This is a genomic window from Mycobacterium sp. SM1, assembly GCF_018361265.1.
GTDB lineage: Bacteria > Actinomycetota > Actinomycetes > Mycobacteriales > Mycobacteriaceae > Mycobacterium.
In genome coordinates, this window is record NZ_JAFLNH010000004.1 from 282,366 (window position 1) to 340,036 (window position 57,671).

Annotated in this window: 47 protein-coding genes, 1 tRNA gene and 10 pseudogenes; 27 read left to right on the plus strand and 31 right to left on the minus strand. The window is 66.0% G+C overall.

The genetic code is table 11. The features are described from left to right. Positions 1-30: 30 nt before the first annotated feature. Genes MSM1_RS17915 through MSM1_RS17925 form a run of 3 tightly spaced genes read right to left on the minus strand, consistent with a single transcriptional unit; the run spans position 31 to position 2,683 of the window. On the minus strand, positions 31-603 hold the full coding sequence (locus MSM1_RS17915; protein ID WP_307857430.1) for an LppA family lipoprotein: 573 nt from the start codon (positions 601-603) through the stop codon (positions 31-33). Beyond that, on the minus strand, positions 603-2,396 hold the full coding sequence (locus tag MSM1_RS17920; RefSeq protein WP_236056863.1) for an alpha/beta hydrolase: 1,794 nt from the start codon (positions 2,394-2,396) through the stop codon (positions 603-605). The genes MSM1_RS17915 and MSM1_RS17920 overlap by 1 nt, the downstream gene beginning before the upstream one ends. Next, positions 2,396-2,683, minus strand: coding sequence for a WXG100 family type VII secretion target (locus tag MSM1_RS17925; RefSeq protein ID WP_213444969.1), 288 nt, complete (start codon positions 2,681-2,683; stop codon positions 2,396-2,398). The genes MSM1_RS17920 and MSM1_RS17925 overlap by 1 nt, the downstream gene beginning before the upstream one ends. A 633-nt stretch (positions 2,684-3,316) precedes the next feature. Between MSM1_RS17925 and MSM1_RS17930 the strand changes: the two are divergent. Further along, a pseudogene (locus MSM1_RS17930) lies at positions 3,317-4,653 on the plus strand (replication initiator). On the opposite strand, the gene MSM1_RS17935 reads toward MSM1_RS17930, so the two are convergent. Together MSM1_RS17935 and MSM1_RS17940 are read right to left on the minus strand one after the other, a co-directional pair. Then, complete coding sequence (locus MSM1_RS17935; RefSeq protein ID WP_213445714.1) at positions 4,600-5,553, minus strand: SDR family oxidoreductase; 954 nt, start codon at positions 5,551-5,553, stop codon at positions 4,600-4,602. The pseudogene MSM1_RS17930 and the gene MSM1_RS17935 overlap by 54 nt on opposite strands. Positions 5,554-5,629: 76 nt before the next feature. Next, positions 5,630-6,484, minus strand: a complete 855-nt coding sequence (locus tag MSM1_RS17940; protein ID WP_213444973.1) for a lipase family protein — start codon at positions 6,482-6,484, stop codon at positions 5,630-5,632. A gap of 266 nt (positions 6,485-6,750) precedes the next feature. Between MSM1_RS17940 and MSM1_RS17945 the strand changes: the two genes are divergently transcribed. After that, on the plus strand, positions 6,751-6,921 hold the full coding sequence (locus MSM1_RS17945; RefSeq protein ID WP_213444975.1) for a hypothetical protein: 171 nt from the start codon (positions 6,751-6,753) through the stop codon (positions 6,919-6,921). A 56-nt stretch (positions 6,922-6,977) separates the two neighbouring features. Here MSM1_RS17945 and MSM1_RS17950 read toward each other — a convergent pair whose 3' ends face one another. Continuing rightward, positions 6,978-7,601, minus strand: coding sequence for an MBL fold metallo-hydrolase (locus tag MSM1_RS17950; RefSeq protein ID WP_213444977.1), 624 nt, complete (start codon positions 7,599-7,601; stop codon positions 6,978-6,980). After that, on the minus strand, positions 7,601-8,686 hold the full coding sequence (locus tag MSM1_RS17955; RefSeq protein ID WP_213444979.1) for an S-(hydroxymethyl)mycothiol dehydrogenase: 1,086 nt from the start codon (positions 8,684-8,686) through the stop codon (positions 7,601-7,603). The genes MSM1_RS17950 and MSM1_RS17955 overlap by 1 nt, the downstream gene beginning before the upstream one ends. Before the next feature lie 78 nt (positions 8,687-8,764). Here MSM1_RS17955 and MSM1_RS17960 point away from each other — a divergent pair, with 78 nt between their 5' ends. Together MSM1_RS17960 and MSM1_RS17965 are read left to right on the plus strand one after the other, a co-directional pair. Next, positions 8,765-9,589 (plus strand): serine hydrolase, encoded by an 825-nt coding sequence (locus MSM1_RS17960; RefSeq protein ID WP_213444981.1) that lies wholly within the window; start codon positions 8,765-8,767, stop codon positions 9,587-9,589. A gap of 115 nt (positions 9,590-9,704) precedes the next feature. Then, entirely contained in the window at positions 9,705-10,217 is a 513-nt protein-coding gene (locus tag MSM1_RS17965; RefSeq protein WP_213444983.1) for a DUF3145 domain-containing protein, read from the plus strand. A gap of 36 nt (positions 10,218-10,253) precedes the next feature. On the opposite strand, the gene MSM1_RS17970 is transcribed toward MSM1_RS17965, so the two are convergent. Together MSM1_RS17970 and MSM1_RS17975 are read right to left on the minus strand one after the other, a co-directional pair. After that, a complete protein-coding gene (locus MSM1_RS17970; protein ID WP_213444985.1) occupies positions 10,254-11,198 on the minus strand; it encodes a diacylglycerol kinase in 945 nt (314 codons plus the stop codon). Next, on the minus strand, positions 11,195-12,775 hold the full coding sequence (locus tag MSM1_RS17975) for an FAD-binding oxidoreductase (RefSeq protein WP_374101753.1): 1,581 nt from the start codon (positions 12,773-12,775) through the stop codon (positions 11,195-11,197). The genes MSM1_RS17970 and MSM1_RS17975 overlap by 4 nt, the downstream gene beginning before the upstream one ends. 149 nt (positions 12,776-12,924) lie before the next feature. Between MSM1_RS17975 and MSM1_RS17980 the strand changes: the two genes are divergently transcribed. Further along, the gene (locus MSM1_RS17980; RefSeq protein WP_213444988.1) at positions 12,925-14,469 is read left to right on the plus strand and encodes a glycerol-3-phosphate dehydrogenase/oxidase; all 1,545 of its coding nucleotides are present in this window, start codon (positions 12,925-12,927) and stop codon (positions 14,467-14,469) included. Positions 14,470-14,550: 81 nt separating this feature from the next. Next, positions 14,551-14,718, plus strand: coding sequence for a hypothetical protein (locus MSM1_RS17985; RefSeq protein ID WP_213444990.1), 168 nt, complete (start codon positions 14,551-14,553; stop codon positions 14,716-14,718). Positions 14,719-15,015: 297 nt separating this feature from the next. Here MSM1_RS17985 and MSM1_RS17990 read toward each other — a convergent pair whose 3' ends face one another. From MSM1_RS17990 to aceE, 8 genes are all read right to left on the minus strand, one after another. After that, a complete protein-coding gene (locus MSM1_RS17990) occupies positions 15,016-15,429 on the minus strand; it encodes a hypothetical protein (RefSeq protein WP_213444993.1) in 414 nt (137 codons plus the stop codon). Between the two features lie 407 nt (positions 15,430-15,836). Next, positions 15,837-17,255, minus strand: a complete 1,419-nt coding sequence (locus MSM1_RS17995; RefSeq protein WP_213444995.1) for an acyl-CoA carboxylase subunit beta — start codon at positions 17,253-17,255, stop codon at positions 15,837-15,839. Positions 17,256-17,287: 32 nt separating this feature from the next. Further along, a complete protein-coding gene (gene kasB / locus MSM1_RS18000; RefSeq protein WP_213444997.1) occupies positions 17,288-18,547 on the minus strand; it encodes a 3-oxoacyl-ACP synthase KasB in 1,260 nt (419 codons plus the stop codon). Positions 18,548-18,576: 29 nt separating this feature from the next. Continuing rightward, positions 18,577-19,827: a 3-oxoacyl-ACP synthase KasA gene (gene kasA, locus MSM1_RS18005; protein WP_213444999.1), complete on the minus strand. Its 1,251-nt coding sequence runs from the start codon at positions 19,825-19,827 to the stop codon at positions 18,577-18,579. Then, complete coding sequence (gene acpM, locus MSM1_RS18010) at positions 19,824-20,171, minus strand: meromycolate extension acyl carrier protein AcpM (protein ID WP_213445001.1); 348 nt, start codon at positions 20,169-20,171, stop codon at positions 19,824-19,826. Before acpM ends, kasA begins: the two co-directional genes overlap by 4 nt. 125 nt (positions 20,172-20,296) lie before the next feature. Then, on the minus strand, positions 20,297-21,202 hold the full coding sequence (locus tag MSM1_RS18015; RefSeq protein ID WP_213445003.1) for an ACP S-malonyltransferase: 906 nt from the start codon (positions 21,200-21,202) through the stop codon (positions 20,297-20,299). A 142-nt stretch (positions 21,203-21,344) separates the two neighbouring features. Continuing rightward, positions 21,345-22,634 (minus strand): CdaR family transcriptional regulator, encoded by a 1,290-nt coding sequence (locus MSM1_RS18020; protein WP_213445005.1) that lies wholly within the window; start codon positions 22,632-22,634, stop codon positions 21,345-21,347. A 174-nt stretch (positions 22,635-22,808) separates the two neighbouring features. Further along, positions 22,809-25,592 (minus strand): pyruvate dehydrogenase (acetyl-transferring), homodimeric type, encoded by a 2,784-nt coding sequence (aceE, locus tag MSM1_RS18025; RefSeq protein WP_213445007.1) that lies wholly within the window; start codon positions 25,590-25,592, stop codon positions 22,809-22,811. Between the two features lie 289 nt (positions 25,593-25,881). On the opposite strand from aceE, the gene MSM1_RS18030 reads away from it, so the two are divergent. The 4 genes from MSM1_RS18030 (at position 25,882) to MSM1_RS18045 (ending at position 27,566) form a co-directional block, all read left to right on the plus strand. Further along, positions 25,882-26,466: a hypothetical protein gene (locus MSM1_RS18030; RefSeq protein WP_213445009.1), complete on the plus strand. Its 585-nt coding sequence runs from the start codon at positions 25,882-25,884 to the stop codon at positions 26,464-26,466. A gap of 79 nt (positions 26,467-26,545) precedes the next feature. Then, positions 26,546-26,971: a DUF3052 domain-containing protein gene (locus MSM1_RS18035; protein ID WP_213445011.1), complete on the plus strand. Its 426-nt coding sequence runs from the start codon at positions 26,546-26,548 to the stop codon at positions 26,969-26,971. Continuing rightward, positions 26,971-27,432 carry a peroxiredoxin gene (locus MSM1_RS18040; RefSeq protein ID WP_213445013.1) on the plus strand — a complete coding sequence of 154 codons (462 nt, stop codon included), beginning with the start codon at positions 26,971-26,973 and terminating at the stop codon, positions 27,430-27,432. Before MSM1_RS18035 ends, MSM1_RS18040 begins: the two co-directional genes overlap by 1 nt. A gap of 59 nt (positions 27,433-27,491) precedes the next feature. Continuing rightward, a tRNA-Val gene (locus tag MSM1_RS18045) sits at positions 27,492-27,566 on the plus strand. Positions 27,567-27,697: 131 nt separating this feature from the next. Here the strand turns inward: MSM1_RS18045 and MSM1_RS18050 are convergent. The 7 genes and pseudogenes from MSM1_RS18050 to MSM1_RS18080 all read right to left on the minus strand — a co-directional run bounded on the left by MSM1_RS18050 (position 27,698) and on the right by MSM1_RS18080 (position 35,310). Beyond that, on the minus strand, positions 27,698-28,381 hold the full coding sequence (locus tag MSM1_RS18050; RefSeq protein WP_307857455.1) for a site-specific integrase: 684 nt from the start codon (positions 28,379-28,381) through the stop codon (positions 27,698-27,700). After that, positions 28,378-29,130, minus strand: coding sequence for a hypothetical protein (locus tag MSM1_RS18055; RefSeq protein WP_213445017.1), 753 nt, complete (start codon positions 29,128-29,130; stop codon positions 28,378-28,380). Before MSM1_RS18055 ends, MSM1_RS18050 begins: the two co-directional genes overlap by 4 nt. A gap of 124 nt (positions 29,131-29,254) precedes the next feature. Continuing rightward, complete coding sequence (locus tag MSM1_RS18060; protein ID WP_236056868.1) at positions 29,255-29,434, minus strand: helix-turn-helix domain-containing protein; 180 nt, start codon at positions 29,432-29,434, stop codon at positions 29,255-29,257. A 973-nt stretch (positions 29,435-30,407) separates the two neighbouring features. Further along, a pseudogene (locus MSM1_RS18065) lies at positions 30,408-31,646 on the minus strand (IS256 family transposase). A gap of 354 nt (positions 31,647-32,000) precedes the next feature. After that, positions 32,001-33,145, minus strand: a protein-coding gene (locus tag MSM1_RS18070; protein ID WP_213445019.1) for an IS3 family transposase whose coding sequence is annotated in 2 segments (ribosomal slippage) — positions 32,001-32,878 and positions 32,878-33,145 — 1,146 coding nt in all. Because the reading frame shifts where the segments join, the coding sequence is not laid out codon by codon here. 350 nt (positions 33,146-33,495) lie between these two features. Beyond that, complete coding sequence (locus tag MSM1_RS18075; protein ID WP_307857431.1) at positions 33,496-34,635, minus strand: DUF4365 domain-containing protein; 1,140 nt, start codon at positions 34,633-34,635, stop codon at positions 33,496-33,498. Positions 34,636-35,070: 435 nt separating this feature from the next. Next, the gene (locus MSM1_RS18080) at positions 35,071-35,310 is read right to left on the minus strand and encodes a hypothetical protein (protein ID WP_213445023.1); all 240 of its coding nucleotides are present in this window, start codon (positions 35,308-35,310) and stop codon (positions 35,071-35,073) included. 170 nt (positions 35,311-35,480) lie between these two features. Between MSM1_RS18080 and MSM1_RS18085 the strand changes: the two are divergent. Further along, a pseudogene (locus tag MSM1_RS18085) lies at positions 35,481-35,663 on the plus strand (helix-turn-helix domain-containing protein); the annotation flags it as partial. Between the two features lie 199 nt (positions 35,664-35,862). Here the strand turns inward: MSM1_RS18085 and MSM1_RS18090 are convergent. Further along, positions 35,863-37,260: an IS1380 family transposase gene (locus MSM1_RS18090; RefSeq protein ID WP_213445025.1), complete on the minus strand. Its 1,398-nt coding sequence runs from the start codon at positions 37,258-37,260 to the stop codon at positions 35,863-35,865. 221 nt (positions 37,261-37,481) lie between these two features. Here MSM1_RS18090 and MSM1_RS18095 point away from each other — a divergent pair, with 221 nt between their 5' ends. From MSM1_RS18095 to MSM1_RS18140, 10 genes and pseudogenes are all read left to right on the plus strand, one after another. After that, a complete protein-coding gene (locus MSM1_RS18095; protein ID WP_213445028.1) occupies positions 37,482-38,360 on the plus strand; it encodes an SDR family NAD(P)-dependent oxidoreductase in 879 nt (292 codons plus the stop codon). A 68-nt stretch (positions 38,361-38,428) separates the two neighbouring features. Continuing rightward, the gene (locus tag MSM1_RS18100; RefSeq protein ID WP_213445718.1) at positions 38,429-39,232 is read left to right on the plus strand and encodes a TetR/AcrR family transcriptional regulator; all 804 of its coding nucleotides are present in this window, start codon (positions 38,429-38,431) and stop codon (positions 39,230-39,232) included. Then, on the plus strand, positions 39,229-39,621 hold the full coding sequence (locus MSM1_RS18105; RefSeq protein ID WP_213445030.1) for a hypothetical protein: 393 nt from the start codon (positions 39,229-39,231) through the stop codon (positions 39,619-39,621). Before MSM1_RS18100 ends, MSM1_RS18105 begins: the two co-directional genes overlap by 4 nt. Before the next feature lie 35 nt (positions 39,622-39,656). Continuing rightward, positions 39,657-40,571, plus strand: coding sequence for an ABC transporter ATP-binding protein (locus tag MSM1_RS18110; protein ID WP_213445032.1), 915 nt, complete (start codon positions 39,657-39,659; stop codon positions 40,569-40,571). 20 nt (positions 40,572-40,591) lie between these two features. Further along, positions 40,592-42,157: an ABC transporter permease gene (locus MSM1_RS18115; protein WP_213445034.1), complete on the plus strand. Its 1,566-nt coding sequence runs from the start codon at positions 40,592-40,594 to the stop codon at positions 42,155-42,157. A gap of 87 nt (positions 42,158-42,244) precedes the next feature. Continuing rightward, positions 42,245-43,014: pseudogene (locus MSM1_RS22550) on the plus strand (transposase); the annotation flags it as partial. A gap of 419 nt (positions 43,015-43,433) precedes the next feature. Continuing rightward, positions 43,434-44,864 carry a group II intron reverse transcriptase/maturase gene (gene ltrA, locus MSM1_RS18125; protein WP_307857432.1) on the plus strand — a complete coding sequence of 477 codons (1,431 nt, stop codon included), beginning with the start codon at positions 43,434-43,436 and terminating at the stop codon, positions 44,862-44,864. Between the two features lie 61 nt (positions 44,865-44,925). Continuing rightward, positions 44,926-45,460: pseudogene (locus MSM1_RS18130) on the plus strand (transposase); the annotation flags it as partial. A 20-nt stretch (positions 45,461-45,480) separates the two neighbouring features. After that, complete coding sequence (locus MSM1_RS18135) at positions 45,481-45,744, plus strand: hypothetical protein (RefSeq protein ID WP_213445035.1); 264 nt, start codon at positions 45,481-45,483, stop codon at positions 45,742-45,744. 70 nt (positions 45,745-45,814) lie between these two features. Beyond that, positions 45,815-46,447, plus strand: a complete 633-nt coding sequence (locus tag MSM1_RS18140) for a DDE-type integrase/transposase/recombinase (RefSeq protein WP_213445037.1) — start codon at positions 45,815-45,817, stop codon at positions 46,445-46,447. Here MSM1_RS18140 and MSM1_RS18145 read toward each other — a convergent pair. Both MSM1_RS18145 and MSM1_RS22135 read right to left on the minus strand, forming a co-directional pair. Continuing rightward, positions 46,431-46,676: pseudogene (locus tag MSM1_RS18145) on the minus strand (transposase); the annotation flags it as partial. The gene MSM1_RS18140 and the pseudogene MSM1_RS18145 sit on opposite strands and share 17 nt — an antisense overlap. Before the next feature lie 46 nt (positions 46,677-46,722). Next, positions 46,723-47,136: pseudogene (locus MSM1_RS22135) on the minus strand (integrase); the annotation flags it as partial. An 84-nt stretch (positions 47,137-47,220) separates the two neighbouring features. Here MSM1_RS22135 and MSM1_RS18155 point away from each other — a divergent pair. Together MSM1_RS18155 and MSM1_RS22140 are read left to right on the plus strand one after the other, a co-directional pair. Further along, the gene (locus tag MSM1_RS18155; protein ID WP_213441018.1) at positions 47,221-48,261 is read left to right on the plus strand and encodes a tyrosine-type recombinase/integrase; all 1,041 of its coding nucleotides are present in this window, start codon (positions 47,221-47,223) and stop codon (positions 48,259-48,261) included. 941 nt (positions 48,262-49,202) lie between these two features. After that, on the plus strand, positions 49,203-50,084 hold the full coding sequence (locus MSM1_RS22140; protein WP_236057108.1) for a site-specific integrase: 882 nt from the start codon (positions 49,203-49,205) through the stop codon (positions 50,082-50,084). Between the two features lie 39 nt (positions 50,085-50,123). Here MSM1_RS22140 and MSM1_RS18165 read toward each other — a convergent pair. Together MSM1_RS18165 and MSM1_RS18170 are read right to left on the minus strand one after the other, a co-directional pair. Further along, positions 50,124-51,647 (minus strand): annotated as a pseudogene (locus MSM1_RS18165) (tyrosine-type recombinase/integrase); the annotation flags it as partial. Next, a complete protein-coding gene (locus MSM1_RS18170) occupies positions 51,644-52,696 on the minus strand; it encodes a tyrosine-type recombinase/integrase (protein ID WP_213445720.1) in 1,053 nt (350 codons plus the stop codon). The gene MSM1_RS18170 and the pseudogene MSM1_RS18165, both read right to left, overlap by 4 nt. A 253-nt stretch (positions 52,697-52,949) precedes the next feature. On the opposite strand from MSM1_RS18170, the pseudogene MSM1_RS18175 reads away from it, so the two are divergent. Then, positions 52,950-53,569 (plus strand): annotated as a pseudogene (locus MSM1_RS18175) (helix-turn-helix domain-containing protein); the annotation flags it as partial. Between the two features lie 30 nt (positions 53,570-53,599). Here the strand turns inward: MSM1_RS18175 and MSM1_RS18180 are convergent. Together MSM1_RS18180 and MSM1_RS18185 are read right to left on the minus strand one after the other, a co-directional pair. Continuing rightward, positions 53,600-54,493, minus strand: coding sequence for an IS3 family transposase (locus MSM1_RS18180; RefSeq protein WP_213445039.1), 894 nt, complete (start codon positions 54,491-54,493; stop codon positions 53,600-53,602). After that, positions 54,490-54,780: a transposase gene (locus tag MSM1_RS18185; RefSeq protein ID WP_213445042.1), complete on the minus strand. Its 291-nt coding sequence runs from the start codon at positions 54,778-54,780 to the stop codon at positions 54,490-54,492. Before MSM1_RS18185 ends, MSM1_RS18180 begins: the two co-directional genes overlap by 4 nt. 47 nt (positions 54,781-54,827) lie before the next feature. Between MSM1_RS18185 and MSM1_RS18190 the strand changes: the two are divergent. The 3 genes and pseudogenes from MSM1_RS18190 to MSM1_RS18200 form a co-directional block, all read left to right on the plus strand. Continuing rightward, a pseudogene (locus MSM1_RS18190) lies at positions 54,828-55,553 on the plus strand (transposase); the annotation flags it as partial. Positions 55,554-56,064: 511 nt separating this feature from the next. Then, on the plus strand, positions 56,065-56,784 hold the full coding sequence (locus MSM1_RS18195) for a hypothetical protein (RefSeq protein ID WP_213445044.1): 720 nt from the start codon (positions 56,065-56,067) through the stop codon (positions 56,782-56,784). Between the two features lie 32 nt (positions 56,785-56,816). Beyond that, entirely contained in the window at positions 56,817-57,539 is a 723-nt protein-coding gene (locus tag MSM1_RS18200) for a hypothetical protein (RefSeq protein WP_307857433.1), read from the plus strand. Positions 57,540-57,671 lie beyond the last annotated feature (132 nt).

Sequence of the window (57,671 nt, forward strand, 5' to 3'; positions counted from 1 at the left end):
TGACTGGGCCTGCGTTTGGTGGTCGCGGCGTTATTTCTTGTCGCGGGGTAGCCGGCAGCCGGTGTAGCCGGAGACAACGAGGTTCCCTCCGTACGAGATTTTGATGAATAATCCGGTGGGGCCGTAAAAGCCCACATCGTGATTTCCGGGCTGGTTTTTCATGACCTGGACCTCGGTGGCGTCGAGCTTGGCGGCCGCCTCTTTAGCGGCCTGCTGAATCTGCGCCCACTGCTGCTCGGAAACGCTGATTTTCTCCGCAATGCGATTCGGCAGATAGTAGTCTTTCCCATCGGTTTGCTCGTAGGGTCGCTGACAACTCCCGGTATCTGCGTTGTCGGCGGTTTCCCATGTGATCCCGGGGATGAGCTTACTTGTGGCAGAGGTGATCTCGCTGATCGCGGTTTGCACCTGGGCTGTGGTGTCCTCAAGCGAGGGCAGGGATTTGAGCACTCCGAGGGCCTTGGCGGCGTCGGTGGGTGGGGTGGGTTCGTAGGGCTGTGTCACGTGGCATCCTGCTGTGGTCAGTGCAGCGGCGATCAGGGCGGCGTACAGCAGTCGTTGCCGTCGCGGGTTGGCCGTGTCTTTGGGTGGGTGGTTCGTCACTATTGGTGAACCGCCTGGTCGCCCAGACCGGCAACAACGGCGGCGATATTGTAGTTGGTGGTCCTGAGCCCGCCGTCGTCGGGGAAGCGCGGATAGTCGCTGTGCCCATGTGCGCCTTCCAGATTCAGCGTACCGCCGTGGCCGTCAGGCACGGTAGCGGGGCCGGTGGCCAGGTGGGTGAAGTTGGGGTTGGTGGCCGGGTTGGGGCCGAAGTCGCCGAACGTGTCGTTGAGATACGACCCGAGGATCGGAACGCCCTGGCCAACAGACTTGGCGTCGTAGGTCCACTGGATTGGGTCGTCGGGGGTTTCCATAGTGAACACATGGCCGGGCTGCAACTGCAGCTGTTGCGGTGTGGAGGCTTCGATCCCGGGAGATCCGTAGAACAGCGCCCGTGACACCCCGTGATCGCCGGGTTCCTGCAAGGCCAGCCCGGTGGTCAGCGAGCCATAGGAGTGCCCGATCGCGGTCAAATCGGCCCGCCCACCCTGGTGGGAGGCTTGTATCCCGTCGTAAAAACGGGCCAGATCGTGCGCGCCGGCTCTGGCCAAGTTGTCGTGGCTGACACCCCACCCACCGGTCAGCGATTTGCCGAGGTCGTCGAGGCCGGGCACCTGCGGGGCGTCATATCCGATCCAGGCGATCGCAGACACACTGTCGTGCGCATGACCGGGCGCGTTTTGCAGTTGCCGGAGGGCTTCTTGCCTAAGCTGCTTAGCTTCCTCAGTCATGCTTTCAATGCTGCCGTGCACGGTGGTGTTCAGCCCGGGGGTAGTGACCGAGACGTGGGTGGCTTTGTCGGGGTCGCCGACGGCGATGGCGGCGCGGGCTTGCTTGCCGGTTTGGGTGTCCAGCAGCAGCAGTTTGCGATCCGGGCTGGCTTTGAGTGCTTTGTCGACGGCTTGTAGGTCGGGCAGGTATTTGGCGCCGTTTTGGGCGGCGTCGTATTGGCGTTGCCAGGCCTCGTAGGCAAGCCGGTCGTCGAAGATCGCCCCCGGCTCGTTGGGATGGGGAATGTTTTTGCCCGCCGCCCAGTCCGGATGCTGGTTTTTCAGCGCATCGGCTTGTGCGGCAGCAGCTTTGGCGTGGGCGAGCTGGTCGGCGAGATTGAGCCGCCCGTAGTGGTCGCGATCCACCGTGGGCATCCCGTCGTGGTTGCCGATGTTGTGGTTTTGGCGATACAGCCAATCCTTTTCTTGCGGGGTGAGCTTGCCCCACAGGTCGCGGAATTGGTTGGGGTCGTCCGGCAGTGGCCCGGAAAGCGCTGCGCGCACGTCGGGCCGGGTTTCGGCGGGGCCGCTCGCGTCCTTGCCGGCCGACGTGATCGCCCGGGCCAGATCGGCGTCGGCGGTGTTGGCGTCGGCGAGGACCTTTTTGATCCGCGCTTCCAGTTCGGCTTGGCGCTGCTGGTTTGTCGGGTAGTCCATGTCGAGCCCGTCGCCGGGCGTGACGGTGCCGGTGGCACGGTCGATCGTGAACCCCCACGCATACGCGTCACGGTCAACGCTGCTTAGCGCGTCTTTGATTTCTTGAACTTCGTCGGCCGCTTTGCTGATCGCAGCGCCGACCGCCTGCATTTCGTCTTCGTGCGCGGCAAGCAGGGTGCTCAGCTTGTCCAGCGACGCCCGGGCGGCGTCCCCGGCGCTGCCCTGCCAGCTGGCAATCAACGGCAACCGGGAAAGCCCCGCTTTGACTTCGGCGGCACTAGCACCGCGTTTGCCTAATGCCGCCGACACCTGCCGAAGGCACCCGGCATCCCAACGGTCGACTTCTTCGAGGCTGGTGACCGACATCAGATTTGGTCGTCGATGTGGTCGGCGCTTTCGCCGTCGACCGTAAGATACGCCTTGCGGGCCGCCCGAAAAGCCTGCTCGTGATCGGCGATGCTGCCACACAGCTGCTCGGTGGCGGCCTGCCATTCGGCGAGTTTGGCTGCCAGCGCCGCCGCCGAGGCTCCCACCCAACCGGGCTGCGCGTCTTCAATCTCGCTGTCGGCGGCCGCATGCGCGGCCCGCAGATCGGCGTGATGCACACTCATGTGCTCGGCCGACGCGTGCAGATCAGCCGGGTCGAATTTCAACGGCTCAGGAACCGTCCCACCTCCTCTAATGTTCGAGGACAGCATAACCGCCCCTCAAGCAGTCACGATGCACAAATTGAGCGGCCCTGTCGACCGCCACGGTGATGGGACCACTTTGATCAATAGCAGTATCGAACCTCTTCACCGCAGGTCACGGTGGGTGTGGCGTCGAGTCGTGGTCATCGTGGTGGTGGTCGTGGTGGTTGTTGTCCACATCCGCTGATGCGTCGGGCTCGGTCGACGGCTGGTGACCCCGATCGGGGTGCGGTAGGGCTATCGGATCGGTGGCGGCGGACGAGGGCGTGCGGAGCGACCGGCGCGGACGGGAGCGCCAGCGGACGGAAGCACAGGGAGCGCAGCGTCGCTCGCAGGTAGCCGCCACCGCGTTGATCTGGCCTGTACCGCTGGTGTCGGGGTGCTCGTCGGGTGTCGGGCAGGCCGATGTGTCGGTGGGGCTGGCTATGTTGGCGCCATGGGTACGGGCATCGACGGCGGTGACGGCATCGGCGCTGGCTGCTGGGATGAGGCCGTGGTGGCCCAAGCGGTGGCGCGGGCCTGCTCGCCGGGTTTCGACGCGTGGTGGTCACGGGCGGCCGGGTCGGGATTTTGCGCCGCCCGGTGCATCTGCTCGGCGTGGACGGACGCGGCGTCCTGCTGCACGTGTTGGGGCGGTGCAAGAACCGGCGCGCGTCGGTGTGCCCGTCGTGTTCGCAGTTGTGCGGTGCCGACACCTGGCAGTTGATTCATGCTGGGATCGCCGGTGGGTATCACGGGATGCCCGAGGCGGTGGCCGGCCATCCGGCGGTGTTTGTGACGTTGACCGCGCCGAGTTTCGGCGCCGTGCACACGATCGGTGACGGCGCGACAGGGCAGGCTCGTAAATGTCATCCCGGCAACGGGTTTCGTCGCTGCCCGCATGGGCGCCGTTGTGGTGTGGTGCGGTGCATGACGCCGCTGATGCGCGGGTGGGGGAACCGCTGTGCGGCCAGTGCTACGACTATGGCGCGCAGGTGTTGTTCACGTGGTGGGCGCCGGAGTTGTGGCGGCGCTTCACCATCGCGTTGCGCCGCCAGGTCGCCGCCGCGATCCGCGACGCTGGTGGTGATGCCAACCTGGTGCGGGTGTCGTTTGTGAAGGTGGTGGAGTTTCAGCGCCGCGCGGTGCCGCACTTTCACGCGGTGATCCGGCTGGACGGCCCACCCGCAGACGACGGGCAGCCGACCCCACCGCCAGCAGTGGGGATCGATGCGGGCCGGCTGGCCGCGCTGGTGCACCAGGTGGCAGCGCAGGTGTCGGTGGCGGTGCCCGCGCCGAACGCCACCACGGTGACGGTGCGGTTCGGTGCCCAAACCGACGCCCAGCCCATCACCTCCACCAGCGTTTCTGGTGGAACAGTCAGTGCCGCACCGGGATCGGATGACAGAGGTGGTGGCGGCGCCAGCGGTGCGGGTCGCTCGCCGCGTCGGGCGGCGGGGTATCTGGCCAAGTACGTGTGCAAGTCGGTGGCCGAGTTCGGGCTGGCAGCGCAGCGCATGTCACCGCTGGCGATCGACACCCTCGACGTGCGCGAGCACATCCGGGTCATCTTATCCACGCTGCGGGACCTGGCGGGCCTACCCGGCTACGAGCCGATGTTGCGCTGGTTGCACACCCTGGGGTATCGGGGTCATGTCACTTCCAAATCGCGGCGATTTTCCACCACCATGGCTGCGCTGCGCGCCCGCCGAGCAGCCTGGCACCAGCAGCACACCGGCACCGCTGAGCTGGCCCGGCCGTGCAGTGATGACCCCGAAGGCAACCGGGTCATCGTGTGGCGGCTACGACACGTCGGATACGGAAGCGATGGGGACCGGATGCTGGCCGTGTCGGCGGCGGTGCGCGCCCGCCGAGCGCACGTCAACCCGTCACCGTCGACGTCAGCCCTGGCGCGGATAGCCGACACCGGTGAGCTGCTCGGAAACCTCCCATAATCGCCGGCCGTCGGCGTCGTTGCGGGCCGGAGCGGGCACCTTGGCCAGTCTCACGCCGCCACCGGCGGCCTCGTAGAGGCCACGGGGCCCGTAGAACGCGCCGCCGCGGGCCTGCGGCGCGACAGCCGCGTACCACGCGGGCAGGATGCCCTCGTCGATCTCCTGCCACAGAAACGGCGTGAAACGCCACGAGAGCCGGTAGAGGTGCGCCGTCAGCGATGGCTTGTCGCGGCCGTGCGAGGGCCCGCTGATCTGCAGGTTGGTCTTGGTCAGGCCGGGATGCGCGGCAGTGGAAACAATGCCCCAGCCGGCCTCCCGGCTGCGGCGGTCAAGCTCACGCGCAAACATCAGCACGGCCAGCTTCGACTGGCCGTAGGCCTGCATGGGGGAGTACGACTTCTCGAACTGCAGATCGTCGAAGTGGATGCGGCCACGGCGGGCCGCCAGGCTGCTCAGGGAGACGACGCGCGCCCCCGGGGCGGCGCGCAACAGCGGCAGCACGCGCGCCGTCAGTGCGAAGTGCCCGAGATGGTTGCTGCCGAACTGCAATTCGAAGCCATCAGCGGTGGTGTCGCGCTCCGGAGGGGTCATCACGCCGGCATTGTTGATCAGGATGTCGATCGGGCGGGCCTCGGCGTTGAGTTGCTCGCCCAAGGCGGTGACGCTGGCCAGCGACGACAGGTCGAGGTTCTTGATGGTGAGTTTAGCGGCGGGAACCGCCGCGCGGATCTGGTCGATCGCCGCCTCACCCTTGCTGCGATTGCGGATCGCCATCACAACGTCGGCGCCGGCCGCGGCCAGCCGACGCGCCAACCCGAACCCGAGGCCGCTGTTGGCTCCGGTGACGACCGCCAACTTTCCAGACAGATTGGGGACGGGGACAACGAGATTGGTGGCCATGGGTCTCACTCCTTCATGCGTAGCGGCGGAGACGGGGCTGCGGGCAACCCCGAACGCCTTGATGTCGTCGGCCACGTCAATCGACGGGCCCTTGCCCTGTTGCCGAAGGCTGGCAAGCGGATTCGAGCGGTATCACCGGGCCGCCGGATTGAAGCGACAGCAGATGCAGGTACGTTACGAGCGAGTGTTCGCATCCGGGGGTGAACGCGACCAGGGTCTTTGGCGGAGGCGGCAGTAATCGGATCGGGTTTAGCTCGTATGGCTTGAGCACATGTTCGTAGTTCGGGGGAGGGGGCAACGCCGGGACGATGTCTAGGCGATTCGCGATCCGATACGAGTTCGTGACCACCTGGTCGAAGGTGCTTGCGAACAGCGGATCCCCGGTGCGCGGACTGCCGTAGGTGTATACCGCTGGGTCGCTAAAGCCCGTATTGGCCGCCACGTCGAGGGCCAGCAGCGTCGCAAGGGCGCCTCCCAGGCTGTGCCCGCAAATCGTTACGGAGCTCACCGGACGGGGAAACGAAAGGTTGCTCAAAGCGTTGACCACGGTCGGCGAACTCGGCGCCGTTCCGGTTCTCAAGGACTCGTACATGGCGGTGAAGCCGTCTTCCGTGTGGCCGGCGCCGGCCAGGAAGGGACACGGAACCTGCTGGAATGCGAAATCGTGAAGCCACTCCCAGATGCCTTCGGTGCCCCGAAAGGCGATCACCACATCACCGGTTTGATCGGCCTGGCAGATCAGCCCGATCGAAACGTCGTCGTCGCCGCGTCCGGGGTTGACGTCGGTCGCAAGATCGTTGGCATAAATCGTCGTGACCACGGTGTAACCTACGCCGCTAGCGCTCAACGGCTGACCGGCCGCATTTGTCAAGTCGCTGGGCGGCTTTTCGTAGGCTACGCGCACAATCTGGCCGAATTCTATTGCCTTCATTACATCCATCGTGGCTGGTGCCGGCAAAGCCCCTCCGCCCAATTCGTTGGAATGTCACCCAGATGGTGTGGCCGACATTCCTCTCCAGGGGATGTTTCCGCGCACACCCCGCTGCCGGACCGCCTGGGCACCATGATTCTTAATGTACGCGTGGCGGTCGCCGCGTCGGTAGCGGCGCCGGTGGCGGCGGTCCCAGCACGGCGGGTGGCCGGTCCCGTGGCGTCGGATGAGTATCGACCCGACGCCAGGAATCCCCCACGCTTGCGATGGCCGAAAGCATCAACAACACACCGACGGTCAACAACGATTGTCAGACGCTGGTTGTGGCTGAATCGGATTCCCGTCACAGCGACCTGCGCCGTGTGCGGGTTATCTGGATTCCAATTAAAATGCGTGCAGCACTGGGGGATTCCTGGGCATTAACCCAAGCGGTTTGACGCCGAGAAGCGACGGATCCTCGACGGACGCCGAGGGTTGTGGTGGGCGTTCGCCGTCAGTAGCCGCGGTCCACCCATTCGTCGTAGTGGACGATCTCCTCGCCGACGGTGGTGCTATCGCCATGGCCGGTGTACACCACCGTACCGGGAGGCAGCCTGCCGAGCCGGCCCGAGATCGATTCCAGGATCGTCGGGAAATCGGAGAACGAGCGCCCGGTCGCGCCGGGTCCGCCGGCGAACAGTGTGTCGCCGCTGAACACGGCGCCCAGCTCGGGCGCATACCAGCACACCGAACCCGGGGAGTGACCCGGGGTGTGCAACGCTTGCAGCCTGATGCCGGCGACGGTCAAGGTGTCTCCGTCGGAAATTGCGCGAAAGTCTTTGTCGGGGTGAGTTATCCGCCATAGGACATCGTCAGCGGGGTGGAGCAGAACCGGCGCGCCGAACGTCTGGCCCAGCTCGGGAGCCACCGTCACGTGGTCGTTGTGGCCGTGGGTGCACACCACCGCCACCACGTTGCGCCCGTCGACGGCGGACAAGATCGGCGCCGCGGTGTGCGCGGCGTCGAAGACCACAACGTCGGAGTCGTCCCCGACAATCCAGATGTTGTTGTCGACTTCCCAACTGCCACCGTCGAGTTCGAAGGTGCCGTGGGTGACAACACGCTCGACGGGGGGCACTACAACATCACCACCGATCGCAGCACCTTGCCGGCGCGCATTTTGCGGAACGCCTCCTCGATGTCGCCGAGGCCGATGCGCTCGGTGACGAACTTCTCCAGCGGAAGCCGGCCCTGCAAATACAGATCGATAAGGGCGGGGAAGTCGCGTTCGGGCAGGCAGTCGCCATACCACGAGGACTTCAGCGCGCCGCCGTGCGAGAAGAAGTCCAGCAGCGGCATCTCGATGCGCATATCGGGGGTAGGCACCCCGACCAGCACGACGGTTCCGGCGAGATCGCGAGCGTAGAAGGCCTGCTGCCAGGTTTCGGGGCGGCCGACGGCGTCGATCACGACGTCGGCGCCGAAGCCGTCGGTGAGGTCCCGGATGGTTTTGACGACGTCAAGCTCGCGGGCGTTGACGGTGTGGGTGGCGCCGAATGTGCGAGCCCACTCCAGCTTGGTGTTGTCGGTGTCGACCGCGATGATTCGCTTGGCGCCGACCAGCGCCGCGCCGGCGATCGCGGCATCGCCCACACCGCCGCAGCCGATCACCGCGACGGTGTCGTTACGGCTGACCGCGCCGGTGTTCACCGCGGCACCCAGGCCGGCCATCACCCCGCAGCCCAGCAGGCCCGCGGCCGCCGGATCGGCCTCGGGATCGACCTTGGTGCACTGCCCGGCGTGCACCAGGGTCTTCTCGGCGAACGCTCCGATGCCCAGTGCCGGCGTCAGTTCGGTGCCATCGGCCAGCGCCATCTTCTGGTCGGCGTTGAAGGTGTCGAAGCAATGCCACGGTCGGCCCCTTTTGCAGGCGCGGCATCGGCCGCACACGGCGCGCCAGTTGAGGATCACGAAGTCGCCCGGTTCGACCGCGGTTACCCCTGGCCCCACGGATTCGACGGTGCCCGCGGCTTCGTGGCCGAGCAGGAACGGGTAGTCGGCGGTGATGCCGCCCTCGCGGTAGGTCAGGTCGGTGTGGCATACCCCGCAGGCGATGACGTTGATGACGGCCTCGCCGGGCCCCGGGTCTGGGATAACCACGTCCACCAACTCGACGGGTTCGCCCCTCTTGCGCGAAATCACACCGCGCACCGTTTGGCTCATGGCCTCTAACGTAGCCCGGCGACGACGCGCGCGGCGCGCGGCGGCGCGAAGCGAAGCGGGCGGATAGGCTGCACCCCGATGGCCGCTCTCGACACCCTCGATGACTGGCCGGTCGTGAGCGCCGCGGCCGCCGTGGTCGGGCCGTCCGGGCCGCTGGCAACCCACGGCGACACCGGGCGGGTGTTCGCTTTGGCGTCGGTGACCAAACTGCTGGTCGCGCGGGCGGTGCAGGTCGCCGTGGAGGAAGGGGTGTTTGACCTCGACACCGCGGCCGGCCCGCCCGGGTCCACGGTTCGCCACCTGCTGGCGCACGCGTCCGGGCTGGCGATGCACTCCAACCACGTGCTGGCCAAGCCCGGTGTGCGCCGGATGTATTCCAACTACGGCTTCACGGTGCTGGCCGAGACGGTGCAACAAGCGTCGGGCATCGAGTTCGCCGGCTATCTGGCCGAGGCGGTCTTCGACCCGCTGGGCATGACCGCGTCGCGCCTAGACGGCGGCGCGGGGGCGGCGGGATTCGGCGCGACCTCAACGGTTGCCGATCTGGTGGCGTTCGCCGGTGATCTGCTGAGACCGTCGACGGTATCGGCGCAGATGCACGCCCAGGCGATCGCGGTGCAGTTTCCCGGCCTCGACGGTGTGCTGCCCGGCTACGGCGTGCAACGGCCCAACGACTGGGGGCTGGGGTTCGAAATCCGGGACGCCAAGTCGCCGCACTGGACCGGTACGGCCAACTCGCCCCGGACCTACGGGCACTTCGGCCAGCAAGGCAGCTTCATCTGGGTGGACCCGCAACTGGACTTGGCGCTGGTGGTGCTTACCGATCGTGATTTCGGCGAGTGGGCGTTGCCCTTGTGGCCGGCACTTTCCGACGCGGTGATAGCCGACGCGGCTCCAGACTAGCGCAACAGAGGTCTCAAGAGGCACAATAGACACGCAAGGAACAACTTCATCAGCATCTGCTCGCCGGGCTCGCCAGGTCGTAGGGGAAGACGTCCTGAAGCCGAAGGAGCAGCAGATGTGCGTGTCGAACCAATGCGCCGAGGTGACGAGCGGCGTGGTGTATATCCATGCCTCACCCGCGGCGGTGTGCCCGCATGTGGAGTGGGCGTTGTCGTCGACTCTGCAGGCCAAGGCGAATCTCGAGTGGACCCCGCAGCCGGCGATGCCCGGACAGTTGCGGGCGGTGACCAACTGGGTGGGGCCGGTGGGCACCGGGGCGCGGTTGGCCAATGCCCTGCGCTCCTGGTCGGTGCTGCGCTTCGAGGTCACCGAGGATCCCAGTCCCGGTGTCGACGGGCAACGGTTCAGCCACACGCCCCAGTTGGGGCTGTGGAGTGCGTCGACGAGCGCCAACGGGGACATCGTGGTCAGCGAGAACAGGCTGCGGGCGATGATGGCGCAAGGCCCGGACGTGCTAGCGGCCGAGCTGGATTCGGTCCTGGGAACGGCCTGGGACGAGGCCCTGGAGGCGTACCGCGACGGAGGCGACGCCGGTCAGGCGAGTTGGCTTAGCCGCAGCGTGGGATAGTCTTTCGGGCGAGCAGCCGCAAAATCGCCCAAAAGCCTAGGGTTTAGGGCGATTTTGCTCGCCAATGGGACGCAGGATCTGCAACGCGCCCGGAACCGCGGAGATCTCGGCGGGCAGCCGGCAGGCGTATTCGCCGTCGGCGTAGACGGTGATGCCGGCCGATTCGATGTCGGTGGACGTGGTGCGCGCCGTGCTCACCTCGTCAAGACCGACATGAGTGCCCTTGAAAATGGTGGGGAGCAAGCGGATCAGCCGGCTCCGTGAGGGGCAGCGCACCATGGTGATATCGAGCTGGCCGTCGGCGTGGTCGGCGTCGGGGCAGATCAGCATGCCGCCGCCGTAGCTGCGGGTGTTGCCGATAGCCGCGAGCGTGAGGTCAGCCACGATCTCATGGCCGTTGTCGAGCAGCAGCCGAAACGGCAGCAGCCGCAGCTGCGAGAGCTCGGCAAGTATCGCCAGGTTGTACCGCATTCGCCCGCGCGGCCAGCGCATCCGGTTGGCACGCTCGGTCACCAGCGAGTCGAACCCCGCAGTCGCCACGGTGCCGAACCACTTGACCACACCGGCGCGGTCACAAATCCTTCCCAGGTCGATGGTTTCGGTCCAGCCGTCGGCGATGATGTCGGCGGCGGTGTCGGGATGCTTGGTGGGGAGCCCGAATTCGCGGGCATGGTCGTTTCCGGTGCCTGCGGGCACGATGCCCAACGGAATATCGGTGTTGGCCAGCGCCTGTAGGGCGTCGGAGACCACACCGTCGCCACCGGCCACCACCAGGGCGTCGGTGCCGCGGTCGAGGGCTTTGTCGATCAGGCGACGTGCATGATGCGCGTCGGCGCCGACGATCTCGGCTACGCCCACATCGCGCTGCCGCAATCGGGTGATCGCCCGGTGCGCGACCCGCTGCGCGTGGCCGCGGCCCGATGCCGGGTTCGTCAGCACGGTCACCTGGCCGATGTTGCGTCGCCGTAGCCGTCCGGTCACGGGATCAGCTTGCCGGGGTTGAGGATTCCCGCAGGGTCCAGGGTCGACTTGACGGCCCGCAGCAGGCGCACCCCCAGCTCGCCCACTTCCCGGGGCATCCACGGCCGGTGATCGGTGCCGACCGCATGATGGTGGGTGATGGTGCCGCCGGTGGCCATGATCGCATCCGATGCGGCCGCTTTCGCGGCGCGCCACTGCTCGATCGGATTGCCCCGCTGCGCGGCGACCACGGTGAAATATAGCGATGCGCCGGTGGGGTACACGTGCGAGATGTGGCACAGCACCAGCGCCGCCGTGCCGGATGCCGCCAGGGACGTGGTGAGCGCCACGGTGACGGCCTGCTTGAGCGCGGGGATATTCGACCAGTACGTGGCGGTCTCCAGGGTCTCGCACAACGCGCCCGCGGCCAGCAGCGAGTCGCGCAGATACGGCGCGCTGAACCGGCCACGCTCCCAGGCCCGCGCCGGTGCCTCACCTAGCGATGTGCCGCCGTGGGCGGCCAGCAGCGCGGCCGTGTGGGCATGCCTGCTTTCGGCGTGCGCCCGGGTGCCCTCGAACACGGTGATGGCCAGGCACCCGCCGCTAATCCGCTGCTGTCCGACGGCCTCGGTGGTGGCCAGGTTCACCCCGGTTTCGGCCTCATCGGAAAGCCGGATGACCGTCGGGGCGGCGCCCGCCTGGGTGACGGCCCGCAGCGCCGCGGTCCCGGTCGCGAAATCCGGAAACGACCACGCTTCGTATCGGGTGGCTTCCGGGACCGGGTGCACCCGCAGCCGCACCCGGGTGATGACACCGAAGGCGCCCTCGGAGCCGATCAGCAGCTCCCGCAGATCGGGGCCGGCCGCCGATGCCGGTGCCCGGCCCAGATCCAGCACGCCGGCAGGGGTGATCGCCCGCAACCCGCAAATCATGTCGTCGAACCGGCCGTAGCCGGCCGAATTCTGGCCGGACGACCGGGTTGCGGCGAAGCCCCCAACGGTAGCGAACTGAAAGCTCTGCGGGAAATGCCCCAAAGAAAAGCCGTGCTCACCGAGCAGCCGCTCGGCCTCGGGGCCGGTGACGCCGGCCCCGAAGTCCGCGACCGCGGATGCCTCGTCGAGGGCGAGCAACTCATCGAAGCGCCGCAGGTCCAGCGAGACCACGGCGCGGAATCGGCCCCGAATCGGATCGAGCCCTCCGACCACACTGGTGCCGCCCCCGAACGGGACGACCGCGATGGCGTGGTGTGTGCAGTAGTCCAGCACGGCCGCCACCTCGTCCTCATCCCCGGGAAGCAGCACCGCATCGGGAGCATCCTGGACACCGGAGTCCCTGCGCCGCAACAGATCCAAAGTCGACTTGCCGCCGGCGTGCAACAGCCGATCGCGGTCGCCGACACGGCAGTAGCCGACGCCCAGCAGTGCGGTAAGCGCGTCGTGATCGGCCGGCGACAACGCCGAGGGGCGCAACCGCACCTGCTCGGGGCCGAGTTCGAGGGGACGTGAATCCGACACGCCTAGAGCCTCTTTCAGCAACGACCTGATGCCGTCGGAGAGCCGGATAGCGGCGGCCGGATCTCCCCACGCGTTCCACTTCATCGGCGGTAGGAGTTCCTCGCGGCTGGCCATGCGCTACAGTATTACCCGCGCCAGCCGGCCGCGATGATATTGCCGACTGCCCAGCTGCCGCCCACTCCGCGGCTATCACGCAGCCGATCCTGGACGCGATCCGCGTCACCGCTGAACGGATGTTTGTCCCGATGCGCACCGCACTCAACGCGGCACGGCGAGCCGCCGAGCTGACCGCGCTGGCCGATGGCGATCCCCTCGACGTCGTCGTGATCGGTGGCGGCATCACCGGCACCGGCATCGCGCTGGATGCCGCGTCGCGCGGCCTGCGCGTGGCGTTGGTGGAGAAGCACGACCTGGCGTTCGGCACCAGCCGCTGGAGTTCCAAGCTGGTCCATGGGGGCTTGCGCTATCTGGCTACCGGCAACGTGCGAATCGCCCGGCGCAGCGCCATCGAACGCGGAATCCTGATGACGCGCAACGCGCCTCATCTTGTGCATGCGATGGCGCAGGTGGTGCCGTTGCTGCCGGCGATGGGTCGCCGACAGCGGGCGCTGGTGCGCGCCGGGTTTCTCGCCGGCGATGTGTTGCGCGCGCTGGCGGGTACCCCGGCGTCGGTTCTGCCGCGTTCGCGCCGGGTTCCGGCACGGGAGGTCATCGGCATGGTTCCGGCGGTGCGGCGCGAGGGCCTCGACGGGGGCTTTTTGGCCTACGACGGGCAGCTGATCGACGACGCCCGGCTGGTCATCGCGGTTGCGCGCACCGCCGCGCAACACGGTGCCCGAATCCTTTCCTATGTGGCCGCGTCCGAGGCCACCGGCACCTCGGTACGGTTGACCGATCAGCGCGGCGGCGGATCCTTCGACGTCTCCGCGCGCGCCGTCATCAACGCGACCGGGGTGTGGGCAAGTGAGATCGACCCGAAACTCAAGCTGCGGCCCAGCCGCGGGACCCATCTCGTCTTCGACAGCCGTTCGTTCGGCAATCCGGGCGCGGCGCTGACCATACCGCTTCCCGGTGAGCTCAACCGCTTTGTGTTCGCCATGCCCCAGCAGCTGGGCCGCGTCTACCTCGGGGTGACTGACGAAGACGTACCGGGACCCGTTCCTGATGTGCCCCAACCGACTCCGGAAGAAATTGGCTTGTTGCTCGATACGGTGAACACCGCCTTAGGCAGCTCGCTGGGAGCCGGGGATGTCATCGGCGCCTACGCCGGTCTGCGGCCGCTGATCGACGCCGGTGACGGCCGCAGCGCCGACCTGTCGCGCCGGCACGCCGTGGTCGAATCGCCATCCGGTGTGATCAGCGTGGTCGGCGGCAAGCTGACCGAGTACCGGTATATGGCCCAAGACGTGCTCGACCGCGCTATCGCCTGGCGTCGCATGGACGCCGGACAATGCCGCACGCATAACCTGCCGCTGGTCGGCGCGCCGGCCAACCCGGGGTCGGCGACGCGGCCCATCGCCGGCCTGCCGGCCTCGCTGGTGGCACGCTACGGGGCCGAAGCCGCCAACGTTGTCGCTTCGGCCACCTGTGAGCGGCCCACCGACCCGGTGGCCGAGGGCATCGATGTGACCCGAGCCGAGTTCGAGTACGCGGTGACCCACGAATGCGCGCTGGAGGTCAGCGATATTCTCGATCGCCGGACCCGGATCGGTCTGGTGGCGACGGATCGCGAGCGGGTGGTTGGTGTGACACAAGAGTTTCTGGCCGCGCTCGGCTAAATGTGGCTAACTGAGCTCGACGAATAGGGGTACCGACCCGGATGCGAACGATCGGCTATCAGGGTGAAAGGAGGCACTATCGTGAACGCTGCCCAAGAGAGGACCGAGACGGCGCAGGAGCTCTACATCGCAATCAGGGCGGAGCTGGGGAAGCTAAAGCAGTTCAGCGGCTCCAGCACCAATGAGATTGAGAAATTGGCGCACGCGTACGCAATGGTGTCGGAAGCCATTGCGTCCAATCCCGGCTGAGGACCGGCGGGATTGGCGGCCGGCCGGGCGGCAGCGCCGGCCCCAGGGACCCCTACCCGGCCCACCGGGGACGCCGGCCAGCCTCCTGGCCGGGGAATCGCTCGTTCAGGGCCCGGGCACGCTAACGCACGCAGCACGGCATCCGAACGCCGGTGTCTGCTCCGGCATCAGCAGGCCTATTGCGGCGACGTCACCGGGATCGATTGCGGGATAACGATCCTCGTGGAGCGGTGCGACTCGTGGCGATCTTGATCGCACACCTCAGGTGTCGCGACCGTCTGCCGTGAGACGGTCGTGTCACTGCGGCGAGGGGCGACCCCAGGGGCCGACTTTGCGATAGCTGACAATCATGGCGATCGCGATCGCAAACTGAATTAAGCCGACCATGCCGGGCAGGACGACGTACCAAACCGGCCCCTTGTGCGGCGTCATGCCGATCAGCTGCGTGGCCGTTTCGCCGGCGCGCAGCACCCCGGCCAGGAACACGAGAAGGATGAGCCAAAAGGTCCATCGCCAGCCGCGAATCACACCGGTCGACAGGATTGCGAGGACCGCTGTCAGGATCACCAGGGAGGGCACCTCACCCTTCTGGGAATTCCCGGAGAGCTTCAGCAGCTGGTCATACTGCGGCCGGGCGACGAGCACCATAGCCGCGATGATCATCCAATAGGCTGCGAAGAGAGCCAGCACTAACACCTTGAGCCTGGTCATCTGAACCTATCCTCAGTTGGCATGCGCGCCGCGCCCGGGTTCACCGGGGGTGTGAAAAATCGTACCCCGGCCCGGAGGCGCGGCGACGGGTCGTGTTCTTGCGTCGACGGGGTGCAGCGGGCCGGCGGGACCCTCGACACCCCCGCGATCCGTTGCCGCGCCGGGTTTGCGACACGGGTCAACCGATGACCGATGAGCTGACCCGCTCGCCGGTGCCGGCATAGGCGCCGTCTACCCCTTGTCGGCGGTCCGGTGAGGTGCTCTTGCAGCCGCGGACGGCGCCCGTGAGGCGGCGGCGATGACGGATGCGGGTGTCGGCGCAACAGTCGCAATAGTCCGCTGAGCACACGCAAACCCAAGACAACGGGCTGGTTCGGTGCTTTTGTGTCGGTTCGCGGGGTTGGTAACTACAGCGGGATGTTCTTGTGACGGCCGCGGCGCGGGGGAGCGGTGGCCAGTGCCTCGGTGAGCTTGCTGCGGGTGTGCGCGGGGTCGATCTTCTCGTCGACCACACCGATCTCGATGGCGCTGTCCACACCTCCGGCGATGCGCTCGTGCTCGGCGGCCAGCTGCTCGTGCAGCGCCTCCCGCTCATGCTCGGGTGCGGCGGCCAGCTTTTTCTTGTGCAGGATGCCCACCGCCGCCTTGGCGCCCATCACCGCGACCTCGGCGTCCGGCCAGGCGAACACCTTGGTGGCGTTGAGCGAGCGGGAGTTCATCGCGATGTAGGCCCCGCCGTAAATCTTTCGGGTGACCAGCGTGACCCGCGGAACACAGCACTCGCCGAACGCGTGCAGCAGTTTGGCACCTCGGCGCACCACGCCGCCCCACTCCTGGTCCACCCCGGGCAGATAGCCCGGGACGTCGACCACACAAATCAGCGGGATACCAAACGCGTCGCATAGCCGGACGAAACGCGCTGCCTTTTCCGCGCTTTCCGAGTTCAGACAACCGCCCAGCCGCAGCGGATTATTAGCCAGCACACCCACCGTCCGGCCCGACAGCCGTCCAAGTCCGATCACCATCGACGGCGCCCACCGGGCCTGGAACTCCTCGAACGTGCCGTCATCGAGCAGCGCGTGGACGATCGGGTGTACGTCATAGGCCCGCCGCGGGGATTCCGGCAACAGGGCATGCAGGTCGGTGTCGCCGGCTTCGGCTTTGCTGCGGTCGAAATGCCCTTGCTGGCAAAACAATCCGACCAAGCGCCGACCCCGCTCGTAGGCGTCGAGTTCGTCGTCGGCGACGATGTGGCACACCCCGGACTTTTTGTGATGGGTTTCCGGGCCGCCGAGGTGCGCCATGTCCACGTCCTCGCCGGTGACGCTGCGTACCACATCGGGTCCGGTGACGAATACCCGGCTTTCCGGCGCCATGACGACGACGTCGGTCAGCGCCGGTCCGTAGGCGGCGCCGCCGGCGGCGAAACCGACCACCACGGAGATCTGCGGGATGTAACCCGACGCCCGGATCATGGCCTCGAACACCAGCCCGACCGCGTGCAGGGCCCGGACCCCTTCGGCCAGCCGCGCGCCCCCGGAGTGCCAGATGCCCACGATCGGATGCTGCTCGCCGATGGCGAGGTCGTAGGCGTCGACGATGCGCGCGCAGCCCTCGACACCCATAGCACCGCCCATCACGGTCCCGTCGGTGCAGAATGCGATGGTGCGCACACCGTTCACCGAGCCGGCCGCGGCCAGCACTCCGGAGCGGTCACGCTCGTGCAGCAGCTCCACGCTGCCGTCGTCGAAGAACGTGGAAAGCCGCCGCAGCGGATCGCGGGGATCCAGCGACTCGTCAACCGTCTCGGGGGCCACGATCGTCATCGCAGGTCTCCTGTCATGCGCCGGTCAGCGGGTCAATACCGCCCGAAGGTGATCGCGACGTTATGACCACCGAATCCGAACGAGTTGTTGACCGCGTATTGGTAGCGACCGGGGCGGGGTTTTCCCGCCACCACGTCCAAGTCGATGTCCGGGTCGAGGTTCACCAGGTTCAGTGTGGGTGGGATGATCTGATCCCGCAATGCGAGCACCGTCAGGATCGACTCCACCGCGCCGACCGCCCCTACCGAGTGACCAAGGGCGGACTTGGGCGCGTACACCGCGGCGTTGCCGCCATGGGGACCCAGCGCGTTGGTGATGGCCTTGCCCTCGGCGAGGTCGCCGACCTGTGTCCCGGTGGCGTGCGCGTTGACGTGGTCGATGTCGCCGGGGGTCAAGCCGGCCAGCTGGATCGCACGCGTCATCGCATGGCCCGCGCGTTCGCCGTTGGGATCCGGCGCCACCATGTGGTAGCCGTCGGAGGTGATGGCCGCCCCCATCAGGCGGGCCAGAATGTTGGCGCCGCGGGCTTTTGCGTGCTCCTCGGTCTCGATGACCATCAGCGCCCCGGCCTCACCGAACACGAACCCGTCGCGATCCTTGTCAAACGGTCGGCAGGCGCCGGGCGGGTCGTCGTTATTTGTCGACATCACGATGCGCATCGAGGCGAAGGCCGCGATCGGCACCGCCTCGATCTTGGTTTCGACGCCACCGCAGATCGCGATGTCGGCCTCGCCGAGCACTATCTGATGCCAGGCGCGGGCGATACCCTCCGAACCCGAGGCACACGCCGAAACGGGGGTCATCACACCGGCTTTGGCGTGCCGTTCCAGCCCGACCGCCGCGGCGGCGCCGTTGGGCATGTACATCTGCACGGCCAGCGGGTGAACCGCCTTGGTGCCGCGCACGCGCATGTCGTCATAGCCGAAGACCAGCTCCTCGGTGGACCCCATGCCGGTGCCGATGGACACCGTCAGCCGGTTGGTGTCGACCTCGGGCGAGCCCGCGTTTTCCCACACCCGCCGGCCCAGCACGGTGGCCATTTTCTGCAGGTAGCCCATCCGGCGGTTTTCGACGCGCGTTAGCTGGCTGTCGAATTCCTCGACGAGGTGTCCGCCGATGCGCACCGGCAGGTCGAACTCCTCCACGAACGGGTCGTCGAGCAATCGGATACCGCTTTGCCCGTCAAGCAGCATCTTCCACGTCGTCTCGGCGTCGGATGCGAGAGCGGTCGTCATGGCAATGCCGGTGACAACCACATTGGGAAACGCTTTCCCCGTAACCAGCTCTGTCATGGGTGTCGGATGCGTTCCTTTCGTGACTTTCAGTAACGTCCGAAGGCGAGCGCGACGTTGTGCCCGCCAAACCCGAACGAGTTGTTGATGGCGTACTGGTAATCGCCGTAGCGGGGTTCGCCCGCGACGATGTCCAGGTCGATCTCGGGATCCGGGGTTTCGTAGTTCAGCGTCGGGGGGATGACGCCGTCCCGCAGAGTCAGCACGGTGAGCACCGACTCGAGGGCGCCGACCGCGCCGATAGAGTGGCCCAACGCCCCCTTGGGGGCATACACCGCGGCGTGCTCGCACCCGGCCACCCGAATGGCGTTCGCCTCCGCCGTGTCACCGATCGGCGTGGCGGTGGCGTGCGCATTGATGTGATCGATGTCCTTGGGCGACAAGCCCGCCAACTCCAGCGCCCGCACCATCGCCTTGCCGGCCCGCACGCCGTCGGGCGCGGGCGCCACCATGTGGAAGGCGTCCGAGGTGATGCCGGCGCCGAGCAGCCGCGCCAGCGGCCTGGCGCTGCGGGCCTTGGCGTGCTCTTCGGTCTCGATCAGCATGAGCGCCCCGGCCTCACCGAACACGAAGCCGTCACGGTTCTTGTCGAAGGGGCGCGAGGCCCCTTCCGGATTGTCGTTGCGGGTCGACATCGCCCGCATCATGGAAAAGGCCGCGATGGGCAGCGCCTCGATCACGCCCTCGACTCCGCCGCAGACGGCGATGTCGGCGTCGCCCATGACGATGTGGCGCCACGCATGGGCAATGGCCTCCGAGCCCGACGAACAGGCCGACACCGGGGTCATCACCCCGGCGCGAGCCCCCAGCAATAGACCGACAACCGCGGCGGCGCCGTTGGGCATGATCATCTGAACGGCGAGCGGCGACACCTTGCGGGGCCCGCCCGCGTTCATCAGGTCGTAGCTCTCGACGATCCGCTCGGCACCGCCCAGACCGGTGCCGATGACCACGGCGAACCGGTCCGGATCGACCTCCGGGCTGCCGGCGGCCTCCCACAGCTGACCGCCGAGCAGTTTGGCCATCCGCTGGACATACGACATGCGCCGCAAGTCCAGCCGCCCCATGTGGTTGTCGATCGGCTCCTTGAGGTGACCGCCGATTTTCACCGGCAGGTCCCATTTGCCGACGAAGTCGTCCTCGAGCAGACGGATGCCGCTCTCACCGGCTAGCAGACCCTTCCACGTGCTCTCGATGTCCGGCGCGATCGACGTCGTCGCCGTGACGGCGGTGACCACGACGCTGGGGAAACCGCCGTTAGCAGTGGAAGGCCCGGTCACTTGCTCTCCGCTTCGAGCCGCGCGCGGACCTTCTCGACCTGCTCGGGGTTCTCGGCTTCGATCTTGGCGCGGATCGCCTGGGCCGCCTCGGGATTTTCTTCCTCGAGCTTCTGGATGTAGGTGACGACGTCGCCCACGGTGCGCAACCCCGCGAGGTCCTCGTCGGGGATCTTCACGCCGTATTTGTCCTCGGTTTGCACGGCGATCTCCACCATCGACAACGAGTCGATGTCCAGGTCGTCGACGAACGACTTCTCCGGAGTGATCTCGGATGGCTCGATACCGGTCACCTCTTCGATGATTTCGGCCAGGCCGGCGATGATTTCTTCTTGAGTGACGGGCACAGTGGGCTTCCCTTCGTAGTGTGGTGTGTTTGATGATGTGTTGTGTGGATTGAGCTTCTCCGCGATCTGTCTGCCGATATGGGTGCGATTTGTGGTTGTAGCGGATGTGGTTGTCGCGGCCGGTGTTAGTGCGCTACCGCCCCATCCAGGTCCGCGGGCGATTTGAGGGCGCGGGTCGCGACGCCCCGAAGCTCGCGCTTGGCAATGCCGGTCAGGGTGCCCGCGGGCGGGAACTCCACGATCGCTGTCACGTTGTGCTCACGCAACGTCTGGGTGCACAAGTCCCAGCGCACCGGCCGGGTGAGCTGCGCGACCAGTTTTTCCATTGCCTCTGCCGCTGAAGATACCGGCTTTCCGTCGCGGTTGGACAACAGGGTGGCGGTGGGCTCGGCGGTTACGACCTTCGCCGCCGCGGCGGCGAAGCCGCTGAGGGCGCCCGCCATGTACTTGGTGTGGAACGCTCCGGCCACCCCCAGGGGGCGCACCCGGGATTTAGCCGGCGGGTCCTCGGCGAGCTTGTCCAGCGCGGTCAGCCGGCCGGCTGCGACGATCTGACCGACGCCGTTGCGGTTAGCGGCGACCAGGTCGAGCTCCTCGAGGCGGGCCAGCACCTCGGCTTCGTCGCCGCCGAGAACCGCGGACATCCCGGTCGGCTCGGTGGCGCAGGCCTTGGCCATTTCGGTGCCACGGGTGGCGGCCAGCGCGACGGCGTCGTCGGCTGAGAACACTCCGGCGATTGCGTAGGCCGCGATCTCGCCGACGGAGTGGCCGGCCACGATGGGCCGCTGGGGCAGCGCGACACGCTTGGTCAGCTCCTGATATGCCAGCAGCGTGGCCGCCACGACCAGGGGTTGGGTGACGGCGGTGTCGGTAATCTCCTCGGCCGGGGCGACGGTGCCCAGGCGCGCCAAATCCAGGCCGCTGGCCGTCGACCAGGACGCGATCTGGTCGGCGGCTCCCGGTAGTTCCAGCCATGGGGTCAGCATCCCGGGGACCTGCGATCCCTGTCCCGGCGCCAGCAACGCAATCACGTGTTTAAGAGAACACTGTGAAGACGGTTTTACGGGGTGTAAGAGATTATGAACCTCGTCTTATGTTCTTGTAGATACCCTCTAAAAGTACGGCGGCATGGGACGTGTTTGATACCGCCTTGTTGCAACCGGTGACACGCCGTCACCGGGCGGGCCGCACGCTCGACGGCCCGGCAGCACCCACCCCGGGTTGTGAGCGGCCACCCGCGCCGGAATAACCGGGATAATGCGACTGGGCGCTTAGATGGCCCACCGTGGTGGCGACCCGCAGGATGTACGCATCGCGCGGCTGGGTGGGATCGCGGCCGGTGAAGTCGGTGATGCGCTTGAGACGGTAGCGCACGGTGTTTGGATGAACGAACAACTTGCGGGCGCAGGCTTCGATCGCACCACCGCAGTCGAGATAGGCGTCCAGCGTCTCGAGGAGCGTCGGCCCGGCCTCGGCAAGGGGCCGCATCACGTCGGTCTGCAGCGCCGCGATCGCCGACGCATCCCCCATCAGGGCTCGTTCGGGCAGCAACTCGCGCGCGAGCACCGGGCGCGGCGCGCCACGCCATCCGGCCACGGCGTTCATACCCGAGATGGCCTCGCTGGCACTGTGGTAGGCGGCGGTCAGCATCGGCGCGGTCGGCCCGATCACCACCGGTCCGTCGGAGAAGGCGTTCAGCAGATCCCCTAAGAACTTTTCGGTCGGTGACAGCTTCCCCGACACGATCGCCACCAGCCAGGTGCCGTGCACGTCGGTGAGCGCCGCGCGCCCGTGGCGGGCGGCGACATCGCGGACGTCCTGGCTGGCGTGCAGCTCGCGCCCGGACGCGGGGGTCCCCACCACCACCGTCGCCGGTTGGGTGGTATCCCAGCTCAGTGCCGCCGCGCGGGACAGCAGCTCGGGCCCGGTGTCACCGCGCACCACGGCGTCCACGACGCTGGCCTCCATGCGGCTGTCCCACGCGCCCCGCGCCTCGGCCGCGTCGGCATAGGCCGAGGCGGCGGTGAAGGCCAGGTCGCGGCTGTACTTCAAGATGCCCACCGTGAGCGCGGTCAATTGCTCGTCCGAACGGGCCAGCATCGGGACGACTTCTTCGAAGTACTCCATGGTGACTCGCACCATGTCGACGGTGTGACGCAGGGCGATCCGCCGAGTCAGATCCTGGGGCACCAGCTCGAAGGCCTTCGCGGTGTAGCTGACATTGCTGTGGGGGTCTTTTATCCACTCGACGAAGTTCACCACCGCGGTCTGCACCACCAGTGCCACGCTGGCGCGCTGCGATGCTTCCAGCTCGGCGAAGAATGGCAGCCGCTCCTGCATTGCGGAAACGGCCTCGGTGGCCAGCCGGCCCGAGTACTGCTTCAGCCGCCGCAGCAGGGACTCCGGCACGGTGTCCAACAGCTCCAGTGGGGAGCGCGGTAGGGCAAACTGGTTGTCGCTCATCCCTAAAAACTACGTGAAATCTCTGGCATCATTCGCCAAGGCCTAGAGCCTGCCGGGCAAGCTCCCAGCGGATCGCGTCACCGGCGTGGTGTGCGCGCTCCTCAGTCACGCGACGGGTGCCTCTTGGGTGTCCCCTTGGGTGTCCCTCGGGTGCTCTTGGGTGCCCTTGGGTGGTTACGTCGGCTCCGACGCGGGCGGAACGCTGTCGATCTGGTATTGGCGGGCCGCCGTGACCGGCACCGACGGGTCGATCACGCCGTCGCGGGCCAGCGCCTCTAGCACCGCGACCACTTGCGATTCCGCGTCGGTATTGAAGTAGCGGCGCGCGGCGGGCCGGGTGTCGGAAAAGCCGAACCCGTCGGTACCCAGGGTGACATAGGTGCCGGGCACCCAAGGCCGGATCTGCTCGGGCACGGCGCGCATCCAGTCCGACACCGCGATCACCGGGCCGGGGCGATCCGAGCGGGCCTCGGATAAGACCTGGGTCACGTAGGGTACCCGGGCGGGTCGGTCCGGGTGACGCAGCCGTTCGGTCTCCCCGGCCACCCCGTCGCGGTTGAGCTCGCTCCAGCTGGTCACCGACCACACGTCGGCTGCGACGTCCCAGTCGGCGGCCAGCATTCCCGCCGCTCGCAACGCCTCGGGCAGCGCCACCCCGGACGCCAGGATGTGCGCGGTGCGGCTGCCGGGCTGCGCGGACGGCTGGTAGCGATAGATGCCGCGCAGCAGTCCTTCGGGGTCGAAGTTCTCCGGCTCGGGCGGCTGCACATACGGCTCGTTGTAGACCGTGATGTAGAAGAGCACGTTCTCTGGGTTTTCCCCGTACATCCTGGCCAGCCCGCTTTCGATGATGTAGGCGATCTCGTAGGCGAACGCCGGGTCATAGGCGACCACCGCCGGATTGGTGCTGGCCAACAGCAGCGAATGCCCGTCGGCGTGCTGCAGGCCCTCGCCGGTCAGGGTGGTGCGGCCCGCGGTGGCGCCAAGCAGGAACCCGCGTGCCATCTGGTCGCCGGCGGCCCACAAGCCGTCGCCGGTGCGCTGGAACCCGAACATCGAGTAGAAGATGTAGATCGGGATCAATGGCTCGTTGTGTGTGGAATACGAGGTGCCGGCGGCCGTGAAGCTGGCCACCGCGCCGGCTTCGTTGATGCCCTCGTGCAGGATCTGCCCATCGGCGCTTTCCTTGTAGGCCAGCATCATGTCGGCGTCGACCGAGGTGTAGAGCTGGCCGAGGCGGTTGTAGATCTTGAGGTTCGGAAACCAGGAGTCCATCCCGAAGGTGCGGGCCTCGTCGGGAATGATCGGCACGATCCGCGGGCCGATTTCCTTGTCCCGCAACACTTCCCGAAATGCACGTACCGTCGCCATGGTGGTGGCGACCTGTTGATTTCCGGATCCCTTCTTCAGCGGCCGGTAGATGTCGCGGCCAGGTAACGTCAGCGCCCTGGACTTCGTGCGGCGCTCCGGCAGGAAGCCGCCAAGCGCCCGGCGCCGATCGAGCATGTAGCGGATTTCCGGAGCATCCGGTCCCGGGTGGTAATACGGTGGCAGGTAGGGGTTTTCCTCGAGCTCGGCGTCCGTGATCGGAATCCGCTGAGTGTCGCGGAACTCTTTCAGGTCCTCCAGCGTCAGCTTTTTCATCTGGTGGGTGGCCATGCGGCCCTCGAAGTGCTTGCCCAGCGCGTAGCCCTTGATGGTCTTGGCCAAAATGACGGTCGGCTGGCCTTTGTGCTCGACCGCGGCGCGGTAGGCCGCATACACCTTGCGGTAGTCGTGGCCGCCGCGCTTGAGGTTCCAGATATCGTCGTCGGAGAGGTTTTTCACCAATTCTTTCGTGCGGGGGTCGCGGCCGAAGAAGTGCTCCCGGACGTAGCTACCGTCGTTGGCTTTGTAGGTCTGGTAGTCACCGTCGGGGGTGACGTTCATCAGGTTGACCAGGGCGCCGTCGCGGTCGGCGTGCAGCAGCGCATCCCATTCGCGTCCCCAGATCACCTTGATGACGTTCCATCCGGCGCCCCGGAAGAACGACTCCAGCTCCTGGATGATCTTGCCGTTTCCGCGTACCGGCCCGTCGAGGCGCTGCAGGTTGCAGTTGATCACGAACGTGAGGTTGTCCAGGCCTTCGATGGCCGCGACGTGCAGCAGCCCCCGGCTTTCGGGTTCATCCATCTCGCCGTCGCCCAAAAAGCACCACACGTGCTGGTCGGAGGTGTCTTTGATGCCCCGGTCATGCAGATAGTGGTTGAGGCGGGCCTGATAGATGGCGTTCATCGGGCCCAGACCCATGGACACGGTGGGAAATTCCCAAAACTCGGGCATCAGCCGCGGGTGCGGATATGACGGCAGCCCGCCACCGGGATGGCTGTGCTCCTGGCGGAACCCGTCGAGCTGAGCTGCGGACAGCCGGCCTTCCAGGAAGGCCCGGGCGTAGATCCCCGGGGACGCGTGGCCCTGGATGAACACCTGGTCCCCGCCTCCGGGATGCGATTTGCCGCGGAAAAAGTGATTGAACCCGACTTCGTAGAGCGTCGCCGAGGAGGCGTAGGTCGAGATGTGACCGCCCACCGAGATGCCCGGGCGCTGAGCCCGGTGCACCATGATGGCGGCGTTCCACCGGATCCACCTGCGGTAGCGGCGCTCGATGTCCTCATCGCCGGGAAACCACGGCTCCAACTCGGTGGGGATGGTGTTGACGTAGTCGGTGGACGTCAGGGCCGGGATGGCGACCCGTTGTTCACCGGCGCGCTCCAGCAGTCGCAACATCAGGTAGCGGGCGCGCGCCGGCCCGGAACGCGCCAGCAGCTCGTCGAAGGACTCCAGCCACTCGGCGGTTTCCTCGGGGTCGATATCGGGCAGGTAGGACGCGACGCCTTCGCGGATCACCCGAACGCGGCCGGGTTCGCTTGCGCTGCTTGGGTGCTTAGCCAAATTGTGACGCACGAACTCGGTTGTCAACTTCCGCTCCTTGGTCGGCGGCTCATCTGCTTGTCCTTCTGCTCGTCGGCTGCAGCCACGAAATCTCGGGCTCGCGGGAATCTGAGTTTGCTCTCCATCGTGCCGCACCCGGACACCGGGCGCGCAACGGCGCTCAGACCCCGGGCGCGGCGCCGCCGGGTGCCGTCGCGGGGCCGGAGCGCCGTGCCACGCCGCAACGACCGCGCCGGGCGATCAAACCGGGCCCGACCACCCGGGCGCGCTGATGGGCCGGGGCCCTGGGAGACCCGAACCGGTAACGTCACGGGCTGTGGCGATCGGTTGGTGTGCCCGGGTCCGCATCCGGGCGGGGGCGCTGGTGCTGGGCTGCGTTGCGGTGGTGTTGATGGCTGTGATCAACGTGGTGGCCGGGTGCACCAGCATTACCGAGGGCACCGCGACAGTCGACACGGCGATGGCCCCCGCCTATCGGTCATCGGTGTCCGCGTCGGTGTCGGCGTCGTCGGCGACGTCGAGAATTCGGGAGTCCCAACGACAGCAGTCGCTGACGACCCGGGCCGTGCGCGCCGCATGCGAGTCGCTTGCCACTACCGGCAAGGCCGCCACCGACAAGGTGAATGAGTTCGTCGGGGCGTTCAACGAAGGTCGTGACACCGCCCCGGCCGAAGGCCCGGCCATAGATGCGCTTAACAGCAGTGCCGACGCGGTGGCCGCGAGCCTGGGCAGCGCCCTGTCGCCGCAGCTGCGCGGCGCGCTTGAGGCCTATGCCGACGCGGCTCGCGCGGTGGCAACTGCCATCGCCGTGCACGCGTCGACCTCGGAGTTCAACCGCCGCGTCGATCGGTTCAACGAGGCCAAGGCGAAAGCGGTGCGGGCGTGCCTCGCCGCATCCTGAGTCGGCCGTGTGGGCGGCGTCGCGCTGTGCAACGATAATGCCCATCGCACGACGCACGGACGGTTAAGGAGGTCCCACGGTGGTCGCGGCGGATGACGCCCCGAACTACGCCCGCAAGCTTGGCATCCGCAAAGGCCAAGTTGTCCAGGAGTGGGGCTGGGACGAGGACACCGACGACAACATCCGGGCCGCTGTCGAGGAGGCATGCGGTGCCGAGTTACTCGACGAGGGCAGCACCAACGAGGTTGTGGACGTCGTTTTGCTGTGGTGGCGTGACGGCGACGGGGACTTGGTGGACACCCTGATGGACGCCATCACCGCGCTTGCCGAAGACGGCGTGATCTGGGTGTTGACCCCCAAGACCGGAAGGCCCGGCCACGTGCTGCCGGCCGAGATCGCGGAGTCGGCGCCCACCGCGGGACTGATGCCCACCTCGTCGGTAAACCTCGGGGACTGGAGCGGCAGCCGATTGGTGCAGCCCAAGTCGCGGGCGGGAAAGCGCTGATGCTCCCCGTCGGAACTCCCGCCCCGGACTTCACACTGCGCGACCAGAACCAGCAGCCGGTCACCCTGAGCGACTACCGGGGCGCCAAAAACGTGCTGCTGGTGTTTTTCCCGTTGGCGTTTACCGGGATTTGCCAGGGCGAGCTGGACCAGCTGCGCGATCACCTGCCCGATTACGACAACGACGACAGCGCGGTGCTGACCATTTCGGTGGGCCCGCCGCCCACCCACAAGGTGTGGGCGACCGAGAACGGCTTTCTGTTTCCGGTGTTGTCTGACTTCTGGCCGCACGGCGCCGTTAGCCAGGCCTACGGTGTGTTCAACGACGACGCCGGTTTTTCCAACCGCGGTACCTTCGTCGTCGATCGGTCGGGGATCATCCGGTTTGCCGAGATGAAGCAGCCCGGGGAAGCCCGCGATCAGCGGCTGTGGAGCGACGCGCTGGCAGCGCTGAAAGGCTGAGGGGCGTTTGTGGGTGCCCGTTAGGCGGGTGACGCTTCGGCGGATGGCGTGCGCGGCATGGGCGCGTAGCTCAGTGGTAGAGCTCTGGTTTTACACACCAGCGGTCGGCGGTTCGATCCCGTCCGCGCCCACCAGCGTTCATACAGGTCAAAACATTTTTCGGGACACCGCGGACGATGCTGGGGTGCCTGCCAAGTGCCCAGTGTCCCAAGAGCGTCCCAAGCGGGCAGCGCCGTTGCGAGTACCGGGCCAGTGGCCCAACGGATCACCCGAACAGCGACGCGCCCACCGCGCGCAGCTCGTCGGCCTTGACGTCGGCATAGATCGACAGCGCCACCGCTGGGTCATGGCCATGCCAGCCCGCGACGATGTGCGGCGGGTGACCTTGGTCGAGCATGGGGCTGACGCTGGTGTTCCGCAGCCCGTGCAGGCGAATACGGGGCAGTCCCGCTCGCATGCGCAACCGCTGAAACTCGTCGGTGTACCCCTCGGAGCGCAGCGGTGTGCCGTCCTCCTGCACCGCCACCAGGCGATCATCGGACCACCCGAGACCCAGTTCCATAGCCTCGGTCGGCTGCCGGTGGCGCAGCGCCCGCAGAGCCTCGGTCACGTCCGCCGGTAAAGGTAGGTCGCGGCGGCTGCGGCGTGACTTGGGCGCACCCTCTATCGCGTCACCGCCCACAGCGACCCGACCCCGCCGGACCGACAGCGTGCCGGTGTTGAGATCGACTGCGCTCCACCGCAGGCCGAGCACTTCGGACCGGCGCAATCCGTAGCAGGACAGCAGCCAGCACGCGAATAGCCGGTGATCACGTACCGACTCGCGGAACTGGCTGACCTCGTCCAGGGTCCACGACTTGGCCGTGTGCTCGGTGCTGGGGGCGTCCTCGGCGAGCGGGGCAGCGTCGTCGGGGTCGGCGTCCTTCGGCCGTTCAACCAACGCAATCACGTTGCGCGGCAACACGCCCTGATCCATGTAGCTCTGGACAACCGCGCCGAACGTCGTGAGGGTTGAACGGACTGTCTGCGGGCTGAGACGCTGTTTCTCAGCGGCGGCGGTCGCGGGCTCGGTGGGCGCGTACACACCCCGCCGTATGCGGGTGAGCCGCTGAGCCGCCCGGTGGCCAGCAGCGCGGACAGAGCCGAGTGCACGTCCCCACCGGACAGTGCGGCGGTCAGCTCAGCGGCGGTGATCCCCTCGGGGTGTTCGGACACCAGCGTGACCACCCGGCCAGCCAGCGAATCGGCCCGGTAGTGGCGGGGTGACGTGCGCGCCTCGGTCAGCAGCCACCGCACCAGAGCATCTCCGTCGGCCTTAGTGAGCTGCTGAAGCTTCCTGCCGCCGAGGTAGCGCCGGACGGGTTTCAGGTCCATCTCGTAGCTGTAACGCGTCACCTGGCGGATGCCTCGGCGACCGGCCAGCCACGCATCGCACGCCTCGTCCACGGTGATATCCGTCCGGGCGGTGTAGGTGCCCGCCGCGACCTGGGAGCTGATCTTCCGGTATTCGCGGCGCGCCTCGGCATACGTGGGGAACGTGAACCGCCTTCTATCCCTGCTGCCATCTGGTTTGACGCCGACATCGGCGCGGAACTCGTAGCTCACCGTGCCGTTCTTCGCGGTGCGCTTCGTGATCGGCTCGGCGCGCCGGGTGCGCCTAGCGGCGGCGATCTTGGTGGGCTGTGTCTCGGTGTTCATGATTGGCGTCTGCTCGTGGTCGTGCGCCCCTCGGTGATCCATGGGTAATTGCCAGTCGACGGATCACGCTGGCGAACGCGGAATTTGTAGTACCACTTGGGAACCTGCTGGTACACAGAGGCTTTCACGAGGCTAGCTCACGAAGGCCGGCGGTCATGACGTAGACGCGGCCGCCGAGCCGGCGAACCGGCAGGTCTCCGGAGGCTGCCAGCCGGTAGGCCGCAGCCCGGCTGATTCCCAGCAGCTGCGCGGCTCGGGGCACTGCGAGCAGAAGGGGCCGATCGTTGAATACGTTTTCTTCCAATTTTATTCACCACCCTCCAAAGAGTCGTGTCGAATAAGAGGCTGTCGGACGAGCTCCACGCGCTGTATGAGGTTGTCGAGCCCAGTCGGCTTCGCGCCGGAGAGCCGTTGATCGCCTTGGTCCCACCAAAGCTCACAACACCACTGTAATTCTCTGCAATGACGCTTCATGCACAATTTTGGCGCCCGGTTCGTGGGTTCGCTCGGCAGCGCCTTCGCGCACATCGGGGTGGCCGCACTCCCTCCGCTAGACCCGGCACACTCGAGCACCCCGCTAATCCCCAACCCCGTCGCAATCCACAATCCGGATACTTCCCATAATATCCCAAAACCACTGTCTCCGTTACACTTAGACTGACCCGTGTCACTGGATCCCAGTATCGATCATCGCCCCGAAAACTGCATGGCACATTGGCACAAGTGGTGTAATACTGATTTGTAGTGCGTTGGACACGACAGCCGTAACTGGTCGAGATCGTCTTCCGTCCAATCATCTTCGGGAATCGCCCTGAGGACTCGTACGAGCGAGTTGGCGAACGATTGGTCAGTGATGGCTGGGCGGGACAGAAAGAAGTCTATGAATACGCGGCGCCCGGGCGTCGATGCCGGGAGTCTCTTATTAGTGCGTCGAGTGTCTCCAGCACGTAGTGGTGAATGAGGAATGTGGGTTGCACTCTCTTTGCGTAGCCCTTTTGATCTGTGAGGATGTCAACCGCATCCGCACATGTTGGTCTGCTTGCTCTTGTTCGACGACCTCTGCTGCCGAAGCGACGAGCTTGAGGTCCGAGAGGCCCGTGCTGTGTATCGACTCAAGCAGACTGATCGACTTACACGCGCGGCGAAAAGCATCTTGCGGACCAGCCATTAGCAGTTTCTCAGCGCATTGCTTGATGCTATCTTCGTCGCCCGCGGCCACGCCCCGTGGAGTGGTGTCAGTCGAGCTGGCGTTTCGCTTGAGGCTCTGCGGTTTTTCACTATGCCGTGATTGCGGCGGGCTGCGCAACGGGTTGGTCGTGGGAATCGTCTTTGGTGTGGAGTAGGGCCAGGGTGGTCTCGGACAGGTAGCGTTTGTCGGCGACTTGCCATTCGTCGTGGGCCTCGACGAGAACGGAGCCGGCCAGCCGCGGCAGGGCTGCCGGGTTGGGGAAGACGCCCACGACGTCGGTTCGGCGCTTGATCTCTTTATTTAACCGCTCGAGTGGATTGGTCGACCAAATCTTTTTCCAATGTGGCACAGGGAAATCGGCGAAGGTGGTGATGTCATCGCCGGCCTCGCGCAGCATGGTTTCCACCTTCGGCAGTTGACGGCCAAGCATGTGCGCGATGGTGTCGAGCTGCTCGCGCACGTGCTCGGCGTCGGGTTGGGCGAAGATGGTGCGGATCGCCGCGGCCACCATCTCGGCCGAGCCCGTAGCTTAGGGACTTGGGCCAACACGGTACGCAGGAAATGCACGCGACATCTTTGCCAGCTCGCCCCGATCAGGACGCCTCGATCGCCGCGCGCAGCCCGGCATGGGCATCGCAGATCACCAGCTGCACCCCCGACAGGCCGCGTGTCTTCAGGGAGCGCAGAAACGCCGTCCAAAACGCGCCGTCCTCCGAATCGCCGACCTCGAAGCCGAGCACCTCACGGCGCCCATCGGCGGCCACCCGGTGGCGATCACCACCGCTTGAGACACCACCCGATGGTTGACCCGAGCTTTGCAGTAGGTGGCGTCGAGCAACACCTACGGGAAGCGCTGATCGGACAACGGTCGATCGCGGAAGGCGGCCACCTCGGTATCCAGATCGGCGCAGATGCGCGACATCTCGCTTTTGGAGATCTCGCTATCGGCGCCGAGCGCCTTGACCAGATCGTCGACCTTGCGGGTCGAGCTGCCATGCAGGTAAGCCTCCATCACCACCGCGAACAAGCACTGATCCACTGGGCGGCGCCGCTCCAACAGCGCCGGGAAGAACGAGCCGGTGCGCAGCTTGGGGATGCGCAACTTCAAATCCCCAGCGATGGTTGAAAGTGTTCGCGGCCGCCCTCCATTGCGCTGATTGGTACGCGTCTGGGTGCGCTCATGCGGGCCAGCGCCGATCAGTGCGGTCAACTCCGCTTCGATCAACGCCTGATAGATGGTCTCGGCAGCCTGCCTAATGCGGTCAGCAGCATCGGCATTGCGCAGTGCATCCAGCATCTCCAACAAGGCAGACTGCTCCAGGGCCATCGCGATGTTCCTCTCGGTCGTGATACTTGGTCGTTTCACCACAGAGACTCACGCGATGGCCCCTCCTACCTTGGCACCGACACGCCGGCCCCATTTACACCACACCTTGGGACATGAGCGTCGCCCACGACTCTCAGATCAGTTAGTAAGCCCTCGTATGCTTCGCTCGACAGCTGACCGGCTGGGCGAGCCTGCAGTGTGTACTGAGCAAGGTGTGAATATTCGGCCCGCCAGGAAGGGTGATCGCCAGCGAAACCGCTGAGTAGTGTGGCGGTTCGTAACCGGTGCCAGGTATTGGCGAGTCCCCGATACTGAGTCCACCCGGTTCTAGAGTCGGGTTTTGTTGTTCTGGATTCAGTTGATTTCGCAGGCCACAGGGGTGTGGGTGTGGCTGCATCGGGCAGCATACTCGGCCGGGGTGAGGTAGCCCAGTGCGGAGTGACGGTGCCGGTGATTATGTTCGTGCTTGAAGTCGCCGATGACTACTCGGGCCTCCAGCAGGTTGGTCCAGTGGTTGCGGTTGAGGCACTCCTTCCTGAGCCTGCTGTTGAACGATTCGATGTAGGCGTTGTCCCACGGCGCGCCGGGTGGAATGTAGGACAATCCGACTGTGCCGTCACAAAACTGGTGCAGCGCTTGCGAAATCATCTCCGGGCCGTTGTCCATGCGCAGCACCAGCGGCGGTCCACCGGCGGTGGCGAACACCCGCTCGAGTTCATCGACGAGACGCTCGCCGGTGATCGAGCGCTCCACGATGTTCAGCAGCGATTCGCGGGTGTGCTCGTCGACCATCGACGCGATCTTGACGGCCTTGCCGTCGATGGTGGAGTCGAACTGAAAATCCAGCGCCCACACGACCTTGGGTGCGTCCGCGACGACCTGCGGCGCCGACGACACCCCCGCGCGCTTACGCGGCGAATGCGCCCGCCGCTGCAGTCCTTCCTCACGCCACAGCCGGTGGACCTTCTTTTTGTTGACCTCACGGCCCTCATCGTGGCGCAACGCCGCCCAGGCGCGCCGAAACCCATGGCACGGATGTTTGGTGGCATAGGCGCGCAGCCAGGCCCGCAGATCGGCATCCGGGTCGGCCGGGGTCTGCGCGACCGGAGTGCGCCGGTAGGTAGAACGAGCCAGCCCAACCGCCTTGCACGCCAACCGCTCCGACATGCTCAACACCTCTTTGAGCATGTCCACGGCGCGACGCTTGGCGGCCGGGCTCAGAATTTTCCCTTCGCGACCTCCCGCAACGCATCCTTTTCCAACTCCGCCTCGGCCAGCAGCCGCTTCAACCTCGCGTTCTGCTCCCGCAACTCCTTGAGCTGCCTGGCGGCATTGATATCCATCCCGCCATAGGTGCGCCGCCAGTTATACAGCGTCGCCGGCGACACCTCCAGCTCGGCGGCGATCTCCTCACCGGTCTTGCCTGCCGCCCCCAGCTCATCCGCACGGCGCAGCTTGCGCACGATGTCCTCCGCGGAATGCCGCTTCCGACCAGCCATGTGTTTCATCGTCCCTTCCAACCCCATCCACGGGGGCCACAGGACTCTAAAACAAGGCGGACTCATTCACCGGGAACACCCCAGTATCGCTGAAATGTCGAGGTTCGTCGGTACTTTCAGCGGCCCATAAGGCGAATCGGTCGTTGAGGAATGTCTCCAAGCCGTATGAGGAATGTCTCCAAGCCGTATGCAATGGTCTGGTTTCGCCACCAGGCTGCCGCTGTATCGTTGGTCGACACGGAGCCTGAATTTGGTTGTTGCAGCCAGCCGCTGGCGCGGAAGAGAATGCCGGCAGCACTGGCCGCGATTGCCATGGCGGTGGGATCAACCGCGGCAGCAGCTTGGATCCCTTAAACGCGGATTGCTAGTCGTCGTGCTTTCTTGTACTCACCGACTTCGAGTAAGCACCGCGCGTGTTGCACTTCGATCCACGCGAAATTCACGGGGTCGAGCTCGGGGGCGCGGGACAACTCGTCAGCGGACAGCTTGAGCGCCTCAGCGACTCTGCCCCGCTCGATCAACGTTGCGGTGCGGAGAACGACGGCGGCCGCGCGCTGCGCGGAGTTCAAGGGCGCTGCCTCGATGAGTGGCTGGAAGATGTCGGGGTCACCATCGTGCAGGTAGCGATGGAGATCGCCGTAGAGGTTCCACTCCCACTCGCTCGCGGCGCGCGCTTCGTCGGCCGACAGAAATGGTGGTGGTTCGATCCCTGGAAGGTGTTCGGCGATTTCGCGATTTCCATCTAGTTCGAAGAGTCGAGTTTGGACCAACATTGCGATCGCCTCCCAAGGGTTCTCATCGCTGCGAACTCTGGGTGCGTGCCGCTTGGCCATTAGACGGGGGGTAAGTAGCCCGTATCGGAGTCGGTCCTCGGGTCCTAACGCTGCGATGTCTGGCCAGTTGGAGCCTTCCCACGTGCCGTTTCTGCCGCGCTGGCCGATGGCGACGTCGAGAAGCTCGCCTACGGTGGCCGCATTGACCTTCTGGCTTTTCGGTACGAGGATCTTGGTGCCAGACTTAGTCCTTGTGATTGCCTCCTTTGTGACGTGCACCCAGTACGACTTTCCAGACTTGAGGTCGTGCAGCACGACGATGTGCGGGATGGAGTGCTTGATCCAGTAGTCGAAGTGGTCTTCGGGCAACGATTCGCGGTACCACCAGCCCACAATCTTGCCGTTTTCGCGTTTGGGCTCTTTGAAATACTTGGATGTCGCAGATCTCGTCTGACTCGTCTTTACCTGTGCACCTACGAGCAGACCGAGGTCGAAGCGGCGGTCGTCACGGGCCATGAGCCAAAGGTCTGTCTCCAAGTCGTGATACGGGTTGGAAGCCACACCCCAGTTCAACCCTTTGAACTGGGACTCCACCCGGCGTTTGGCCCGTTGTTCCGACGGTTTCCTGCACGCTTGCCTGTTTTGCCACGGTCGAACGGGATCCCCTTCTAGAAACCTGCTGCGGCTAGGAATGCGCACACGACGGCGAGCGCTCACCCAGCTTGAGCGCGCGGCGCGGGCCAGTCGTTGCGGTGTGGTCAGTGCTGATTCACAACCTCAAGGAATGCTCGCACTCGATCGATTGCTAGTGACGCCGATTTTTCGACCAAGTCGCGGGCATTGTGACGCCCAGCGTTTCGTACGTCGAACTGAGTCCGATTCCCAGGGGGCGTCCCCCTGTGGGGTATCCGCGTCAGCCAGGAGTGCGTAAGCGGGTTCTGCGCTCGGCGCAGCTCCTGGTAGAGCGGGTCTTGCAATGTGCCTATGACCCAATTGAGGAACGTCGACGGCAACAACGCTCTGAGTGATCGTGCGTCGCGGAGCGGGTTGCTGGGGGCTGGTGCAGAACCCACTTCATCGCGGCGCGCACCTTGCGCCAGCGCGCTCGAGACCGCTTTGGGCGATTTGATCTCAGATCGAAGTCACGCAGGCTCAGCTCCGGCGGACCGTAATGCCGCAGAACAGATGTCCTGCGGTTGCCGCGCAAAGGTCGATGGCGGTGATGGCGTTCGCGGTTGCCCAGCGGACGTGTGAGATATCGACCAGGTCTGGGTGGGTGTTGGTGGGCTGAACGTGAGCGCCGCTGCCTGGGTGACTGGTATCGAGCTTTTCGGGGTAGTCCGATCCCTCCGCCGCCCATACAGCCCAATGGAAGGACTCCGGCAGGGTCATCCAGGGGCCGTGGCGCTGGTCGCACTGCTGAGCCACGGCCGTTGGGTCGAAGGGCAGCCGGAGATGCGGAGCCATGGTCATGGGTTCCCTCGCTTCTGTCTGCAGCGGCGAAGTAAGCTGATCCCGCCGCACGTGCCCGGTGTCACGGCGACTCAGACATACCGCTGACATCACGCGATGCGCGACGGGCTCGCGGGCAGTCCATCGGTCACCCGAAGGCGCTCGACGACTCCAAGACGGCACTGGCGCAACGGATGCATGCCAACGGCGAATCCGCCACCACGATTGCCTCCGCGCTCGGTGTCTCGCGCGCCACCGTTTACCGCGTCCTGGCGCAGGAGTCCGACGTCTGAGCTAGGCGCGGGGCGGTCCGGCGATGCTAACCTCGATTTTTCGCGCGGCCTGGCGGGGCTGCTCGGAGCCGGTTGCTGGCCGACTGGTGATGTCGATTGTGGCAGGTGGGTGTGACGAATCGGCCGGTGTCGCTCCGGTGGGGCGGGCTTTCCTAAGGCCGGTGGGGTCTTTCGTCTGGTCGGAACTGGGGTTTTGCGGTTAGGTGAATGCGGCGCGGATGCGGGTCCAGGCGGTGGTGATCGCCTGCGCCCAGCTCCAGGTGGCGTCGATGCGTAGCCGTAGTTGGCGGGCGCCGCGGGTGAGGCGGGCGGCGACGTGCAGCACCCGGTAGCGGAAGGTGTCGATCTCGCAGCGCGCCAGCTCGGCATTGTCGGTGAAGCCGATGAGTTTGGCCCAGGCGATCAGATCGGTTGCGGCCATGATGATTTGCAGCCAGGCCGCGTTGGCGGCAAACGAGTGAAACGGTAGGTTACGCAGGCCGGTGGCTTTGGCTTGGCGGATGCGGTCTTCCACGCGGGCGTGTTGGCGATGCCGTAGTTCCAGCCCAGCGAGCCGGCCCGGAATCACCCCATCGGCGGTGTCGGTGAGAAACCCGGTGATGCGGTGCCCGTCGGAGTCGGTGAACGTCAGTTGCGCGCCGGGGTGCGGGCGTTCCTTGCGCAGGATCAACCGGGTGCCGGGTGGCCATTTGGTCAAATCGACCAGCTCGGTGGCCTCGCCCACCCAAGCGCCCTCGCGGATGCCGCCACCGGTTTCGATGGCCGGATACCAGCTGTTGGTGGCGGTGAGCATCGCAGCGGCATCGCGGACCGGCGCGTCGATCGTGGCGCCCAAAGAAAACCCCACCCCTGCTGCGCGGCAGGCCGCCGCGAACCCGTAGGTGGCCCCGGCCGAATCCGAGCGGATCAACACCTTGGGGGCATCGGGGTTATCGGGGCCGGGCCGAAAGGCCACCGGCAGCGACGCCAGCGCCTGCTCGAGCACGCTGATGTGATCGGCGGTGGTGTTGGACCCGGCGTTGCCGGCCCGCAGCAGCCCGGCCAGCGCCTCCCCGCCGGCGATGTCGGGTCGGTCCAAAAACACCAGCAGCGGGTGAAACCCGAAGGTCTTTTTCCAGGTCGCCGCGGCGTTTTCTTTGTTGTCGGAATGCTCGACGCAGATGGTGGCATCGACATCCAGGTGCAGCCAGCCCTCACGGTCGGGGGCGGCGCCGGCGGCCCAGGCCTGCTCGCGGGCGTGGGCACGAGCAGCCCGGATCCGCGGTAGGTGAGCGGCGTCGATGCGCTCATCGACAAGACGCCACAGCGTGCTCGTCGAACCCACCGGCCCGAACGCCTGCTCGCGGTCGCCCCACAGTTGACCGGCCCCATCCACGCAGTCCGCGCCGTCGGCGACCGCGGCCACCAGATCGGCGAACACATCACCGGGGGCATGAATCCACGGCCCCCTATAGGTGTCGGCCAACGCCTCGGTGACCTGCGCCGACAGCCCGGTCAGATCGGCAACCTCACGCACCATGCCCACACCGGCGTGCGACACCACACCATGGCCGTCCGCCGAAACTTTCACCCGAGAGACCCCTGCGCTACCCTTCACCTAGAAAGTGCCTCCGCTTCGGAAATGATGGACCCTGCCTAAGTCCCATTATCCCTTGCAGGACAGGCGCTTTCGCTAATTCAACAGCGTGTCACGCCAAGTTGCGCGAAAAATCGGGGCTAATGACCACCAACGAACTTTCCGTCGCATCTTGCCTGATACATGAGTAATGCCTACAGTTAGCCCAGTTCCAGCATCCCGCCGATGATTGAGAGTCAACGATGACCGCGTCATTGCCGACCATTCCGCCACCCGGACCCTTCGACCAGTTGCTCTCCTTGCAAGGCAAGTGCGCCGTCGTGACCGGCGGCAGTCGCGGTCTAGGTGAGGCGACCGTTTTTCGACTCGCGCAGGCCGGTGCTGCCGTGGTGTTCACCGGACGCGGAGCCGAGGCGCTAGCCGCAGTGGAGCGGGAGTTGTCTGCTGCCGGATACGTAGCAGTGGGCATTCAGGCCGACATCAGCCGGCTCGGGGACTCGCAGCAGGTGATTGACTCGGCAGTCCAGCGTTTCGGCAGAGTGGACATCCTCGTCAACAACGCTGCTCTGTACACACCGTCGTTTGCATTGGACACCTCCGAAGAATTGTTCGACAGCGTGGTCGGTGCCGACCTCAAAGGGGCGTTCTTCCTCGCGCAATACGCCGCGAAGGCGATGATCGCGGCGGGCGGCGGTGGCCGGATCATCAACTTGCTCTCCGTGGATGCGTTCAAGCCGATGGGTCCGTTGGCGGCTTATGCCTCCGCCAAAGCAGGCTTGTGGGCGGCCACCCAGAATCTGGCCAAAGAGTTGGCACCACACCAGATTCTGGTCAACGCCGTGACTCCCGGTTCGACCATCACCGAGGAACGGCTCGCGATGTTGCGCGACGGTACGTTCGCCGCCGCTCAGGTGCCTACCGAGGCTTCTGCCACCCTGGCCCGCTTGCAGGGTGCGGTCGAGTCCGGTGGGTTCATCCAGATGCTGACCACGATGATGCCGCTGGGACGACCGGGCTGGCCCGATGAAATCGCCAAGGCCGTGCTGTTTCTCGCCTCCGATCTAGGCAGCTACGTCAGCGGTGCCAATGTCGTCGTTGATGGCGCGCAAAGCCTGCGGTGACGCCACCCATGTCCCAGAAGACCACCAACGCGAACGCGGATACCGCACTCGCCGAGGACTTCTCCACCGTGGGTGACGATCTGGTGCAGGCAGCCTTGCGGGCCGCTCGCACCCTGGGCAAGGACGTTGCCGATGTGCCCGTCATCGCCATCGCCCGCGAAGCGGGTGTCTCCCGGAGCACCCTGATCCGTCGACTCGGTGGTTCGCGTGGCGCCCTCGACCAAGCGGTCCGCGCAGCGGGTGTCGATCCAGGCGGGCAAGCGCCGGTGCGTATCCGCGCACTCGACGCCGCGGCGGCGCTGATTAGCGCCAGCGGACTCGCGTCGGCGACCCTCGAAGCCATTGCTGCCCAAGCGCAGTGCTCGGTGAACAGCCTCTACGCGGTGTTCGCAGGCCGTGACGAACTTCTGCGAGCAGTGTTCGAACGGCACAGCCCACTGTTGGACATCGAAGACTTCTTCGACACCACACACGGCGACCTCCGCTCGACCGTGCGAGAACTCTGCGGGCTGATCGCCATTAGGTTGAACAGCGAACCCCGAGTCGCTCCCGCCCTCCTGGCCGAAGCAGTGAACCGTCCTGGCAGCCCTGCGATCCAGAACCTACTGCAACACAATGCGCCACGACTACTTGCGAGCATCGGCGGATGGCTGCGCGGCGAAGTCGACGCTGGGCGTATCCGCGACGTGCCGTTGCCCCTGCTGATCCACCAGTTGCTCGCACCTGTCGTGATTCACATGCTGCTTCGCCCAGCCATACCGACCATTCCCGGCATCGAACTACCCGACATCGACACGACCTGCGACACCTTCGCTGACAACTTCGTTCGCGCTGTCGCCGCCGCACCCCGGAAACGACAAAGAGCACGATGACCACAACCGACCCCACACGCACCGCCCGAATCCTGCTCGGTACGGCGTTCACTGGCGCTGGGATAGCCCACGTCGTCAAACACGAATGGTTCGAACAACTTGTACCCGAACCACTTGCCCAGTGGCGCAAACGGATCAGCGCGATTGCCACCATCATTCAATTCGTCTGCGGAATCAGCATGTTCATCCCGCGACTGCGGACGCTCGCACGCTGGGTCAACCTCGCGATGCTGGTGCCCACCTTGCCTGCCGCCGGTGACCAGATACGGCACCCCGAGTTCCTCCGCAAGGCCGGGGTCGCCCCGCGGCTGGCCCCAGTCCGCGTCGTCGTGCAAATGGGTGTCGCCGCGTTGACGTGGGTGTCGACCAGTCCGCCGTCAAACGACTAGCACCGACAAACGTCGCACATCGCAAAGGGATAACGATGACCACACGCGGGCAGCCCGCAATCGCCATCGCAGGGCTGGTGAAGAAGTTCGGCAAGTTCACCGCTCTGGACGGGCTGGACCTGACGGTTACCGAAGGGGAGGTGCACGGCTTCCTGGGGCCCAATGGGGCAGGAAAGTCCACTACCATCCGCGTTTTGCTAGGGCTGTTGTGTCGCAACGCCGGTGAGGTTCGACTGCTCGGGGGCGATCCCTGGCGCGACGTCGTCGAACTGCATCACCGACTGGCCTACGTGCCTGGTGACGTGGTGCTATGGCCCAGCCTCACTGGCGGTGAGGCAATCGACCTGCTCGGCAGTCTGCGCGGCGGACTCGACGAGACACGCCGCGCCGAACTTATTGAGCGGTTCGAACTCGACCCCACCAAGCGTGGCCGCCAGTACTCCAAGGGCAACCGACAGAAGGTCGCCATCGTCGCGGCACTTTCCTCCGACGTGGAATTGCTCATCCTCGACGAACCCACCTCCGGTTTGGACCCGTTGATGGAAGCCGTCTTTCAACAAGAAATCGCCAAGGAGAAGGCTCGCGGCCGCACCGTGCTGCTGTCGAGTCACATCCTCAGCGAGGTCGAGGCGCTTGCCGACCGGGTCAGCATCATCCGTCAGGGTCGGGTCGTCCAGACCGGAACCCTCGAAGGGCTGCGGGGCCATACCCGCAGCTCCATATCGGCCGTACTGCGCAATCCTCCGCGTGATGCGGCCGAAGTGCATGGCTTCCACGAGGTGCGTATCGACGGCACGCACTTCACCGGTTCCGTGGACGCCGACCAAGTCAATGCGGCGATGGCGCAGTTGATTCGCTACGACATGTCCTCGCTCACCGTGAGCCCGCCGTCACTAGAAGACCTCTTCCTGCAGCAGTACACCACCGCCTCAGTGGGCACACCGTCGTGAAGGCGTTCGTGGGAGCCAGGGTGCTCCTTCCCGTAACGGCGCGCACCAACGCCCGCACCATCGCTCCATGGGTCGCCGGGGTCACTGCGCTATCGGTGTCGTCAATCCTGGCTTACCGGTTGATCTTTCCAGACATTGCCGATCGCAAGCAGCTGTCGGGCGCTCTAGGGTCTAACCCAGCCTTGTCGCTGATATTCGGGCCAGCCCGCGACCTGATGACCAACGACGGATTCAATGCATGGCGCTCAGGAGCACTCGGCACGTTCTTCGCCGCGCTGATGGCGATCCTGACCGTGGTCGCCACCAGCCGCGCAGATGAGGACTCGGGGCAAGCTGAGCTGCTTGCCTCCGGTGTGCTCGGACGGCAGGCGCGGCTGTCCGTTGCCGTCATTCTGGCCTGCGCTGCCTCCGTCGCGCTTGGGGTGGTGTGTTTCTTGCTCACCATCGCAGTCGGTGGCGCTGCCGTGCCGTCGCTTCTGTTGGCCGCGACGTTCACCGCTTCGGGTTTGATGTTCGCAGGAGTCGCCGCCGTGATGGTCCAATTGGGTTCGGATGCACGTTCCGCCAATAGCATCGCCATCGCCGTGCTCGCAGTCTGTTTCGTGACCCGTGGCTTTATCGACTCCACCGACGCGCCGGGGTGGGCGTCCTGGGCCACACCCTTGGGGTGGCTGGAACACGTCGGGCCGGCCACCGCCAACAACCCCTGGCCGCTGTTACTCGCGCTTGCGCTCGCGGTGATGTTGATCGGGTGCGGATTCGCGCTCGACGCCCGGCGTGACTACGGAGCTGGCATCATCCCGCCACGACCCGGCCCAGCCCGCGGTGCTATGGCCGCCAACATCTGGGGATTGGCAATCCGGCTCAACCGGGGCTCGCTGATCACCTGGCTGGTTGCGTTCGCCGGTCTTGGGCTCGTCTTCGGTTTCCTGGCTACTTCCATCACCGACCTGCTCTCCTCGAACACGTCGATGGGCAGCGTACTTGCCGGTGGATCGGGCGCGGCGTCGAACCTGACGTTCGCCTTTCTGGTCACGATCTTGCAGATGATTGGGCTCATCGCCGCCATCGCCGGAGTGCAAATCGTCAATCGGATCGTGTTTGAGGAGAGCAATTTTCGCGTCGAACCCCTACTCGCCGGTGCGCTGCGCCGACCGACCTACCTGGCCAGCAACCTTGCCATCGCCTACCTTGGCCCTGCCGTCTTCCTCCTCCTTGGGGCGATCGTTATCGGGACCGTTGCCGGGGCCGCACATCTGGGCATCGCGGTCACCGATGTCATCGGTCAAGCCGTCATCACCATTCCGGCGGTGTGGACGCTGATCGCCATTGCAGCGGGGGCCGTGGGAGTTCGGCCCGCGATCCGGCTCGTCGGTTGGCTCGGCGTGATCGCCGCGTTCGGGCTGACCATCCTCGGCCCCACGTTCAAACTGCCTGAGTGGGTGCTGAGCATCAGTCCACTGCACCACGTCCCGAACATCACCGCACCCAGCCCGCACTGGACTGGCCTAGCAACAGTGGGCGCCGTCTTCGTAGCATTGACCGCCGTCGCGTTCGCCGGGTTCCGCCACCGCGACATCGCTTGACACCCCATCTCCCAGGCAATTTCCCATAACCAGGAATGCTGCGCCGCGTGCGCCCGCGTTCGCGCGTCGGCCGGGAAGCTACGACCCATGCTCAACGTAGTCCCTGTTTCGGCTGCCCGCGAGGATTACGGCGTCGGGGTCGCGCTCGCGGGCCCGGTGTCGTCGGTGGTCGACCCGATCGTGCGCGAGGGTGCCCAGCGGATGCTGGCCGCGGCGTTGCGGGCCGAGGTGGCCGCCTACTGCGCCCAGTTCGCCGATGAGCGCGACGAGAACGGGCATCGGATGGTGGTGCGCAATGGCTATCACCAGCCGCGGGAGGTGATCACCGCCGCGGGGTGATCGAGGTGGTCGCGCCGCGGGTCAACGACCGCCGTGTCGACCCGGAAACCGGTGAGCGTGCCGGTTCTCCTCGGCGATCCTGCCGCCGTGGGCGCGCACGACCCCGCAGGTCACCGAGGTGTTGGCGCTGCTGTAGCTGCACGGGCTGTCCAGCCAGGGCTTCGGGCCGGCGCTGGGGCAGTTCCTGGGCTTGACCAAGGGCCTGTCGGCGGCGACGATCACCAAGCTGACCCAGACCTGGCTGGCCGAGCAGAACGCGTTCGCGGCCCGCGACCTGTCGAACGTGGACTACGTCTACCTCTGGGCTGATGGCATCCACGTCAATGTGCGCCTGGGGGAGGCCAAGCTGTGTTTTGGTGCTGATCGGGGTGCGCGCGGATGGGCGCAAGGAGCTGGTCGCGCTCACCGACGGCTACCGGGAGGCCAGCCAGTCGTGGGCAGACCTGCTGCGCGATGCCAAACGGCGCGGCATGCGCGCGCCGGCGATCGGGGATGGCGCGCTGGGGTTTTGGAGCGCCGGGATAAACCGGCATGAAGAAGGAGATGAGACAGCTCTACATCGAAGGACTAGCGATCCACGATGACCCCAACCATGCGTGGGTGCTCGTGAGGGCACTGGCGAAGCGTTGGAAGGGGCACGTGCAGGCCGGGCTATTGAGCCGCGAAATCAAGGAGTTCGGGATGCCGACACGGTCAAAACACGTGGAAGGCAACATCGCTGGCGGCGTTATCGCGAGCCGTCAGGGGATCCCGCGCGGTCAGAGAACCAGGGCATGTACGGAATCTTCATGCGCGAGAACCGGGAGGTCCCATGTCTTGCCCGTCTGGCTGATCACCGGGCGGGCCGCTCAGGGAACGCCAAGGCGGTACGCCTGAGATGTACGAGCGTGGGAAGTCTGACAGCCCCGTAGTACCTGCGAAGCTGCCGAACAAAGCCGTGACAGCGGCGGCGGAGGTGGTGGAGGAAAGGGGGCTGGCCAAGGAGAACACGGCCAGCAAAACGCGTCTCGGACACAGAGCCGGGTCAGGCGCGTCAAGTGCGCTGGATCGTGTGCGCCGGGTGGCACAAGGAGATAAGGAAGCACGGTTCACAGCGCTGCTGCACCACGTCAGCGTCGACCGTCTCAGGTCAGCGTTTTGGGCGATCCGCCCGGGGGCTGCTCCGGGGGTTGACGGTGTGACGTGGGCAGCCTACCGGCAGGATTTGGAGGCTAACCTTCATGACCTGCACGGCAGGCTGCACGCAGGGCGTTACCGGGTGAAACCGTCGCGGCGGGTGTATATCCCGAAGGCGGACGGGCGGTTGCGGCCGCTCGGTATCGCCTCGTTGGAAGACAAGATCGTCCAGCGGGCCGTCGTCGAGGTACTCAACGCGATCTATGAGGTGGACTTCCTGGGCTTTTCTTATGGGTTTCGGCCGGGACGCGGCCCGCATCATGCGTTGGACGCGCTGACGGTCGGAATCGAGCGGAAGAGAGTGAACTGGGTGCTTGACGCGGCTGTCCGCGACTTTTTCAACCAACTCGATCACAGTTGGTTAGAAAGGTTTCTCGAGCACCGTATTGCGGATAAGCGGGTCCTGCGGCTCATCCAGAAGTGGGTGAACGCAGGTGTCATCGAGGACGGGCAGTGGTCGAAAAACATAGAAGGGACACCGCAGGGGGCATCGGTTTCGCCGTTGCTGGCTAACGTGTACCTGCACTACGTATTCGACTTGTGGGCTCAATGGTGGAGGAATCGGTACGCCGAGGGTGACGTGGTCATTGTCAGGTTCGCCGACGATTTCACTGTTGGTTTCGAACATCAAGAGGATGCGCTACGGTTCTGGGCTGATCTTCGCGAGCGGTTCGCGAAGTTCGGGTTGGAACTTCATCCCGATAAGACCCGGTTGATCGAGTTCGGGCGGCATGCCGCTCGGCGGCGAAAGGCGCGGGGTCTGGGGAAGCCGGAGACGTTCGACTTCCTTGGTTTCACGCATTTCTGCGGGACCACCAAGCGTGGACGGTTCTGGTTGCGGCGCATCACGATCGGTAAACGGATGCGGGCCAAGCTCAAAGAGGTCAATGACCAACTCAAGCGGCGCCGGCATCAGCCCATACCGGTGCAAGGCAAGTGGTTACGAAGTGTGGTGACCGGCCATATGGCCTACTATGCCGTGCCCGGCAACACCGATGCGGCAGCGGCCTTTCGTGCTCAGGTAAGTCAGCTGTGGTTTAACGCGCTTCGGCGCCGCAGCCAACGAAAGCGACTGAACTGGACACAGATGGGTCCTCTCACCACGAGGTGGCTGCCACCCGCCCGCGTGCGGCACCCCTTTCCCAACGTGCGATTCGACGCCAGAATCCAAGGCAGGAGCCCAGTGCGGTAATCCCGCACGCTGGGATCTGTGCGGGGGGCTGCTCGCAAGAGCGGTCCCTACCGCGATGGGCGCGCTGCGCGACGTTTTCCCGGAGGCGAAAAAACAGCGCTGTTGGTTCCATAAGATTGCGAATGTTTTCGCTGTGCTGCCGAAGTCGGCGCATCCGGGGGCGAAGAAAGCCTTGGCGGAGATCTGGAACGCCGAAGACAAGCCCCACGCGCTGGACGCGGTCAAGGCGTTCGAGGCGGCCTACGGCGCTAAGTACCCAAAAGCGGTCGCCAAGATCAGCGACGACCTGGATGAGCTGCTGGCCTTCTACGACTTCCCGGCCGAACATTGGGTGCACTTTGCGCACGACAAATCCGATGGAGTCGACTTTTGCCACTGTGCGCAACCGCAGCAAGATCACCAAGGGGCCCGGTTCACGGGCAGCCGGAATCGCCGTGGCCTACAAGCTGATCGAGGCCTCCCAGTCACGCTGGCGCGCGGTCAACGCACCCCACTTGGTCGCCCTCGTCCGTGCCGGCGCGAGGTTCGAGAACGGCAAGCTCGTCGAGCGCCCCGACGAACCGGTCGCTGACGAAACCCGGAAGGAGGCCGCCTGAAAAATCTTGATCCACAGATATTGACAATTGCTCTGAAGTTCCCGCCGTGGACCCTGGCCGACATAGCCCGCGTTAGCCTGGTCTCGGGCAACGAACATAGGCCACCTGCCACGCTCGACGATTTGCTGCGCTGCTGTGCCGCCTACTCGGCGGTCAATGACCTAGAACTGTCAGCCAACAATCCCGGTTCCCTGACCGGATTCATGCTACGGATCACCTCCGAGCAGCTCAGTTACGAGGCGATCCCTTTTCACCTCATGGCCCGCGCCGCGGCGCTGTTTTAAGATACGAAGCCCGCAAACGAGCTGAACGTGATACGCCCGGGAGGGGATGCGGATTTGCTCGGCTGCACACTTGCCTAAAGACCCGCTCACGCGCCGCTTCGACACCGCGATCCTCAACCGAGTGTGGACCAGCGATATCACCTATTTGGACACCGGTGCGGGCTGGCTTTATCTGTGTGCCGTCCGCGACAATTGCTCACGGCGGGTGATCGGCTGGGGCGGCGACGAGTGCCTGCACACCGATCTGGTGCGGGCCGCCGTGCAGAGGGCTGTGGCGATGCGCGGCGAGCTCGCCCAGCGGCTCGTGGTGCACGCCGATCGCGGCTGCCAGTGCACCTCCGCGCAGCTGGCGCGGTTGGCCCGCGAGCACCTGGCCCGCTCGGTGGGCCGCACCGCGCTGTGTTGGGACAGCGCTCAGCAGGAATCGTTTTGGGCAACATTGAAAGTCGAGTTCTACGACCGATACCTGTGGCCGACCAAGACGGCCGCCACGCTCGCCGTCGGCGATGGGATCGAGCGGGTCTATAGCCGACCGCAGAGGTCATTCGGCCCTCGCTATGATGAGGCCGGTCGAGTTCGAAGACCGACTCACTCAGACGGCACAAGCCGCCTGACCCTGTGTCCACCAAACGGGGTCAAGCCCAGGAGTGGTGGATTTCGGATCTGGCGTGGTTCACGCGTTTTGATCAACGAGTCATGGTGAACGCTAGGCGATTTGGTGGTGTTTTGGCAAGCACTGTGGCGGCGTGTTTGTCGGCGATCACATCGCGTAGCTCGTCCATGGACACATCGGACAGGTAGCGGCGGGTGACCTGCCATTCATCGTGGGCTTCGATGACCACGGCGGTGGCCAGGCGCAGGGACGCCGCAGGGTTGGGGAAGATCTCCACGACGTCGGCTCGCCGCTTGATCTCTTTGTTCAACCGTTCGATTATCCGGCCCTCGGGGGTGGGTCAACCCGGTGGCTGGTTCGGGGTTTCAGCGGTCGAGGCGCTGCAGGTGGTCCGTGAGGGCGTGCGCGACGTGGGCGTGGCGGGCGGCTTCGTCGGTCCAGCCGCGGGTCTCGGCGTCGGTCTTGAGGACCTGGATGTCGGCGAGTTGATCGGTGAGGGCGCCGCGAAATTCGGGTGCGGTGATGTAGTTGTCGCAGGTTTCGCAGATGTTGGCATACGGGCAGGCGCCGGCGGCCGGGTGGCGGGCGCAGTAGCCGTGCGCCACACGGGTTTTCAGCATCTCGCTGTTCAGCCAGCTGACCTTGTCGGGCAGGATGGGTTTGCCGACCGGGGTGAGGGTGAACTGGCGGCGCATCTTGCCCATGGCCTCGTCGTAAGCGGCGCGCAGAGTGGGCGAGGCGAGTGTGGCGTAGCGGATCGTCATCTGCGGCGTGACATGTTTGATATACGGGTGATATTCGGCGTGTCTGCCGTGATCCAGCGGGGCTGACGCGGATGCTGGCGGCGGGAGGTTGTCGTGTTCATGCCGTGCCTGGTTCGTCACCATCGTGGGGCGGAACTGGTCGCGATCACCCTAGGGCATTCGCTGCTGGATGACTACCTGGCCTTCGTTGCGGCGCGAGCCCGGACCAACACATGGCTGGCGGTGGCGTCGGATTTGAAGATCTTCTTCGGTGTAGTTGCCAAGCAACCGGCTCAGGTGAACGCCGCAGATGTCTTCGCGTTCTTGGCTTCTCAACGCACTGCCCGCTTGGGCGAGCAGGTGGTGCGGTTGGAGGACGGCGAGCCAGGGTTGGCGTCGCGCACGATCGCCCGCCGGTTGTCCAGTGTGCGTGGCCTGTATGCCTACCTCGCGGCCCGCGGTGATACCGGCGTCACCTGCAACCCCGTCCCGACAAGCCTGGCGGCGCGTCGCCCCGGTGCTCGGCGCGGCAAGGGCGGCGTGCCGTTGATCCGCACCCCGCGCACGCTGCCCCGGGTGCTGGTGCCAAGCGAGGTCGACGCGTTGCGGGCGGCGCTGCGCACCCACCGCGACCGGGCCATGGTCGAGGCGATGCTGCTGGGTGGTCTGCGACGCTGTGAGGTGCTGGGACTGCGCCTCGACGATGTCAACGCCGGCGAGCGGCGGGTGTTCGTGGCCGAAGGCAAGGGCGGTCGGCAGCGGATGGTGCCGGTATCGGCGCGGTTCTTCGCATCGCTGGGGGACTATCTGGATCAGGAGCGCCCGCAGACGTCGACCGATCGAGTGTTCGTGGTGTTGAAGGGATCCCGGCGTGGCGAGCCGTTGTCGGCTGCCGGTCTGGACGAGATCCTCGAGGGTGCGCGCGGTCGCGCCGGGCTGACCCAGGCGACGTGCCATCAGCTGCGGCACACCTGTTTCACCCGGCTGCGGGAGGCGGGGATGGCGCTGGAGGCGATCCAGGCTCAGGCCGGCCACGCATCGATCGACTCGACCCGCATCTATCTGCATCTGGCCAACGACTGGCTGGAACGGGAGTACCTGCGGGCCGCCGAGGCGATCGAGGCGCAGGTCGTCGCGTCCGGTGAGGCGGCCGAGAAATGAACCGGTCACCGGCACCTCGCCCCGACATCGAGGAGCTCGTCGAGGCGTATAGGGCCGACCTCGTTGCGGCCAGGATGTTCGCGGGACACCCGGTGACCTCGGTGGCCCGCACGTTCTTCACCCGCGTGGGTGTGGCGGGCTGGTCTGCGTTGCCGCTGGCAACCCAGTGCGCTTTGCCGCTGAAGGATCGACGGGTGGTCGGTTGGCTGATCGTGACGGGACGGCTGCGGCCCAGCCCGGACTATCTCGTGGCGTGCCGGCCCTACCTCGGCGAAGTCGCCGCTCACCATCACCGCAGGTTCCACCAACGGTTCGTGGCGACCTCCACTGAGCTCGGGTTCGGTCCCGTCGTGACCCGCCTGCAGTGGTCCGCCCTGGCCAAGGTGGCCGCGCTGGCCGGGCTGACTCCCGAGAAGCTGACCCAGCCGGTGATCGATACGCAGCGAAAAGCGTTGATCAGCGCGATAACTCGCCACCGACCCGGCAGCCACGGCGCCAAGGCACTGAGCGCGGCGCTGTTCGGTGCGCAGACCACCCTGTTCCACCTCGGCGTCCTGGACACCGCGCCCCGCAAGACCAGCCCAAACCGCTCGGCTGAACGGGCCGCCCAGTGGGCGGCGGTCCCGCCGCGGCTGGCGGCCACCCTGACCGGTTACATCGCCCAGACACGGCTGTCGCTGCGGGCGTCGACGATGGTGCGCGTCGAAGGCGTGCTGCGGGAGTTCGCCGGTTGGCTGGCCGCGAACGCCCCCGAGGTGGTCTGCGTCGCCGACCTGCGTCGGACACACATCGAGGCCTACAAGCTGCACCTGAGCACCCGGCCCTCGGCCCGCGGTGGGCGGTTGTCCAAGATCAGTCTCGCCGAACACCTCGGTACCCTGCGCACCTGCTTCGACCGGCTCACCGAATGGTGCGGCGACGACATTCCCGCCCGCGTGCTCATGTTCACCGGCGACCTGCCGCTGCGCGACGACCCGCTGCCCCGCTTCCTCGACGACGCCGCGTTCACCAAGCTGCTGCAGGCCGCGCGCACCGCTGATGATCCGTTCGTTCGACTGTGTGTGGAGTTTCTGGCCCGCACCGGGCTGCGCAAGGGCGAATTCCTCGATCTCACAGTTGATTCCGTGGTGCAGATCGGGGCGGCATACTGGTTGCACGTGCCGCTGGGGAAACTGCGCACCGACCGCTACATCCCCTTGCACCCCCAACTCAAGGACCTCCTCGACGCCTGGATCGCCAACCGACCCACCAGCTTGCGCAGCCCCTACCTGTTTATCGAATACGGCCAACGCATCGGCGAGGGCCGCGTCGATCGGGCAGTCGCTGAAGCCGCGAAAGCGGCTGGCATCGGCCGTGTTTCGCCGCATCGTCTCAGGCATACCTTGGCGACCCAGGCGATCAACCGCGGCATGTCCCTGGAAGCGCTGGCCGCGCTGTTGGGTCACCGATCTATGCGTATGACGCTCGTTTACGCCCGAATCGCCGATCGCACTGTCGCCGACGAATACTTCTCCGTCAGTGAAAAAGTCGAAGCCCTCTACGATCAGCCGCGCGCACTTCCCGCCGACGCCGAAGGCGCTGAAATGCGCAAGCTCCGTGCCGAGATGCACCGCCGCATGCTCGGCAACGGCTACTGCGCCCGACCCGTCGGCCTGGACTGCCACTTCGAATCCATCTGCGAATCCTGCACTTTCTTCCAGACCACCATCGAATTCCGCCCGACTCTGCAGGCACAACGCGACGACGCCGCCGAGAAAGGACAACTCGGCCGCCAGAAAGTGTTCGACGGACTGCTCGCCCGCCTCGACGATGCCGCCTCCTGACCGCACCCACTTGACAAGATCACCCGCATAATGCCCGAGCAACGCCATCAACGCCTGTAGGCTCATGCCGGCATTCGCCAGTTCTGTGGCCCAAGTGTGGCGCAGCTGATGAGGAGTGACGACGAGTGCGCCGCCGTGGGGTGCGCGTAGCCCGGCGGCTTTGGCGGCGGCGAGCAGCCCATTGCGAAGCCGGGTATAGCCGAGGCGACGCCCGCGCTGGGTGAACAGAAAGTCGGTGAGCACACCGGTGCGTGGGTGCGGCAACGGCCGGTGCGCACCACGGTAGCTGACCCACTCATCGAGGACGGCGACGGTGGCCGCCGACAGCGGCACCATGCGTTCGGTGGCCAGCTTGCCCAGCGGCACTTTCAACCAGGTGCCGGCGGGTCCGTAATCGATGATGCTGCCCAGTTCCAGGTCGAGCAGTTCGCCGACCCGCAGCCCGGCACCGCGCAGCACGGTCAGCCCGACGCGGGTGAACGGATCATCCAGGTCGGCAATGGCGTTCATCACCGCCGCATCGACGTCGGGGGCCAGGGCACGCGGCAGCGGCTGGTCGAGTTTGGGGACATCGGCGGCGAAGACCAGCCGCCGCGGTGGTGCCTGCTGCCAGCCCCAGGCGGTGATGTCGTCGAGCAGGTTGCGCAGGCTCAGCACCGCCGATTGGGCGACCGCGGCCGAGATGGTGCGCCGCGCGCCGGCGGCGGCGCGTTGCCCGCGCCAGCCCCGGGTGCGGTTCCAGGTCAGGTAGCCCTCGATGCAGGCCCGGTCCAGCTGGCTCAAACAGGTGATATCGGGGTGGTGGGTGGTGAGGTATTCGGCGAACGGCAGCAGATCGTTGATCAGCGACTCCACCGACTTCGGGCGCAGCACCGCTGCGCGCACCCGGACATAGCGCAACAACGTGTCCCGGATCGGTTCGGCCATCGCCACGTCGGCGAAGCGCGGCTCGAGGCTGCGCGCCCAGACTCGCCGCCGCGGTGCGGTGTCGACCACACCGGTCTCGAACAGCAGCTGGCGCAGGCTGGCCAGCCGTGCCCGGTAGGCGCGCCGCGACGAGGGTGGGATCGAGCTGACCGATAGCGCGGCATCGAACTCGTCGATGCCCTGCACGGTGAGGTCGGCAACCAGCCCTCCGCGGCAGGCCAGCAGCACCGCCAGGCACTCACCGAGCACCGTTTCGACCCAGGAGCTGGTCCAGCCCAACCGGTTTCCCGCATCTCGTATCGCCGCGAACCCACCCGGATCACGCGCCGCGACGGCGTGGCCGAGCCCGGTCAGCTGCTTGACCGCGGCCAGCTCGACATCCAGCCGGATCCGGTCGGTGCCAATCGCGTAGCACACCAGCGGCCAGGCTCTGCTCGACTGCAGCTCGGCGGCCCGCACGGTGGCGGGCAGAGTCATCCACGCGGCAAGATTCCGGTGGCGGGAGAGGAAGTCGCGCGCGATGCGAATGCGGTCGCGCACCGCCCGCTCACCGAGGCCCAGGCCCGCGACGTAATCGAAGTAGCCGCCCAGCAGTGCATCGGTGTCGACACCCCGGTCGACTGCCGGCGCGGTCATCGCAGTGCTCCAGCCAGACTCGCGCGCGCGGCGCAATATTCGGCGGCGAGTTGTTCCACCGACAGGTGCACGTAGCGGGCCGTGGTCTCCGGCGAGACATGCCCCATCAACGCCCGCAATGCGAGCAGATCAATTCCCCCGGAAGCCAATTCGGTGCCGTAGGTGTGGCGCAGCCGATGCGGACGCACCCGGGTCGCGCCGGAGAGCTCCCGGTGGCGGCGAAATAGGCTGCGCAGCCCTGCCTCGCTGACCGGTGCGCCGGCGGTCGGGCCCCGCAGTACTACGAAACACTGCGGTGCCGCCAGGCCCGGTGGGCGCTCCCACCGCAGATACGCTGCGACCTCGGTGAAGAAAGCGGCATCCACGGGCACGTGGCGTTCCTTGCTGCCCTTGTCGATCACCCGCAGCCGTCGTCGACCCATATCTACATCGGCCAGCAGCAGCCCCCGCACCTCTGCCGACCGCAACCCGCCCAGCAGCATCGCCAACACCATCGCCCGATCTCGGTGCGTCGCCAAGGTCGCGACAAACGCGTCGATGTCACTGGCCGGCAACGATTCTGGAAGCAGACGCGGCTGCCGCACCAGCCTGCCACCGGGGCGAGCGCGCCCTGGACCGAGATGACCCAGCAGCCCCCGTTCTGAGCGGCGCAGTCCCTGCCCGCGCCGCGGTGACGGCACCGGAGTATCACCACGTCGGCCGGTCATCACCAGGTACTCAAACAAGGCTCGCACCGCCGCCACCCGACGATTCACCGTCGACGCCGCAGCCGCGCGGGACCGATCCGCACCGCCAGGGCCGTCGGCGCGGTGCACCCCCTGCCAATCGATCCAGTCGAACACCACCGGAGCATCGACCTCGGCCAGCCCCATACCCCGTTCGCCGAGAAACCGCGCCAGGTTCACCACGTCGAATGCGTACCCGCGCACCGTGGCCAGACTGAACCCGCGCCCGACCAAATGCGTCAGGAACGCGTTCGCCGAATCTCGATCAGCCCAGTCTCCCTCGACCCGATACCCGCCATCGACCATGCGCACCCGCACTATCATCACCGTCTGCCCTTCCTGCCGTGCTCTGTCCTCAGCAGCATCCACCGGTCGTCACCGACCGACCCGGATCTCACGCCGCTGCGCGGTTCGTGTCGCCCCTGCGAGGGCCGGTTAACGGATATGGGGTTGTTCGACTAAATTTTGGCTCTTCTGACGCTTCCGTGGGCCGGTTGTTGATGTAAGGGGCGCACGTCGTTGTGGCTTAAGGTTTCTGGCTTGTGGAAGGTCAGGAACCAAAGGAGCCAACAACGACGTGCGCAATGTGAGGCTATGGCGTGCGCTGCTGGGTGTCGACCAGCGCACCGTGATCGAAGACATCGAGTTCGAGGAGTTCGGGGAGGAAGACGCCGACGGCGACACGCTGGTGGTGGCGCGGGTGCGGCCGCGAAGTGGTGTTTCGCGCCGTTGTGGCCGCTGCGGTCGCAGGGCGCCCTGGTATGACCGGGGTGAGGGTCGGCGCCGGTGGCGGGGCCTGGATTGGGGCACATGCAGGTGGTGCTGGAGGCCGATGCGCCGCGGGTGAACTGCCCCGCCCATGGGCCTACGGTGGTGGCGGTGCCGTGGGCGCGCCACCATGCCGGGCACACTTTGGCCTTTGATGACACGGTGGCCTGGCTGGCGGTGGCGTGTTCGAAAACCGCGGTGTGCGAGTTGATGCGGGTCGCCTGGCGCACCGTAGGGGCGATCGTGGCGAGGGTGTGGGCCGACACGGAGAAGAGGATCGACCGGTTTGCGGGTCTGCGTCGGATCGGCATCGATGAGATCTCCTATAAGCGTCACCACAAGTACCTCACGGTGGTGGTTGACCACGACAGCGGCCGGCTGGTGTGGGCCGCCCCGGGCCGCGACACCAAGACGCTGCGGCGGTTTTTTGGGTTTCCCCTGAAAACGTGGAGGTTTCCGTTATGCGGCCTGCGGTTGGATGGCCGTGATTTTTTCGTATTCGACGGGTGGCAGCAACCCGGCTGAGCTGTGCCGACGTCGGGTGTTGTAGAACCCGTAGCACCAGGTGGTGATGGCCTCGCGTGGCTGTGCCTTGGTGGCGAAGTGGTGGCGGGACAGCACCTCGTGTTCGAGGGTGGAAAAGAACGCCTCGCTGGCGGCGTTGTCGAAGCACGACCCGACACGTCCCATCGATTGGCGCACCCCGAGCTTGCGGCACAGCTTAGTGAAATCATTGGCGGTGTAGGTAGATCCGCGATCAGTGTGAAAGATCACGCCAGCGATCGCTGCGCGCCCGCCACGTACTGCGACGGCCATCTTGATCGCGTCGCTGGCCAGCTCGGCATCGGGGTGCTCCGACATCGGGCAAGCCAGCAAACGTCGCCCGCACAGGTCCAAGACCGAAGCCAAATACAGTTTGCCCTCATCGGTGGGGATTTCGGTGATATCACCGCACCACTTACGGTTGGGCGCTGCGGCGGTGGCGTCCCGTTTGAGCAGGTCGGGGAACTGAGGTGCCTTCTTGTCCTGGCGGGTCAACCCCCTGGGGCGCTTAGGCTTGCGCCCGGCCAGCCCGTGCCGGCGCATCGAGTCGGCCACCGTGTTCACGCTGACCTTCCAGCCTTCAGCGAGCAGGTCGGCGTGGATCCGCGGCGAGCCGTAGGTGCGCTGGGAGCGCTCGAACAGCTCCGCCACTCGCGCATCCCGCTGCGCGCGGCGTCGCTGCCGCTCAGTGGGCTCGCGGTCCAGCCACTTATAGAACCAGCAAACGCTGACCCCCAAAAGCGCGCAGCACACCGTGTGTGGCACCCGATGCACGGTCCTCTGGTCGGCGATAAAGCGGGCCACACTCACCTCGTCGCCTCCTTGACCCAGCCGACCACGGATCGCTTGAGCACATCACGCTTCATGCGCAGCTCGGCGACCTCGGCGCGCAGCCGCTTCAACTCGGCGATATCACCGGTGGAAAGCCCCTGGGCGCCTTCCCGTTCAGCACGATCTTTGGCAACCCAATTACCCAGGGTGCCCGGATGGATCCCGAGGTCTCGGGCCACCTGCGCGATCGGCTTACCGGTATCCCGGACTATCCGTACCGCTCCCTCCCGAAACTCCCGGTCGAACTTCCTGCGCGTCTTTGACATGCCCTTACCTCATAGTGCATGCCTCCACACTTTCGGGGGATTTCCCTTTCGACGCTCTGGGCGCCCAGCGGTGCGCGCAGATCACCCATGTGTCCGCCGATGCGGCGGAGTGGATTGCCGATGTGGTCGCCGAGCGCTGCCCGGGCGCGATCCGCTGCGCAGATCCGTTTCATGTGGTGGCCTGGGCCACCGAGGCGCTGGATGCCGAGCGGCGCCGGGCCTGGAACGACGCGCGAGCGATCGCGCGCGGCGAGGCCAAATGGGGCCGTGGTCGGCCCAGCAGGAACACCGCGCCGCGGCCGGGTCATGAACGGGCACGGCGGCTCAAAGCCGCCCGCTATGCACTGTGGAAAAACCCCGAAGACCTCACCGAACGCCAAACCGCAAAGCTGGCCTGGATCGCCAGAACTGATACCCGGCTCTACCGCGCATATCTGCTCAAAGAGGGATTGCGCTATGTGTTTTCGGTCAAGGGCGAGGAAGGCAAGCAGGCCCTGGACCGGTGGATCTCCTGGGCACGGCGCTGCCGCATCCCAGTCTTCGTCGAGCTGGCCGGCCGAATCGTGCGACACCGCGAAGCCATCGACGCCGCCCTCGACCATGCCCTATCGCAGGGACTGATCGAATCCACCAACACCAAAATCCGACTCCTGACCCGGATTGCGTTCGGATTCCGCTCCCCGGAAGCACTCATCGCCCTGGCAATGCTCGCCCTCGGCGGGCACCGACCCGCCCTGCCAGGCCGCGCCAAACACCCACGGATCAGTCAGTAGGGCCGTAACTTATAACTTGGTCGAACTGGGCGCCCATCGAGTCCAAAGCATCACCCGTGTACCGCGGCGATCACTTCAACGTAGGTTCCCGTAGTCACGGTGATCGAGCTGTGCTGGAGGATCCAGCCCCGAGGTCAGCCGTTCTACCTACCGCCGCCGTCCCGGTGGCCTATCTTGTTGCTCCTGCTGACAGCGCAGGCAGTCGCTACACCGCCGAGACGGCTCGGTTCCCAGCGGTATGACCTGGGCGTGATGGCCACGGTGGCCGCAACATCCACAGATCGCCATAATAATGACTCTCCAATCCTTGACGGTTCGAGGACACGGGTGTGCTTTCACAACTTCCTGTGCGGAACACCGCCGAATGCAGTGTCAACTCGAGTGAACTCATCACGTCGCCGTTGGCAGGTGTACGACATGCGCGCTTACCCTTGGGGCGCTTCCACGCTGAGTGACTCTCGATTTACCAGGAGTTATTGCGTAAAAGGGTCTCGTGCGCGACCATATATGCATGAGCGAGATGACGACGGTCGCAGGCGCCGCGGTCCTGGGCGTTTCAGCGCGGCAGATCGCGCGGCTCGCCCGCGCGGGAGAACTCACCGTGACGCGCACGGTCGCCGGCGCACTGCTGCTCGACGGAGCTTCGGTGCACCGGCTGGCTAAGCAGGTCCGCCACAACGGCCGGCCGTGGACTGCGGCCACAGCGTGGACTGCGCTCGCGTTGCTCTCCGGTGAACGTGTCGATTGGCTGGACAACTCGGCGATGTCGCGGCTGCGTCATCGGCTGCGTGCCAGTAGTGCTTCCGAGTTGTGCTGGATGACGCGTCGTCGCGCCACAGTGCATCGGATGCAGGGCTGGGGCAAAGACACGGGACTGGTGCACTCAGGGGTCAGCGCGTTGCGCGACCAGGCGATGTCCGAGCTGTTCGATCTCACAGCGGTCGAGAGGGGAGCCGACGGCTACGTTCGCGCTCGCGACTTCGCCGACGTGGTCACAACGCTGGGGCTCGTCGACGACGTCGATGGCGATGTGACCGTGCGAGTGGTGCCTGACGACGCCGGGTACGCCGTCGATCATGTGCTCACAGCGGCCGTTGCGGTCGACTTGGCCGAGTCCCTGGACACCCGTGAGTCGGCTGCGGGGATGCGCGTCTTGGGGGACTTGCTCGACGCCTTCCGTTCCAGTGATGCACATGCTCGTCGGCGCACGTCCGGGCGACTGGCCGGATGACCTCGGAGGCCGACGGTCGGCCGGTCTGGCAGGTGAATGCCCCTGTGGGCGGATGGCCGCCGCCATGGCCGCAGCTCGTTGAGATCGTGCAGGCCATCCCGCACACCCAGTGGACGTTGGTCGGTGGATTGATGGTGCAGCTGCACGCCGCGTACGCGGGATTGCAGCTCACCCGGCCTACTCGCGACGTGGACATGGTCCTGCACATCGAGACCGGCGCGGCCACCTTCGGCGGTGTCCGGCACGAGTTGGAACGACTCGGCTACGCGCTGCGCGAACCGGTCGATGACGGGCCGGTACACCGATTCATTCGCGGCCCTCGCGATACCGAGACCGTCGACGTCATGGTTGCCGACCATCTCTCGCCGAAGCGGCATCCCAAGGTGCTCGGCCGAAAGGTATTCGCGGTCCCCGGCGGCACCTCAGCTCTGCGCAAGACGGTGAACTGTGAGGTGAATACCGGCGAGGACGTCGTCGTGCTCAGCATTCCCGACGTCCTCGGGGCGCTGGTACTCAAAGGCGCGGCGTACATGGAGGACTCCCGCGACCGGGGACGCCATCTTGACGATGCGGCGGTGCTGGCGTGCGCGGCGACCGATCCGGTTGGTGACCGTGCCCGGATGATCGGCAACGACCGCAGACGCATCTGGGCGTTGTGGACGGTGCTGCAAGATCTCGACCACCAATCATGGATCTCCACCGGGACAAACTCCCGACGAGGCCACGGCGCACTGCGGGTGCTGGTCGGCGGCTGACGATCGAGTCAGCCATCCCTGCGGGTCGTCTTCGCGCCCACGGCTCGCCAGTGTCCCTTTAGTGTCCCAAGGCGGCACGAAACGGCGTTCACTCACTGAGACGCTGGCGACAAAACGAACAGCCTGACCTGC

Bases quoted from the DNA above. Each gene is read 5' to 3' on its own strand.
- MSM1_RS17920 (WP_236056863.1), bottom strand. From the start codon at position 2,396: ATGTCGGTCACCAGCCTCGAAGAAGTCGACCGTTGGGATGCCGGGTGC.
- MSM1_RS17935 (WP_213445714.1), bottom strand. From the start codon at position 5,553: ATGGCCACCAATCTCGTTGTCCCCGTCCCCAATCTGTCTGGAAAGTTG.
- MSM1_RS17940 (WP_213444973.1), bottom strand. From the start codon at position 6,484: ATGAAGGCAATAGAATTCGGCCAGATTGTGCGCGTAGCCTACGAAAAG.
- MSM1_RS17945 (WP_213444975.1), top strand. From the start codon at position 6,751: ATGGCCGAAAGCATCAACAACACACCGACGGTCAACAACGATTGTCAG.
- MSM1_RS17955 (WP_213444979.1), bottom strand. From the start codon at position 8,686: ATGAGCCAAACGGTGCGCGGTGTGATTTCGCGCAAGAGGGGCGAACCC.
- MSM1_RS17960 (WP_213444981.1), top strand. From the start codon at position 8,765: ATGGCCGCTCTCGACACCCTCGATGACTGGCCGGTCGTGAGCGCCGCG.
- MSM1_RS17965 (WP_213444983.1), top strand. From the start codon at position 9,705: ATGTGCGTGTCGAACCAATGCGCCGAGGTGACGAGCGGCGTGGTGTAT.
- MSM1_RS17975 (WP_374101753.1), bottom strand. From the start codon at position 12,775: ATGAAGTGGAACGCGTGGGGAGATCCGGCCGCCGCTATCCGGCTCTCC.
- MSM1_RS17980 (WP_213444988.1), top strand. From the start codon at position 12,925: ATGTTTGTCCCGATGCGCACCGCACTCAACGCGGCACGGCGAGCCGCC.
- MSM1_RS17990 (WP_213444993.1), bottom strand. From the start codon at position 15,429: ATGACCAGGCTCAAGGTGTTAGTGCTGGCTCTCTTCGCAGCCTATTGG.
- MSM1_RS17995 (WP_213444995.1), bottom strand. From the start codon at position 17,255: ATGACGATCGTGGCCCCCGAGACGGTTGACGAGTCGCTGGATCCCCGC.
- kasB (WP_213444997.1), bottom strand. From the start codon at position 18,547: ATGACAGAGCTGGTTACGGGGAAAGCGTTTCCCAATGTGGTTGTCACC.
- MSM1_RS18020 (WP_213445005.1), bottom strand. From the start codon at position 22,634: ATGAGCGACAACCAGTTTGCCCTACCGCGCTCCCCACTGGAGCTGTTG.
- MSM1_RS18040 (WP_213445013.1), top strand. From the start codon at position 26,971: ATGCTCCCCGTCGGAACTCCCGCCCCGGACTTCACACTGCGCGACCAG.
- MSM1_RS18055 (WP_213445017.1), bottom strand. From the start codon at position 29,130: ATGAACACCGAGACACAGCCCACCAAGATCGCCGCCGCTAGGCGCACC.
- MSM1_RS18080 (WP_213445023.1), bottom strand. From the start codon at position 35,310: ATGACCCTGCCGGAGTCCTTCCATTGGGCTGTATGGGCGGCGGAGGGA.
- MSM1_RS18095 (WP_213445028.1), top strand. From the start codon at position 37,482: ATGACCGCGTCATTGCCGACCATTCCGCCACCCGGACCCTTCGACCAG.
- MSM1_RS18105 (WP_213445030.1), top strand. From the start codon at position 39,229: ATGACCACAACCGACCCCACACGCACCGCCCGAATCCTGCTCGGTACG.
- MSM1_RS18110 (WP_213445032.1), top strand. From the start codon at position 39,657: ATGACCACACGCGGGCAGCCCGCAATCGCCATCGCAGGGCTGGTGAAG.
- MSM1_RS18155 (WP_213441018.1), top strand. From the start codon at position 47,221: ATGCCGTGCCTGGTTCGTCACCATCGTGGGGCGGAACTGGTCGCGATC.
- MSM1_RS22140 (WP_236057108.1), top strand. From the start codon at position 49,203: ATGTTCACCGGCGACCTGCCGCTGCGCGACGACCCGCTGCCCCGCTTC.
- MSM1_RS18170 (WP_213445720.1), bottom strand. From the start codon at position 52,696: ATGATAGTGCGGGTGCGCATGGTCGATGGCGGGTATCGGGTCGAGGGA.
- MSM1_RS18185 (WP_213445042.1), bottom strand. From the start codon at position 54,780: ATGTCAAAGACGCGCAGGAAGTTCGACCGGGAGTTTCGGGAGGGAGCG.
- MSM1_RS18195 (WP_213445044.1), top strand. From the start codon at position 56,065: ATGAGCGAGATGACGACGGTCGCAGGCGCCGCGGTCCTGGGCGTTTCA.